The organism is Burkholderia sp. AU30198, assembly GCF_020419825.1.
Lineage (GTDB): Bacteria > Pseudomonadota > Gammaproteobacteria > Burkholderiales > Burkholderiaceae > Burkholderia.
This window is the reverse complement of record NZ_JAIZSA010000013.1, coordinates 57,125-113,250: the sequence shown is the minus strand read 5'-3', so window position 1 is coordinate 113,250 and position 56,126 is coordinate 57,125. Positions and strand designations below refer to the sequence as shown.

The window sequence follows — 56,126 nt, the reverse complement described above, 5'->3', positions numbered from 1 at the left end:
CTGCCGAGCGCGTGGTAGATGCCCCACACAGTGCCGAGCAGCCCGACGAACGGTGCGGTGCTGCCGATCGACGCGAGCAGCACCTGGCCGAATTCGAGACGCCGCTGCGAGCGCAGCATCGCGTGCCGCAACGCACGCAGCACGCGCTCGCTGCGCTCGACGCGCGCGGCCAGTGCGGCCGGGTCGTGGTCGTCGGCCGCATCGCGCGCGGCTTCGGCGAGCGGCACGAACACGCGCTCGCGATCGGCGCCGGCGAGCGCGGCAATGCCCGCGTCGAGCGACGGCGCGCGCCAGAACGCGGCGAGCGCGCGTGGCCCCTGCCGCTTCGCACGGACCAGCAGCCAGGCTTTCGTGAGGAGGAAGCACCAGCTGGCGACGGACATCGCCAGCAGCACATAGGCGACGGCGTGCGTGATCGCATCGCCGCTTTCGAGGTAGTGGACAACGCCGGTGGGTATCGCCATCGGAGTTTCCCCGTGGGGTCAGCGCAGGCCGAGCACGTCCTGCATGTCGAACAGGCCGGCGCCGCGCGCCGACAGGAAGTGGACCGCGCGCAACGCGCCCTGCGCGTACGACACGCGGCTCGACGACTTGTGCGTGATCTCGATGCGCTCGCCGATCCCGGCGAACAGCACGGTGTGGTCGCCGACGATGTCGCCGCCGCGCACCGCGGCGAAGCCGATCGACGACGGGTCGCGTTCGCCCGTCACGCCGTGGCGGCCGTACACCGCGCAATCGTCGAGCGAGCGGCCGAGCGCGCCGGCGACGGCTTCGCCCATCATCAGCGCGGTACCCGACGGCGCATCGACCTTGTGGCGGTGATGCGCCTCGATGATCTCGATGTCGTAGCCGTGCGAGAAATGCTTCGCCGCGAATTCGAGCAGCTTCAGCGTGACGTTCACGCCGACGCTCATGTTCGCCGCGAACACGATGCCGATCTTGCCCGCCGCGGCCTGCAACTCGGCCTTCTGCTCGGCGGTGAAGCCGGTCGTGCCGATCACGAGCTTCACGTCGTGGCGCAGCGCGGCCTCGATATGGGCCATCGTGCCTTCCGGACGCGTGAAGTCGATCAGGTAGTCGGCCTGCGCGAACACGGCGTCGAGGTCGGCGGTCAGCTTGACCCCGGTATCCTTGCCGAGGAACGCGCCGACGTCCTGGCCGAGGAACGGCGAGTCGGCACGGTCGAGCGCGCCGACGAGCTGCGCGTCGGAATCGTTGAGAACGGCTTCGATCAGCATCCGGCCCATTCGGCCCGATGCGCCGGCAATCGCAATCTTCATGGCTTTCTACACGACAGGTCTAAAGACGGGCGGCGCATGCCGCCCTGTTTCCACACGCGAACTTACTGCGCCGGCGCGGTGAGCGGCTGGTTCTGCAGCGTGTCGGAGCCTTGCGGGCCGACCGGCGGCGACGCCTCGTTCGACACGTTCGGCTGCGGCGGACGATGGAACTGGAACTGCGGCTGGATCGCGGGCGCGGCGCCCGGCGGCTGGCCGCCCGGCACCGGCGCGCCGGCCGCTGCCTGCGCGGACGGCGTGAAACGACGCCCGGCCGCACCCTGCCCGGATACCTGGTTGGTCGCGCGGTTCGCCGCGCGTGCAGCCTGCGCGTTCGCATCCTGGTCGACCGCCGCGCCGGACGCCGGCACGGTGGACGGGCTGGCGGCAACCTCCGGCGCCGGGGCGCTCGCCGTTTGCGCGGCGCTCGCGGCAGCGGCAGCCTCGGCGGCCTTCTTCGCCGCTGCGGCCGCCTTCGCCTTCTTGCCGCCACGGTCGCCGTCGATATCGGCCAGCAGGTCGAGTTCGGAAGGCAGGTTGTCCGCCCCCGTCCAGCCCGCCAGGCGATCGCCCGAGAACGTCACGACGAGATCGCGCTGCTGGACGACTGCCGTCGAGCCGCGCTTGAAGTAGAAGAGGTAATCCCAGCGGTCGGCGTGGAACATGTCGGCCAGCAGCGGGGTGCCGAGCAGCGCGCGCACCTGCTCGCGCGACATGCCGATCTGCAGCTGCGCGGCCTTCTCCTGCGACACGAAGTTGCCTTGCACGACGGTGATCCGGTAGGGGGTGATGCTCTGCGCGATGCGCTGCGTCACGCTGTCGTACGACGAACAACCAGCCAGCGCGGCAACGGCGGCGGCAGCGATGATGACACTCCGCATGCGGCTCCTCTGAAAGTGCGAAAGAGATTCTGGAATCATTTCCCTCACCGTGCAGGCCCGCGTCGCAGGCCGCGCGTGTTTCTGGAACGGCGAAAAGCCGGTAACATTGAAGCCCTGCATTGTACTCTAGGGATGCCTAGCCATGACCAATCCGACGGATCTCAAGAATATCGGGCTAAAGGCCACCCTACCGCGCCTCAAGATTCTCGAGATCTTCCAGCAGAGCCCCGTGCGCCATCTGACGGCAGAAGACGTCTACCGGAACCTGCTCAACGAGCAGCTCGACATCGGGCTCGCCACCGTCTACCGCGTGCTGACGCAGTTCGAGCAGGCCGGCCTGCTCTCGCGCAGCAACTTCGAATCCGGCAAGGCCGTGTTCGAGCTGAACGAAGGCTCGCACCACGACCACCTCGTGTGCCTCGATTGCGGGCGCGTCGAGGAATTCTTCGACGCCGAGATCGAAACTCGCCAGCAGGCGATCGCGAAGGAGCGCGGCTTCAAGCTCCAGGAGCACTCGCTCGCGATGTACGGTTCCTGCACCACCGAGAACTGCCCGCACCGCAAGCACTGATTCGCACGCTCCGCGCACGCAGCACGGCCCGGCCGGCATCTCGCCGCCCGGGCCGTGTTCTTTTCGGGATAGCACCCGGATCGGGATTGCGTCGGCGCACCGCCGCGCGAGCCGTGCGGCCCAGGCTTTCGAAATCCCTTCGACGTGCCCGCGCGGGCTGCCGTCAGGCAGCCGGAGCCGGACGTTGCCCTTGCGTCAGGCCGCGCAGGCCGGCTCGAACTCGAGCGCCCACGCGCGATCGAGCGGGATCTCGTCGCAGTTCGGCTGCGGGCCGCCGCGATCGACGATCACGAAATCGCTGACCGCGTCGAGCGCGAGCAGCGGATGGTGCCAGACGCCCTTCGCATAGTTCACGCCCTGCCAGCCTTCCGCGAGGAACGCGCGCATCGCGTCGGGCCGGAACTCGCCGGCCGGCGCGACGACGATCGCGTAGCGCGACACGGCGGCAAGCGGGATGAATGCCTGGCTGCCGTGCGGATGGCGCTCCATCAGCGTGATGGCGACCGGCAGCGCCCGCGGCTGCGCGCGGAATACGCTGACGAGCGGGCGGCCGCCGTCCGCGCACACGTCGATCGTCGCGAGATCGTGGAAGCGCTCGGTCGTGCCGCCATTGATCGGGAAATGCCGCGCGCCTTCGAGCGCGATCACGTCGCCGAACGGCGCGAACGCTTCACGGGTCAGGCGCTCGACGCGCAACAGGTGGGATCCGCTCATGCCGTTGCCCTCCTTCAAGCCGGCTCGCCCCACAGACGCAGGCGCGACACGCCGCCGTCCGGGAAGATGTTGAAACGCACATGCGTGACGGGGCCGAGCGCCGCAAGCTGGTCGAACGTGTGGACGTGATCCATCTGCAGCTTCTGCTCGCCGAGCAGTTCGGCCCAGAACATCGCTTGCGTGACGAGCGAGTCGTCGGTGCCGCCCGTGACATGCGCAGCCTGCAGCGAGCAGCGGTCGGGGAAATTGCCCTTGAAGAACGCGGTATCGACCTCGACGCGCCGGATGATGCCCGGCCGCGCAAGCGCGACGATCGCCCAGTCGTTGCCGGGCTCGCGGCGGCGCCGCGTTTCCCAGCCGTCGCCCATGTTCACGCCGCGCCCCGGCATCAGCATCTGCGACGCCGGGCCGAAGTGCTGGTTGTTCGCGGCCACCAGGTAGCCGCCGTTCTCGATCGCCGCGAGATCGACGAGCTCGCCTGCCGGCGCCTGGCGCCAGTCGCGCTGCGGCTGCCCGTACACGCGCAGCCGCGCGAGCCCGCCGTCCGGGTACAGGTTCACGCGCAGATGCGTATAGGGCCGCGCATCGTCGACGCTCAGGTAGTGATGCGAATTGCCCTGCAGCGTCGTCGCCGGGACGATCGGGCACCATTCGGCGTTGTCGGGCGGCGTGTCGCCTTCTGCCACGCACGCGTCGATCGACGCGGCCGGCGGGAAGTTGCCGGTGAAGTGGCTCGTATCGAGGTCGACGCCGTAGATCACGCCCGGCCGCGCGAGCCGCACCACGCAGAAGTCGTGGCCGGTCGTGCGCTTGCGGCGCGTCTCCCAGCCGTCCATCCACTTGCCGTGGTCGTCGTACTTGCCGGGAATGAACACGGCCGGCTCGGGATTCAGCATGCGCTCCTTCGGCGCGAAGAATTCATCGCTGGCAAAGAGCGCCTGCGCCCCGAGGCGCGGGTCGGCGAGGTTCATGTAACGCCGCGTAAAGGCCGGCGCGTTCGGATCGAGGATGGGGGCTGCCATGTCGTCTCCTGATGTTTGATGTCGTGCCGGCGCATCGAGGCGCCGGCCACATGAATTGCGGTTGCGCGGGACGACCAGGGGAAGCCGCCCCGCACGGGGGGTGCGCTCAGAGCGCGTGAGCCTGGTCGCCGGCGACCGGCGCCGTGCGGTCTTCCTCTTCGGCCGGCACGTAGCGCAGCTCGCGGTTCAGCACGCGCTTCGCGCGGGCCCGGTCGATGTCGTTTTCCCATACCGCGACGACCACCGTCGCGACGCAGTTGCCGATCAGGTTGGTCACCGCGCGGGCGATGCCGACGAACCAGTCGACCGGCAGGATCAGCACGAGGCCGAGCACCGGAATCGCCGGGATCGCCGACAGCGTTGCCGCGAGGATCACGATCGCCGAGCCCGGGATCCCGTGCGCGCCCTTCGACGTGACGAGCGACACGAGCAGCACGACGATCAGGTCATGCGTCGACAGCGGCGTGTTGGTGGCCTGCGCGATGAACAGCACGGCGAGCGTCAGGTAGATCGAGAAGCCGTCGAGGTTGAACGAGTAGCCGGTGGGAATCACGAGGCCGACCGTCGAATCCTTCACGCCCATGTATTCGAGCTTGCGCATCACCTGCGGCAGCACCGCGTCCGACGACGCCGTGCCGAGCACGATCGACAGTTCCTCGCGCAGGTAGCGGATCAGCTTGAACACCGAGAAGCCCGCGAGCCGCATCACCGTGCCGAGCACGACCGTGACGAACACGAAGCAGCTCAGGTAGAACACCGCGACGAGATAGCCGAGCTGCTTGAGCGACGCGACGCCGTACTTGCCGGTCGTGAACGCGATCGCGCCGAGCACGCCGAGCGGGGCGAGCTTGATGATGAAGCCGATGATGCGGAAGAACACGTGCGACAGTTCCTCGATCAGCGAGTTGACGCGCTGCGCCTTGTCGCCGAGCAGCGACAGCGCGGAGCCGAACAGCACCGCGAACACCAGGATCTGCAGGATGTCGCCCTTCGCGAACGCGTCGATCGCGGTCTCGGGGATGATCTTCATCAGGTAGCCGGCCGTGTCCTTCAGGCTTTCGGCGTTCTTCGCGTACGACGCGAGCGACGACGCGTCGAGCGAGCGCAGGTCGATGTTCATCCCGACGCCCGGGCGCGTGAGCCACGCGAGGATGAGGCCGATACCGAGCGCGAGCGTCGTCATCACCTCGAAGTAGATGACGGCCTTCAGGCCGACCCGGCCGACCTTCTTCAGGTCGCCCGCATTGGCCATCCCGCTGACCACCACGCAGAACACGATCGGCCCGATCACCATCTTGATGAGCTTCAGGAAGCCGTCGCCGAGTGGTCGCAACGACTCGGCGAAATGCGGGAAGAACGCGCCCAGCGCGATCCCTAGAACAAGTGCGACGACTACTCGGCCAAACAGCGAATTGAGGAATTTCGACACGGCGCTCTCCCGATCCAACGGTTGCAGTTTCGTCTGTTCATACTGGTAAGACCAGTTATGTTATGGTGGATAGTAGGAAGCCGATATAGTCGAGTCAAGGACGGACAAAATAGGGATTTCCCGCCCCCCGCCCGCCCGGTTTCGATGCACCTGACAGGGGCAGATCGTGGCTTTCCCGTAGGCCGGCCATGCACCGCCTGCGTGCGGATTACAATGCCGGTCAGACCGGCCAAAGTTCACATCATGAAAAACGTTCCGCACACCGTGACCGACGCCGCCATCGCGACGATCCGCGACCGGATCGAGGCAGGCGTATATCCGGTCGGCAGCCTGCTGCCGGCCCAGCGCCAGCTCTCCGAAGAGCTGGAGATCAGCCGCGCGTCGCTGCGCGAGGCACTCTCGACGCTCGAGGCGCTCGGGATGCTGCGCATCCGCGCCGGCAAGGGCGTGTACGTCGAAAGCGCGCAGGCCACGGCCGCGCACGCATGGCGGTTCGCGGAGCAGTCGTCGCCGCCGGACACGTACCAGATGCGCTATGCGCTCGAAGGGTTCGCCGCGCGGATGGCCGCGCACGTCGTCAGCGATGGCGACATCGCGTGGTTCGAGGACAACCTCGCCGACCTGCATGTCGCGCTCACCGAAAACGCGCTCGACGAAGCGTCGCAGCTCGACTTCGACTTCCACATGCGGATCATCCACCTGGCCGGCAACGCGGCGATCGAATCGGTGCTGCGCAGCAGCGCGGACATCATGAAGGAAAGCCAGCGCATGCCGTTCTACCGGCGCGAACTGCTGCTGTCGACGTGGCACGAGCACCGCGCAATCGTCGACGCGCTGATCGCGCGCGACGCGGCTGCCGCCGGCACCGCGATCGAAACGCACATCGCGAACGCCGCGCAGCGCGCGGGCATCTTCTTCCCGACTCCCCGCCCATGACGGCCCGGGCGGGCGCCCGTCGCGCGCGCCGCCCGGCCGTATCGGTCACCCTCCCGACGGATCGCGATACGCGAGCGCACGCTCGATGAACGCGCGCGCCGCGACGCTGCGATACGCGCCCTTGCGTGTCAGCAGCGCAGCCGTGCGAGCGGGCAGCGGCGGATCGATCTCCAGCGCGCACAGGTCGGCGCTCTCGCGCGCGACCGCGTCGGGCAGCACCGTCGCGAGCCGGCCGCACCGCACGAGTTCCAGCACCGCGCTGACCGTATTCGTCTCGATCGCGATCTTCGGCTGCGCGCCGTGCTCGATGAAATACCGGTCGATGCTTTCGCGCGTCGCGAACGCGCGGCTCAGCAGCACCAGCGGCTCGCCGCCGAGCTCGGCCGGCGTCAGCGCACGGCGCCGCCGCGCGAGACGATGCGTGCGGCCCGTCACGAGCGCAAGCGGCTCGTCCCACAGCGGCAGCGCGTCGATGTCCGGCGCACGTGGCGGCATGAACGCGAAGCCCGCGTCGAGCCGGTCGTCGGCGAGCAGCGCCTCGATGCGTTCCTGCGGCATCGCATCGATCGTCAGCGCGACGTTCGGATAGTCGGCATGGAACGCGTCGATCAGCGAGCCGCTCAGGTAGGCCGCGAAGGTCGGCATCATCGCGAGCCGCAACGACCCGCTGCCGAGATCGGCGACGTCGTGCAGCGCGCGCTGCCCCGTATCGAGCTCGTGCAGCGCGGCGCGCGCGTGGCGCGCATAGACCTCGCCAAACTCGGTGAGCTGCACCGTGCGGCCCGAGCGGTCGAACAACTGCACGCCGAGCGTTTCCTCGAGCTGGCGGATCTGCTGCGACAGCGTCGGCTGCGAGACGTGCAGCGCGTCGGCCGCGCGCGTGAAACTGCGCTGCTCGGCGACGGCCAGGAAATAGCGGATGTGGCGGAGGAGCATGGCGGCCGACGTATTGGTTTTACCAATGAAGACCATAACGATCCAGTCTTGGACGCTATGATTCGATTCCCGCATCATACGCACATCCGCTCCCGTGCATCACCGCTGTCACCGCACCGGAACGGCTCGCCCGGGCCCGCCCTGCCTCCGCCCGCCGCACGACGATCCGCCGCCCGCCCGATCCGGGCCCGGCCGCGATCCGCCCGGCGCGCATCGGCTCACCGCCGATCCGTCGACGCCGGCCCCGATTTCCGTCACCCCGCGCAACCGACGGCCCCGTGCCGCCGGCCGGCGCCGCTGTTTTTCGCGACCATGGAACCGCATCACGACACCCATCCTCCCCTGACCCGCGGCATGACGCTGCTGTTCGCCTGCGCGTGCGGCATCGTCATCGGCAACATCTACTATGCGCAGCCGCTGCTCGCTGCGATCGCACGCAGCTTCGGGCGCGCACCGACCGAGCTCGGCTATCTCGTCACGCTGACGCAGCTCGGCTATGCGGCGAGCCTGCTGCTGATCGTCCCGCTCGGCGACGCGGTCAACCGTCATACGCTGATCGTGCGGCTGCTGATGCTCAACGTCGTCGCGCTGGTCGCGGTCACGTTCAGCACCAACTTCACGATGTTCGTCGTCGCGAACGTCGCAGTCGGCTTCGTCACCTGTTCGACACAGCTGCTCGTGCCGTTCGCCGCCTCGCTCGCCGACGCGCGCTCGCGCGGCCGCGCGGTCGGCACCGTGATGAGCGGGCTGCTGCTCGGCATCCTGCTCGCGCGCGTCGCGGCCGGGGCGATCGCCGACGGGTTCGGCTGGCGTGCGGTGTACGGCATCGCCGCGGTGATGGTGGCGGCGCTGACCGCCGTGCTCGCCGTGAAGCTGCCGAAGGATCGCCGCGACGCGCGCCTCGACTATGCGGCGCTGATGAAGTCGCTCGTCGCGCTGGTGCGCGCGCAACCGCTGATCGCGCTGCGCTCGACCTACGGCGCGCTCGTGTTCGCGTGCTTCAGCCTGCTGTGGACGGGCCTCACGTTCCTGCTGAGCCAGCCGCCGTACAGCTATTCCGAAGGGCAGATCGGCCTGTTCGGGATCGTCGGCGCGGTGGGCGCGCTCGCGGCGACATCGGCCGGCCGGCTGGTCGATCGCGGCCACGGCAATGCGGCGACGGGGCTGTTCGCGGCGGCCGTGCTCGCGTCGTTCGCGCTGATCGCCACCGGCGCGCACTCGCTCGCGGCACTGATCGCGGGCATCCTGCTGCTCGACGTCGGCGTGCAGGGCATGCACATCTCGAACCAGAGCGTGATCTATGCGCTGGCCGGCAACGCGCGCAGCCGCGTGACGACGATCTACCTGACGAGCTACTTCATCGGCGGTGCGTTCGGGTCGTTCGCGGCGAGCGTCGCGTACGGCATCGACGGCTGGCGCGGTGTGTGCGTCGCGGGCGCGGCGCTCGCGGGCGTGCTGATCGCGTTGTGGCTCGCGTCGCAGCGCGTCGGCGTGCGGCAGGTCACGCAGTGACGCCGTAGCGCGTTTGCGCAGCACGACGAAAAAAGCACGCCCCGCAAACCGCGGGCGTGCTGATCGCGTTGTGGCTCGCGTCGCAGCGCGTCGGCGCGCGGCAGGTCACGCAGTGACGCCGTAGTGCGTTTGCGCAGCACGACGAAAAAAGCACGCCCCGCAAACCGCGGGTGTGCTGATCGCCTTGTGGCTCGCGTCGCAGCGCGTCGGCGTGCGGCAGATCACGCAGTGATGCGGTAGCGCGTTTGCGCAGCACGACGAAAAAAGGCACGCCCCGCGAACCGCGGGCGTGCCTTTTTTACGATGGCGTCGAGACCGTCGCGCGAAAGCGCGTGACCGTGACGTCAAGCAGCCTCGTCCGCGAAGTCGATCAGCACCTTCATCGCACGCTGCCGGTCGCCGGCCAGTTCGAACGCGAGGTTCGCGTCGCGCATCGGGAACACGCGCGTGACGGCCGGCCGCAGGTCGACGCGCCCCGCGTTGATCAGCTGCACCGCGAGCGCGAATTCCGCGTGGAAGCGGAACGATCCGCAGATCGACAACTCCTTCGCGACCACGACGTTCTGCGGCAGGCTGACATCGCCGCCGAGCCCGAGCTGCACGACGACCCCGCGCGGACGCATCACGTCCAGCCCGTCGCGCAGCGCACGCGCATTGCCCGAACATTCGATCATCACGTCGAACGTGCCCTTGTCGGCGCCGTAACGCTCGACCCATCCGGTATCGACCGCCGCATTGATCGTGCGGTCGGCGCCGAGCGCGCTCGCCACTTCCAGCGGCGCCTCGACGACGTCGGTCGCGACGATCTCCGCCGCGCCATGCACGCGCGCCGCCGCGACCGCCAGCACGCCGATCGGCCCACAGCCCGACACGAGCACGCGCTTGCCGATCAGCGGGCCCGCGCGCGACACCGCATGCAGCCCGACCGCGAACGGTTCGGCGAGCGCCGCGAGCGACAGCGGCACGTGATCGGCAACCTTCACGCACTGCACGGCGTCGCACACGAGCGCGTTGCGGAAGGCGCCCTGCACGTGCGGCATCCGCATCGCGCTGCCGTAGAAGCGCATGTCGAGACACTGGTTCGGCAGCCCTTCGAGGCAGTAGCGGCACGCGCCGCACGGCCGGCTCGGATTGACCGCGACGCGATCGCCGACCTTCACCGACGTCACGTCCGGCGCCACTTCCGCGACCGTGCCGGCCACCTCGTGGCCGAGCACCATCGGCTGCTGCAGCCGGATCGCACCGAAGCCGCCGTGCCGGAAGTAATGAAGATCGGAGCCGCAGATGCCGCCCATCGCGACATCGACGCGCACCTGGCCCGGGCCGATCTCGCCCGGATCCTGCTCTTCCACCCGCAGGTCGTTCGGCCCGTGGATCACGACGCACATGCAACGCATACGCATGACAGCCTCCTCAGGCGACCGGCGTGACCAGCGGCGCGCCGGCGAAGTGCGCGGCGAGGTTGTCGCGCACGAGCCAGCCCATCGCCTGGCGTGTCTCGATCGTACCGCTCGCATGGTGCGGCTGCAGCAGCACGTTCGGCAACGCGAGGAAACGCGGGTCGATGTTCGGTTCGTTCCAGAACACGTCGAGCGCGGCACCGGCGATCGCGCCACGCTCGAGCGCGTCGAGCAGCGCCGGTTCGTCGACGGTCGTGCCGCGCGACACGTTCACCAGATAGCCTTGCGGCCCGAGCGCGTCGAGCACGGCGGCGTCGACGAGGTGGCGCGTCGTCGGCCCGCCCGCGAGCGTGACGATCAGCAGGTCGCACCAGCTGGCGAGCGCCGCAAGGTCGCCGAAGAAGCGGTGCGGGCTGTCCTCGCGAGGCGCGACGTCGAAGTAGCCGAGCTCGACGTCGAAACCCGACAGCCGGCGCGCGAGCGTCGAGCCGATCCGGCCGAAGCCGACCACGCCGACACGCTTGCCGTAAAGCCGCGTGACGAGCGGCATGTCGCCGTCGCGCCATGCGCCAGAACGCACGTACGCGTCGCCGGCGCCGATGCGGCGCATCATCGCGAGTGCGAGCCCGACGCCGAGGTCGGCCACGTCGCCGGTCAGCACGTCGGGCGTGTTCGTTACGCGGATGCCACGTGCACGCGCGGCGGCGAGATCGATCGCATCGGTGCCGACGCCGTAGCACGCGATGATCTCGAGCTTCGGCAGCGCGGCGATCAGCTCGGCATTCGCGCCGAGATCGCCGCGCGTCGCGATCGCGCGCACGCCGGCGCCGTGTTCGGCGAGGAACGCCGCGCGGTCGGCGGCCTCCCACAACCGGTGGACGTCGTAGCCGGCCGACAGCCATGCGTCGTCCCACGGCTGGTAAGGGCCCGTCATCAGCAGTTCGGGCCGCTGGGTCGATTCGTGCGCCATCTGCGCTTGCTCCTGTCGAGGTGAGTTGAATGCGAAAGCGTGCCGGGCCGCGTCAGCCGCCCGGCGTGTTCATGCGTGCCGGGCGAGCGCATCGGCGTCCGGTGCCGGCGCCGCCTGTGCCGCGTCGAGCGGATCGTCGAGATCGCGGTTCAGCGTTTCCGGCATCCGCGACGTCGTGAACAGCGTGATCAGCGTCAGCACCACCAGGTAGGCGGCGATCGGCACCCAGGCGCGCACGCCGGCCGTGTGGTCGCCGCCGTGCAGCGCGATCACGGTCGCGATGATCGTCGCGCCGACGAGCGGCGCGATCCCGCCCGCGAGCACGGCCGATACCTCGCGCGAGAACGACACGCCCATGTAGCGATGGCGCGCGCCGAACAGTTCGGGCAGCAGCGCGGCCTGCGCGCCGAGCATCCCCCAGTTCGCGAAGCCCTGCGCGACCGAGATCGCGATGACGCTCGCGACCACGTTCCCCTGGCTGAAGATCCACCACACCGGGAACGCGAGCGCGAGTTGCAGCCACGCGAACGTGCGATACACCCGCACGCGGCCGAAGCGGTCGCTCAGGCGCCCCGCCAGCGGCACCGTGCACGCGCCGACGGTCGCTGCGCACACCAGCGCCAGCGCGCCGATCGGCCCCTTCATCCCGATCACGCCGGCGAGATAGCTGACGGCGAGCGCCTGGTAGATCGACGAGCCGCCGTTCTCGGCCATCCGCAGGCCGATGCCGATCAGCAGCGAGCGCTTCGAATGCTGCACGGCGCTCTTCAGCGGATTCGCGAGGACCTGCGCACGCTTCTCGAGCCGCACGAAAGTCGGCGACTCGTGCAGCCGCACGCGCATGTAGATCCCGACCGCGACGATCACCGCGCTGAACAGGAACGGCACGCGCCAGCCCCAGCCGTCGGTGACGCGATCGATGTTCGCGAGCAGCAGGAAATAGACGGCCGCCGCGAGCACCGTGCCGAGCTGGATGCCGAGGAACGGCAGCGACGCATAGAAGCCGCGCTTGCCCGGCGGCGCATATTCGGTCATCAGCACCGCGGCGCCGGCCTGCTCCGCACCGGCACCGAGGCCCTGCAGGATGCGCAGCAGGATCAGCAGCGCGGGTGCCCAGTAGCCGGCCGTCGCGAAGGTCGGCAGCACACCGATCAGCGTGCTCGCGACGCCCATCAGCAGCACCGTCGCGGTCAGGACGAACTTGCGGCCGATCCGGTCGCCGAGCACACCAAACACGACGCCGCCGAGCGGGCGCACCGCGAAGCCGACGAAGTAGGTGCCGAAGCTCGCGATCAGCCGCATCTCGGCGGTCTGCGCGGGAAAGAACAGCGGCCCGAACACCAGTGCCGACGCGAGCGTGTACAACGCGAAATCGTAGTATTCGAGCGCGCTGCCGAGCGAGCAGGTCCATGCCGCGCGGTTGAGCTGCTTCGTGTCGACGCCGCGGCGCTCGACGGTGTCACCCGGCGTGCCGGACCCTGCATCGTGCCGCGCGGGCGGCGGGGAAATGCGATCCATCGTTGTCTCCTGTCTCCTGCCTTCCGTTCCGGAACCCGGCGCCATCGCGCCGGGACATCGGCCCGCTCGTCTGGCGGGCTCTTCTGGGAATTCGGATGCCGGCGCGAGCCGGCGCGACGGTGCTGCGCACACGGCGCAAGCACCGCCGCTCAGACGGCGCTGGTCAGCCCGCCGTCGACGAACAGCGTCTGGCCGTTCACGAAATCGGATGCGGCCGACGCGAGGAAGATCGCCGCCCCACACAGCTCGTCGACGCGCCCCCAGCGGCCGGCCGGCGTGCGCTTGCACAGCCAGTCCGAGAACGCCGCGTCATCGACCAGCGCGCGATTCAGTTCGGTTTCGAAATAGCCGGGCGCAAGGCCGTTCGCCTGGATGCCGTGGCGCGCCCAGTCGGCGCACATCCCTTTCGTCAGCATCCGCACCGCGCCCTTGGTCGCCGCATACGGCGCGATCGTCGGCCGCGCGAGCTCGCTCTGCACCGAGCAGATGTTGATGATCTTCCCGCGGCCGCGCGCGATCATGTGGCGCGCGACGGCCTGGGCGACGTTGAACACGCCGTCGAGGTTCACGCGCATCAGCGCCTGCCAGTCGTCCGGCTCGAATGCGTCGAGCGGCGCGCGGCGCTGGATGCCCGCGTTGTTCACGAGGATGTCGATCGCGCCGATGCGCGCCTCGAAATCGTCGATCGCCGCGCGTACCTGCGCGTGCTCGGTGACGTCGAACACCGCGTAGTCGGCCGTGAAGCCTTCCTCGCGCAGGTGCCGCACGAGCGTCGCGGCCTTCTCCTCATTGCGATCATTGATGACGATCGCCGCCCCTGCTTCGGCCAGCCCGCGGGCGAGCGTCAGCCCGATCCCGCGTCCGGAACCCGTGATCAGTGCGCGGCGGCCGTCGAGGCGGAACCGGTCAAGCGCGTTGGTCATGTGTGTCTCCTCATACCAGTCGAGCCGACGGCCCATCGCGGCCGGTCTCGCGTTGACGGTATCTTCGGCCGCCGGCCGGGCGCCGCGCCAATGGTCTTTTTTGATCCGGTTATCATGGAATCTGATTACCACCCTCGCCTGCCCGCCGCCCATGGAACTCAAGCAATTGCGCGCCTTCGTCACGCTCGCGGAAGAGCTGCATTTCGGGCGCGCCGCGCAGCGCCTGTTCATCGTGCAGCCCGCGCTGAGCATGCAGATCAAGGCGCTCGAGGAGGAGCTCGGCGCGCGCCTGTTCGAGCGCGACCGGCACAAGGTCGAACTGAGCGATACGGGGCGCGTGTTCCTGCCCGAAGCGCGCGCGACGCTGCAGCAGGCCGCGCGCGCGGAACAGATGGCGCGGCTGTCGAGCCGCGGCGAGATCGGCACGCTGCGAATCGCGTTCGTGTCGTCGGTGCTGCCCGTGCTGCTGCCGGCCGTGCTGCGCACGATGCGCGAGCGCTATCCGCTGATCACGCTCGAACTGAAGGACCTGCCGACGCCCGACCAGATCGCCGCGCTGCGCGACCGGCGGATCGATTTCGGGATGATCCGGCTGCCGGCCGCGTATGCGGGCATCGACACGCGCGTGGTGCTGGAGGAGGGCTTCGTCGTCGCGCTGCCGCTCGACCATCCGCTCGCCGCGCACGATGCGATCTCGCCGGCCGCGCTGCGCGGCCAGCCCGCGTTCGTGCTCGCGCGCCGCTACGCGCCCGGCTTTCACGACGACATGCTGCTCGCGCTGAGCCGCGCGGGCACGACGCTCGAAATTGCGCAGGAGTTCGGAGAATTCACGACGATGCTCGCGCTCGTCGCGGCGGGGATGGGAATCGGGCTGATTCCGGCGGAAGCCGCCAGCGCGCTGCCGCCGAACGTGCTCGCGCGGCCGCTCGACCTGGCCGGGCACCGCACCGGCATCGGTCTCGCGTGGACCGATCTCGACAGCCCGCTGAAGCGCGCGTTCGTCACCGCGCTCGAGCAGGTGACGGCAGCATCAAGCAATAACCGCGGGCAATAAAAAAGCCCGGCCGGAAAACCGGGCCGGGCTCGTTCGCTACGCAGGCCGCCTTGCGGCGGCCGCGCAACGTGCGGGATTACTTCGCGTTCGCGAACGCGACAGCCGTATCCAGCATGCGGTTCGAGAAACCCCACTCGTTGTCGTACCAGCTCGACACCTTCACGAGGCGGCCCGACACCTTGGTCAGCGTGGCGTCGAACGTCGACGAAGCCGGGTTGTGGTTGAAGTCGATCGACACCAGCGGTGCGGTGTTGTAGCCGAGGATGCCCTTCAGCGCGCCTTCCGATGCTTCCTTCATGATCGCGTTGACTTCCTCGACCGTCGTGTCGCGCTTCGCGATGAACGACAGGTCGACGATCGACACGTTGATCGTCGGGACGCGGATCGCGTAGCCGTCGAGCTTGCCGTTCAGTTCCGGCAGCACCAGGCCGACCGCCGAAGCAGCACCCGTCTTCGCCGGGATCTGGCTGTGCGTGGCCGAACGCGCGCGGCGCAGGTCTTCGTGATAGACGTCCGTCAACACCTGGTCGTTGGTGTAAGCGTGGATCGTCGTCATCAGGCCCGTTTCGAGGCCGATCTTGTCGTGCAGCGGCTTGACGAGCGGCGCGAGGCAGTTCGTCGTGCACGATGCGTTCGAGATGACGGTGTGCTCGGCCTTCAGCACGTTGTGGTTCACGCCGTAGACGATCGTTGCGTCGACGTCCTTGCCGCCCGGCGCCGAGATGATCACCTTCTTCGCGCCGCCCTTCAGGTGCGCGCTCGCCTTTTCCTTCGTCGTGAAGAAGCCCGTGCACTCCATCACGATGTCGACACCGAGCTCGCCCCACGGCAGTTCGGCCGGGTTGCGGTTCGCCAGCACGCGGATCCTGTCGCCGTTCACGATGAGGTAATCGCCGTCGACCGACACTTCGCCCGGGAACTTGCCGTGCGCGGTGTCGTACTGGGTCAGGTGCGCGTTGGTCTTCGCATCGCCCAGATCGTTGATCGCGACGATCTCGATGTCGTGCTTCTTGCCGTTCTCGTAGAACGCGCGCAGCGTGTTGCGGCCGATGCGGCCGTAGCCGTTGATTGCGACGCGAATCGTCATGGTCTATCTCCTGATGGCTGAAAAAAATTCGTTTCGTGCAGCTTCACGGTGCGACGCGCGCGAGGGGTAGCGCGCGTCGCGTATGCTTTTAGGCCAGCACGGCCTTGGCGGTCTCGACGACGTGCTCGACGGTGAAGCCGAAGTACTTGAACAGCACGCCGGCCGGCGCCGATTCACCGAACGTGTCGATCCCGACGACGCCGCCTTCGAGGCCGACGTACTTGTGCCAGAAGGCCGTCACGCCCGCTTCGATCGCGACGCGGCGCACGCCGTGCGGCAGCACGCGCTCACGGTACTCGGCGTCCTGGCGGTCGAACACGTTGGTCGACGGCATCGACACGACACGGGCCGCGATACCTTGCTGCGCGAGCGGTGCGACGGCCTTCATCGCCAGTTCGACTTCCGAGCCCGTCGCGATCAGGATGATCTTGCGCGCGACGATCTCTTCGTCCCAGTCCTTCAGCACGTAACCGCCCTTCTCGATGTTCGCGATCTGCGAATCGGTACGCGGGTTGAACGCGAGGTTCTGGCGGCTGAAGATCAGGCTCGACGGACGGTCGGCTGCGATCGCGTGGGTCCAGGCTACGGCCGTCTCGACCGTGTCGGCCGGACGCCACACGTCGTGGTTCGGGATCAGGCGCAGGCTCGATACGTGCTCGATCGACTGGTGCGTCGGGCCGTCTTCGCCGAGGCCGATCGAATCGTGCGTGAACACGAAGATCGACGGCAGCTTCATCAGCGCGGCCACGCGCAGCGCGTTGCGGCTGTAGTCGGAGAACGTCAGGAACGTGCCGCCGAACGGCTTGTGGCCGCCATGCAGCGCGAGGCCGTTGATCGCGGCGCTCATGCCGAATTCGCGCACGCCGTAGTTGATGTGGTTGCCCAGCTGGACGCCCGGGCCTTCCGGATTCGCACGGACGGCCTTCGACGCCTTCCAGTTGGTCAGGTTCGAACCGGTCAGGTCGGCCGAGCCGCCGAGCAACTCGGGCAGCGCGGCAGCCAGCCCTTCGATCGCCTGCTGCGACGCCTTGCGGGTCGCCACCGTCTCGCCGCGCTCGTTCGCGCCGGCGATGATCGCGGCAGCCTTCTGCGCCCAGTCGGCCGGCAGCTGGTTGGCCATGCGGCGCTCGAATTCGGCGGCTTCTGCCGGGAACTTGGCGCGATATGCAGCGAACGTCGCATCCCAGTCCGTTTCCGCGCGCTTGCCGGCTTCCTTCGCGTCCCATGCCGCATAGATTTCCTGCGGAATCACGAACGGCGCCCACGTCCAGCCGAGCGCTTCGCGCGTCTTCGCGATTTCTTCCGCGCCGAGCGCCGAGCCGTGCACGTCGTGGCCGCCGGCCTTGGTCGCCGCGCCCTGGCCGATCACCGTCTTGCAGCAGATCAGCGTCGGCTTGTCCGACAGCTTCGCCTTCGCGATGGCCGCGTCGACCGCGTCGACGTCATGGCCGTTCACGTGCGGGATCACGTTCCAGCCGTAGGCTTCGAAACGCTTCGGGGTGTCGTCGTGGAACCAGTTCACGACGTCGCCGTCGATCGAGATGCCGTTGTCGTCGTACAGCGCGATCAGCTTGTTCAGCTTCAGCGTGCCGGCGAGCGAGCAGGCTTCGTGCGAGATGCCTTCCATCAGGCAGCCGTCGCCGAGGAACACGTACGTGTGGTGATCGACGATCTTCGCGCCGTCACGGTTGAACTCGTCGGCCATCAGCGCTTCGCCGAGCGCCATGCCGACCGCGTTCGCGAGACCCTGGCCGAGCGGGCCGGTGGTCGTCTCGACGCCCGGCGTGATGCCGTATTCCGGGTGGCCCGGCGTCTTCGAGTGCAGTTGGCGGAAGTTCTTCAGCTCTTCCATCGGCAGGTCGTAGCCGGTCAGGTGCAGCAGCGAGTACAGCAGCATCGAGCCATGGCCGTTCGACAGCACGAAGCGGTCGCGGTCTGCCCAGTGCGGGTTCGTCGGGTTGTGCTTCAGATGACGCGACCAGAGCGCGACGCCGATTTCGGCCATGCCCATCGGCATGCCGGGGTGGCCGGAGTTCGCTTGCTGGACGGCGTCCATTGCGAGCGCACGGATCGCGTTGGCCATCAGGGTGGTGGAGGCGGGAGACGAAGTCGTCATGTCGAGTCCGGAGATCGAGTCGAGGAAACGGGGGCACGGCGGCATCCGGAAGCTCGAGCGTCGATCGTTCCCGGCGCGCGGTGCGGCGCCTGACGGACGCGAAGCGGACGGAGCCTACGGACGGGGCTGCAAAGCTCGTCATTTTAACAGATGGGCTGACATTTCCCTTGTCTGTGCACAGTGTTCCGGCACGGTTTTCCGTCAAACCGCCCGCCTCCTATAATTCAGACGTCGGAACTGCCTGCCCTGAGCCGCCCGCCCGTGAGCACCACGCTTCTCTTTCACCCTACGCCCGATGCCGCCTACGGCTTCCCGAACGCCCGGCGGCTCGCGCGCGTCGCGTCCCCGCACCAGCAGATCGAAGTCTGGGAGACCCCGCAGCTCGGCCGCCTGTTTACGCTGGACGGCCGGCCGATGACGTCGGTCGGCGACGAGTACGTCTATCACGAGTGCATGACGCACCCGGCCGCGCTCGCGCATCCGGCGCCGCGCCGGGCGCTCGTGCTCGGCGGCGGCGACGGCGGTGCAGCACGCCAGCTGCTCAAGCATGCGTGCATCGAGCGGATCGTGATCGCGGAACTCGACGACGAGGTGGTCGGGATGGCGCGCCGTTATCTCGACGACGTGCACCAGGGCGCGCTCGACGACCCGCGCGTCGAGGTCGTGATCGGCGACGCCGCACATTTCGTCGAGTCGACCGTCGAGCATTTCGAGCTCGTCGTGTTCGACCTCACACCGCCCGATTCGCCGGCGGCCGGCCTCTATACGCGCGAGTTCTACGGGCGGCTCAAGCGGATCCTGACACCGTGCGGCGCGATCTCGATGCACCTCGGCTCGCCGGTGTTCCACACGGCGCGCATCGCCGCACTGCTCGACGACCTGCGCGCGTGCTTCGCGGTCGTCGATCCGTTGTCCGCGCACGTGCCGTTGTACGGTTCGCAGTGGCTGATGGCGATCGCGAGCGACACGCTCGACGCGGCCGCGCTGTTCGCGCACGACATCGACGAACGGCTCGCCGCCCGCCGCGTCCAGGGCTTGCGCTACTACGACGCGCGGCTGCATGCGTCCCTGTTTGCCCTGCCGTGCGCGCTGCGCGATACACTGGGCGTCCGCCGCTGAACGTCCGGGCGACCGCCTCGCTTCCATTTTCCATCGCGTCCTCGCAGGATTCGTGATGCATCGCACCGGGGCGGAACACCCCGGACGCCCGCGCCGCCCCCTGAACGAACGCCGAAGCATGGAATCAGAGCACGTGCCGAAGCGCCCACACAGGAGATTTTCATGACCGATCCACGTCCGGCCAACGTGCCTTGGTTGACGCCCTACCTGGCCGTACGCAATGCGCGCGCGGCCATCGATTTCTTCAAGGCCGCATTCGGCTTCGAGCTGCGCGACGTGCACGACGAGGACGGCGCGATCATGCACGTCGAGATGGCGTACCGCGGCCAGCTGATCGTGATGTTCGCGCCCGAGGGCGCGTTCGGCTCGACCGCGCTCACACCGAAGAGCGCGAACGCCACCGCGCCGCAATCGTTCTACCTGTATGTCGACGACGTCGACGCCACCTGGCAGCGCGCGCTCGACGCGGGCGCGAAATCGCTGAGCGCACCGCAGGATCAGTTCTGGGGCGACCGGTTCGCACAGATCGAGGATCTCGACGGCTACCGGTGGGCACTCGGACACCGCCTCGACGCATGAACCACACCGCTACACGCATGAACGAAGCCACTACCACCGCGGCCGTGCCGCGCTTTTTCGTCGACGCGGCACTGCGCGCCGACGCCACGCTCGCGTTGCCGGCCGATGTCGCGCGCCACGCGCAGGTGCTGCGCCTGCAGCCCGGCGACGTGCTCGCGCTGTTCGACGGCACCGGCGGCCAGTACCGCGCGCGGCTCGTCGAGATCGACAAGCGCAGCGCGCTCGCGCAGATCGACACGTTCGACCCGGCCGAAGCCGAGCCGCCCTATCGCGTGACGCTTGCGCAAGGTATCGCCGGCGGCGACAAGATGGACTGGGTGATCGAGAAGGCCGTCGAGCTCGGCGTCGCGGCGGTCGTGCCGCTGTCGACCGCGCGCGGCGTCGTGAAGCTCACCGGCGAGCGCGCGGACAAGCGCGTCGCGCACTGGCGCGGCGTCGTGCGCGCGTCGTGCGAGCAGTGCGGGCGCAACCGCGTGCCCGACGTCGCGCAGGTCGCCGGCTTCAACGCGTGGCTCGATACGCTGCCGGCCGCGCCGGCCGACGGCGAGCTGCGGCTGCTGCTGTCGCCGCGCGCGAGCATTCCGTTCGCGTCGCTGCCCGACGCGCCGCCTGCGGCAACCGTCACGCTGCTGATCGGGCCGGAAGGCGGGCTGTCGCCCGACGAGGAAAACGCGGCGCGCGCACGCGGGTTCACCGCGCTGTCGCTTGGGCCTCGCGTGCTGCGCACCGAGACGGCCGGCGCGGCCGTGCTCGCCGCGCTTGCGGCGCGCTGGGGCGGGTGGTGATCGTGCGGCGCGGCCGGGCACACGCCGCGGCGTGACGTCGAGGCACGGCGCCAACCATCAGCGCGCCGCGCTCAACGGCTCGATGTCGATGACGGGAGAAGCCTGGAGCGCCGCCGTCAGCGCGTCGAGATTGTCTGCGTCGAGCGCGAGCGCCGGTGCGAAGATCCGCAGCTTCGGGGCCGGCGGCGTCGCCCGGATCGCCTTGATCAGCGGGCCGCGATAGCGCAGGTTCATCATCATCTGGACCGCCTGCACGATGCTGATCGGCCGGCCGTCATGCCGAAACGTGGCGGCATCCACCGTGTCGTTCCAGCCCTGGATGAAGCCACCCGCGTCGATCCGCGTGTTCAGGTCGATCCATCGCTGCTTCTTTGCGTCCGCGCTGTCGTCCGATGCCCGCAGCGCCTCGGATGCACGGCTCACGTCGGCATCGTGCTTCGCCCGCCATGCCATGTAGCCGAGCGCGAACACCATGTTGTCCGGCAGGATATCGTCGTCCAGCACCACGTCGAACAGGCGCCGCGGCGCCTGGTTCGCGACGAACGCCGGCGTCAGGATCCACACGCTCCCGTTGCGCAACGCGCCGGTCGTCCTGCCGAGCGCGGCGTCGCCGCTGTCGACCGCGATGCGCGTCAACAGCCCGGCCTCGACCAGCTCGTCCAGTTGCGTCGCCAGTGCCGGCGACGCGTGAATCGCGCCGGCCACCGCTGCATACTGGCCGGGCGTCGAGCGGGTGCGCAGATCGGCAAGCAGCCGTTCGACGGCAACATGCGCCGCCGGCGAAGCCGGCATCGGAGCCGGTTCGGTCGCGCCGGCGCCCGCAACGAGCGCGCCGCCGATCGAAACAACGGCTGCGGCAACCCGCAGCCCTCGCATGGAGATCCTCATCGTTCGCTCCCCGTTCGCTCCCCGTTCGCTGGCCCGGTGCGCCGGCGACGCGCGCCGACCGCCGGGATGCCCTCGCCTACTGATCGGCTTCGCCGCCCGATTTGCTGATCGGGTCGAGCAACGCGTCGACCAGCGGCGACAGCACGTCACCCGGGGAACCCGTGAGCCAGCCCGTTTCGTTCGTGCCGTACAGGTCGAGCTGCCCCGTCACCGTGCGGCCCATCGGCGCGTCGTCATAGACTTTCGCGATGCCCGTGAAATACGCCGTGATGAAGGCCGTCAGGGCCTTGTTGGTCTTCAGGCGCGGATTGCCGAGCTTCTCTTTCAGCGCATTCACGCCGGGCTCGACGTCCACGACGCGGCACGAAAAATCGACCGTCGCGATCGACTGACCCTCCACGTATTCGTTCGGCTTCTGCGTCGAACCGGTGGCCTTGCATTCGGAACGGGCCAGCCCCTGCTGATACGACGTGATCGACGCGCTGACCGGCCCGCGCAATGCGGAACGGGACTTGGGCGGCATTCTCGACAGCAAGCCGGTAACCAGGCGCTCGTGCATCGACTCGCCGAGCTTCGAGACGGCCGCCACGTCGAGCGCGTCCTTGCCGTCGAAGCGCGTGCGCATCGCATCGTTGAACTGCGCCGCCTTCGCGACGTCGCCATTGACGAAGGTACCGAGATACAGGTCGGTGGTCTGCTCGGGCGTCAGCACCGCCGCGTGCGCGGCACCGGTCGCGACGAGCACGGACAGCACGGCCACGCGGGTGGCGCGGAGCAACGGAAAACGCGCGCCGCGGCGCGCATGAAGGGAAACGTTCATCGGTCGGGTCATGAAGGGTTCGAATCGATCGGGCCGGCGTGGCGGCCTCATTGCTGGCTGGCGGCGACCGCTGCGACAACGGGGCCGGACAGCGCGTCGACGACGGGCTTCAGCAGGCTTTCGGGGCTGTCGGTCGTCCAGCCCTTGCTGTCCGAACCGACCATCTCCACCTGCCCCGTGATGCGCCGGCTGACCCGTGCGTCGTTGAACGCGCGCGCCACGCCAATGAACGCCGTCCTGGCCGCCGCGAAGCGCTGCTGGTCGGTCTTCGCGTCCTTGCCGGCCGTCATGACCGCGTCGCTCGGCGGCGTGACGTCGGGCACCTTGCATTCGAAACTGACCGTGGCGAGTTCCTGCCCCTTCCCGCCTGCACGCGGCGTGCGCTTCGCACCGGTGGCCTTGCATTGCGAGCGCCGCAACGCGCCCGTGTACGCGACCAGCATCGAGTCGAGCGACGGCGCCAGCGCCTCGCGCCCGTCATCCGACATCGCCGACATCACCTGCCCGAGCATCTGTTCGCGCATCTCGCCGTACATGTCGGCTGGCAGCAGCATGTTCTCGGCCTCCTTCGGATCGGCGCTCGCTCGTACCGTGGCGTTGAATTGCTCGACCTTGGCCGCGTCGTTGTTGACGATCGCGCCCAGATAAATGTCGAGGGTCTGTTCGGGCGTGAGCGACGCGGCCTGCGCGGCCAGCGGGATGCCGAGCGACAGTGCGCACGCGGCCAGCGCGTGCACGAGCGGGCGGCGCGCACGGGCGCGCGCCGCGAATCGGGTAGCGGTCATGGGAAGACGGCCCTCTCTCGAATGATTGGTGTTGTGCACCCGGCGCGGCGGCCGCGGCCGGGCTGACCGATTGTCGCGGAAAAAGGTACGCGATGAAAGGCTTTTGTCGGGCCAGATGCCGCGCGCGCAACACGCGCGGACGCAAAAAAGCCCGCTCGAGGCGGGCTTTTGACAGGGTGTGCCGGATCGGCCGCTGGCCGACGCGCGCTTACGCGAACGAGTAGAACACGCGGAACGCGACCTTGCGCTCGGCCCAGAATTCGGCCGCCTCGCGGAACACGTCGAGCAGCGTCTCGCGCCCTTCCTTGTCGAACTTCTGTGCGATCGGCAGCCCCTCGAGGACGATCACGAAACCGGGCTGCGTGCCGGCCTTCGCGACGAGGTCGGTCAGGGAGTCGTACAACGCGTCGTAGTTCTTCCCGAAATGCTTCGGGAACAGGAACGACGTCGCGATCGTTTCCATCACTTCCTGCTTCGACTGCGCGGCGCCGCAATACGCAAACAGGAAATGCTGGCCGAGCCGGCCGGCTTCGTCGGCGAGATCCTGCACGCGGAACGCGCGGATCGACTGCACGAGATTGGGTCGCACGGTCGTGAAAAGGCTCATAGGCTCCTCGTTCGATGAAAGCCCGGGCTCGGCTTCCTGTTGCTCCGGCGTGCCGCCGGCCTGCGCCGCCGCGTGCAGTTGAATCACGCGCTGAAACAGATTGCCGTCGCCGGCCGCGAACAGTTCCGCCGCCGCCGTTTCGTGCGCGTAGATGGAGTCGCTCATGCCATTCGTCCCGAAGTCATTCAACAATACGTTTAAAACTGTTGTAGTGGTCGCCCGTGTAATAACAGTTGTCGATCCGGCGCAATGGCCCGCCACAGACGATCCGGCGCGCGCCGCGATTGCGGGCCCGCGGCGTCGGTACCGTGTACTCATGGTAGTAGCCGCGCTTCGCTTTTGGCAGGATCCGCTCGCGGTTGCCAAACACGACGCCGTCTTTCTCGTACGGATAGGGACCGCCGGCGCCGATCAGGCCCAGCGTGGTCACGGCCTCGCGCGGAAGACTGGCGGTCGGAATCGTATCGAGCCCGCTCGCCGCCACATCGGCCGGAACGGCCTCCCGTGCGTAAGCGGCGGAAACCAGACTGCCCGTCGGCGTGCCGACGATACCCATCGCGAACATCGCGAAGACGGACGCGAGCGCGCCGTTGCGGAGCCACTTGCGTGCCATGAACCAGGGTTCCCGCTGTTAAATCAAGTAGTTGACGACCAACAAAGGCGTTAGCGTAGCGTTATTGGCCGCGCGAATCAATGTCCGTTTGGGAATCGAAAGGCCAGTGATACCCGGAATTGCGCATTTTTTACCGAAATCACACTACATTTATCTTACATAAGATAAAATGCAGGCGGCATCTCTGGCATGGCAAGACTCTGCCTCCTTGTCACGCCAGCTACGCTGAGTGGAGAGAGGTGCTGATGTAGCTTGAGGGAAGCGCGTTTGCGCCCTGCCCGCGGCGTGCCCATTACGGGCACGCCTCTTTTTTTGCTTTTGCTTACAATTTCGCCCGACGCGCCACGCCGGTTCGACCGGCCTGGCGCGTTCGTTTTGGCTCAGCGCGTGGCGTTCACGTCGGCGACCAGCAGCGCCGCCATGTTGACGATGCGGCGAACGGTCGCCGATTCGGTCAGCACGTGCACCGGTTGCGCAGCGCCCAGCAGGATCGGCCCGATCGCGATGTTGTTGCCCGCGGCCGTCTTCAGCAGGTTGTACGCGATGTTCGCGGCGTCGATGTTCGGCAGGATCAGCAGGTTCGCTTCGCCTTCCAGCGTCGACTCCGGCAGGATTTCCTTGCGCAGCGCCGCGTCGAGCGCGACATCGCCGTGCATCTCGCCGTCGACCTTCAGCTCCGGTGCACGTTCCTGCAGGATCGCGAGCGTATCGCGCATCTTCTTCGCCGAAGGTGCGTTGCTCGTGCCGAAATTCGAGTGCGACAGCAGCGCGACCTTCGGCTCGATGCCGAAGCGACGCACTTCTTCCGCGGCCATGATCGTGATCTCGGCCAGCTCTTCCGGGGTCGGATCGACGTTCACGTGGGTGTCGACCAGGAAAATCTGGCGGCCCGGCAGCACGAGGCCGTTCATCGCCGCGTACACGCTGCAGCCCGGGCGCTTGCCGATCACCTGGTCGATGAAGTGCAGGTGGCGGTGCGTGGTGCTGATCGTGCCGCAGATCATCCCGTCCGCTTCGCCCTTCTTCACCAGCATCGAGCCGATCAGCGTCGTGCGGCGGCGCATCTCGACGCGCGCGAGCTGCTCGCTGATGCCCTTGCGCGCCATCATCTTGTAGTACGTCTGCCAGAAGTCGCGGTAGCGCTCGTCGTGCTCGGTGTTGACGACCGTGAAGTCGGTACCCGGCGTCAGGCGCAGGCCGTAGCGCTGGATACGGTGCTCGATCACCGACGGGCGGCCGATCAGGATCGGCTTCGCGAGTTTCTCGTCGACGATGATCTGAACGGCGCGCAACACGCGCTCTTCTTCGCCTTCCGCGAACACGACGCGCTTCTTTTCTTCCGGCGCGGCGCGCGCAATCTGGAAGATCGGCTTCATCGTCGTGCCGCTGTGATACACGAACTGCTGCAGATGGACGCGATACGCCTCCATGTCCTCGATCGCGCGCGTCGCGACGCCGCCGTCCATCGCGGCCTGCGCGACGGCCGGTGCGATCTTCACGATCAGGCGCGGATCGAACGGCTTCGGAATCAGGTATTCGGGCCCGAACGACAGATCCTGGATGCCATACGCGGTCGCGACGATGTCGCTCTGCTCGTGCTGCGCGAGCTCGGCGATCGCGTTGACGGCCGCGATTTCCATCTCACGCGTGATCGTCGTCGCGCCGACGTCGAGCGCGCCGCGGAAGATGAACGGGAAGCACAGGACGTTGTTGACCTGGTTCGGGTAATCGGTGCGGCCCGTGGCCAGCACCGCGTCCGGACGCACTTCGAGCGCGAGTTCCGGCAGGATTTCCGGCGTCGGGTTCGCGAGCGCGAGGATCAGCGGGCGCTCGGCCATGCCCTTCACCATCTCCTGCTTCAGCACGCCGGCGGCCGACAGGCCGAGGAAGATGTCCGCGCCGTCGATCACTTCGGCCAGCGTCCGCGCGTCGGTTTCGCGGGCGAAGCGCTCCTTGTCCGGATCCATCAGCTCGGTGCGGCCCTTGTAGACCACGCCCGCCAGGTCGGTCACGATGATGTTCTCGATCGGCAGGCCGATGTCGACCAGCAGGTCGAGACACGCGAGCGCGGCCGCACCCGCGCCGGACGCGACGAGCTTGACCTTCTTGATGTCCTTGTTGACGACCTTCAGCCCGTTCGTGACGGCCGCGGCCACGACGATCGCGGTGCCGTGCTGGTCGTCGTGGAACACCGGGATCTTCATCCGCTTGCGCGCTTCGCGCTCGACGATGAAGCAGTCTGGCGCCTTGATGTCTTCCAGGTTGATCCCGCCGAAGGTCGGCTCCAGCGCGGCGATCACGTCGACGAGCTTGTGCGGGTCCGACTCGTTCAGTTCGATGTCGAACACGTCGATGCCCGCGAACTTCTTGAACAGCACGGCCTTGCCTTCCATCACCGGCTTCGACGCGAGCGGCCCGATGTTGCCGAGACCGAGCACCGCCGTACCGTTCGTGACGACGCCGACCAGGTTGCTGCGCGCGGTGAAGCGTGCCGCGTTCAGCGGATTCTCGACGATCTCCTCGCACGCGTACGCCACACCCGGCGAGTACGCGAGCGCGAGGTCGCGCTGGTTGATCATCTGCTTGGTCGGGGCGATCGCGATTTTCCCGGGGGTCGGGAATTCGTGATAGTCGAGCGCGGCTTCGCGGAGCTTGGCTTTGGAGGAGGCTTGGGTAGACATGTGTCTCGTGACGGGCGGATTAGAATGACTCTTCGACGGCATTGTAGCGCCAATCATCAGCCGCCAAACCGGCGATTCGGGTGCAACAGCCGCGACAAAAATGGTGCAAACGGTGCAGGAACGCCGCCGTTCGCCTCGTACAATGCCGTTCCTTCCATCGTTTCGGATCCGCCCGCCGTGCCAGCCGCCCTCTCCGAGTTTTCGCTGATCGAACGCTTCTTCACGCGCCGCGCCGCGCAGGGCGCACGTGCGTCGACGCTCGGCATCGGCGACGATTGCGCGTTGATCACACCCCGATCCGGGAAATTGCTGGCCATTTCGACGGACATGCTGGTGGAAGGCCGCCATTTCTTCCCCGACGTCGCGCCCGACGCGCTCGGCCACAAGACGCTCGCGGTCAACCTGTCCGACCTCGCCGCCATGGGCGCCGAACCGCGTGCCTTCACGCTCGCGTGCGCGCTGCCGCGTGCCGACGCGGCGTGGCTGGAAGCGTTCAGCAACGGGCTGTTCGCGCTCGCCGAGCGGTACGGCTGCGAGCTGATCGGCGGCGACACGACGAGCGGCCCGCTGAACCTGTGCGTGACCGTATTCGGCGAAGTCGCACCTGACGCGGCGCTGCGCCGCGATGCCGCGCGCGACGGCGACGACGTCTGGGTGTCCGGCACGCTCGGCGATGCGCGCGCGGGGCTCGGCGTCGCCCGCGGCGAATGGACGGCCGGCGCGAACGAAGCGGCCGCATTCCGGCAGGCGCTCGAGCGCCCGGAACCGCGCATCGCGCTCGGCCTCGCGCTCGCAGGCGTCGCGCATGCGGCGCTCGACATCTCGGACGGCCTCGCCGGCGACCTGCAGCACATCCTCACGCGCTCGAACGTGCGTGCCGAGATCGACGCCGACGCGGTGCCGCGCTCGGCCGCGCTCGCGACGCTGCCGCCCGACGTGCAGCGACGCTGCACGCTCGCCGGCGGCGACGACTACGAGCTGTGCTTTACCGCGCCCGCCGCGGCCCGCGCAGCGGTCGAGGCGGCCGGCGCGAAGGCCGGCGTGGCGGTCACGCGAATCGGTACAATACGCGGCTTGTCCGCGCCGTCGGAGCGGCCCGCGATCGCGTGGCGCGACGCCACCGGCGCGCCCCTGGCTCTCACGTTGCACGGTTTCGACCACTTCCATGCAGACTGACCCGACGCCCGCACCGCAGGCGACCGAGCCCGGCGCCCCGCCGCGCCCGACCGCGCGCTTCATGCTGTCGCATCCGGCGCATATCGTGTCGCTCGGCTTCGGCAGCGGGCTCGCGCCGCTCATGCCCGGCACGGTCGGCTCGCTGTTCGGCTGGCTCAGTTTCGTCGTGCTCAACCGCTACCTGACGGTGCCCGAATGGTGGGCGCTGATCGCCGTCGGCTTCGTGGCGGGCACGTGGCTCACCGGTTTCACCGCGAAGAAGATGGGGATGGCCGATCCGGGCGCCGTCGTCTGGGACGAGATCGTCGCGATCTGGCTCGTGATGCTGTTCGTCACGCCCGCGACCTTCGTCGGCCAGCTGTGGGCGTTCGTCGCGTTCCGCTTCTTCGACATGCTCAAGCCGCCGCCGATCCGCTATTTCGACCGCCGCCTGAAAGGCGGGCTCGGCATCATGGTCGACGACCTGGTCGCCGCGTTCATGACGCTGCTCGTGATCGCCCTGTGGCGCTCCGTCGTCGGCTGACCGTTTTTCCCGACTCCCGTTTCCCGACGCGCATGCCAACCGATTCCGTCGTCCATCAGCTTGCGATCCGCGCAGGCAACAAGCTGCGTGACGAGCACCTGACGCTCGCCACCGCCGAATCCTGCACCGGCGGCATGATTGCCGCGGCGATCACCGACATCTCCGGCAGCAGCCAGTGGTTCGAGCGCGGCTTCGTCACGTATTCGAACCAGGCCAAGATCGAGATGATCGGCGTGCCGCCCGACCTGATCGACAAGCACGGCGCCGTCAGCGAGCCCGTCGCGCGCGCGATGGCCGAAGGCGCGCTGCGCAACAGCCGCGCGCAGGTCGCGCTGTCCGTCACCGGCATCGCGGGCCCGGCGGGCGGCAGCGAGAAGAAGCCGGTCGGCACCGTGTCGTTCGGCTGGAGCAACCGGCTGCATACCGACGTCGAGACGCTCGTGTTCAAGGGCGACCGCGAACAGATCCGCACGCAGGCGGCCGCGCATGCGCTGCGCGGGCTGCTGAAGCTGCTCGACGAGCGCGAGGGCTGATCGATCGACGGGCGCCCGCGGCGCCCTCGTCATCGCTTGCCGCTTACTGGATCGCGTCGGGCTTCACGACGATCCAGTTCTTGTCCGCCGTCACCGGCAGGCCGAGCGACTTCTGCTGCGCGGCCGATTCGTCCGACCACGCGCGGATCTGCGCCATCTGTTTGTCCTTCTTGTTCACCCATACGCGCACGCCGCCGCGCGCGACGTCGGTCGCGTTCAGCAGCATGTAGCCGTCGGACGTCGGCGTGTCGCCCGCGACGAGCACCGGCTTCTTCCACTGGTCGATCCAGCCGACGATCGAGCCGAGCTTGCCTTCGTACCAGGTCATCGGGTTCATCAGGAACGGCGTGATCACCAGGCTGCGGTTCGCGGCCTCGTCGTACTTGCCGGCCTTGATCTGCAGCCGCGACGTGGTCAGCGCGCCGGTCGCCGGGTTGCGCAGCAGCGTCGTCACGCCGATCACGTTCTGCGGCTTCACGTTGTAGCCGTACTTCGGGTCGGACAGCACGAGCCGCGCGAGCTCCTCGTGCGCGGCCGTCATTACGTAGACTTCGATGCCGTTCTCGCGCAGCGCGTTGTACAGCTCCTGCATCCCGCGGAAGAAGCGCGGCGGGTTCACCGTGCCGTCGACCACCTTGTCGCCCTGCCAGTAGCGGATCGGGATCGGCTTGCCGTCGGCGAGCATCGCGTCGACGTGACGCTTCAGGTCGGCCAGCGACTGCCCGGCGAACGCCTGCGCGATCCACGGGTAGCAGACCAGGTCGTCGATCTCGCACAGCCGGTAGTAATAGCTCGTCAGCGATTCCTTGTAGTCGGCGGAATCCTTGAAAGGAATCAGCTTCAGCGACGGGTCGAGCGTGTCGCGCGTCAGCACGCCGCGGCTCTCGAGGTACGGCAGCAGCGACTCCTCGAGGTCGTAGCGGTAGGTCGTGTTGTCGGCGTCGAACACCGCGTAGTCGCCGCGGTGCGCATGCGCGGCGATCATCGCGTTCAGCGCCTTCGCGCTGTCGGCCGGCCAGTGCGAGAGATCCGCCGCATGGGCGAAGCTCATGCACAACGATGCGGCAAGCGCGCTCAGAAGACGTCGGGACAGCTTGGGCATGGCGTCGCTCCTTTCTTGACATTTTCGTTACGGATCGATGACAAGCGGGAGCATCGCGCGATTGGCGCGCGGGGATGCGGTGCGGAAGCGACGGGACGTTGTCCGGGTGCGCCAGTGCAGGCCGGGCGGGCGGAAGAGCGGGAAAACCGGAGGGAAGCGGCGGGCTCGCGCGTGGGAGCCCGCCGGAACCGGCTGCCCGGACGGGCAGCCGGCTCGATCCATCAACGATGCGCGTTGATCGTGTCGCGGGTCTTCTGCGCGGCGAGCGCCGCGGCTTCGGCGAAATCCTCGCCGTTGCTCGCGTACAGGATCGCGCGCGACGAGTTGATCATCATGCCGGTGCCGTCGGCCGTGCGGCCCGCGTTGACGGTCGCCTGCACGTCGCCGCCCTGCGCGCCGATGCCGGGAATCAGGAGCGGCATGTCGCCGACGATCCCGCGCACGATCTCGATTTCCTTCGGGAACGTCGCACCGACCACGAGGCCGAGCTGGCCGTTCTTCGCGTTCCACTTGTTCGCCGCGAGGTCGGCGACGACCTGGTACAGCGGCCGGCCGTTCGTGTCGAGGAACTGCAGGTCGGAACCGCCCGGGTTCGACGTGCGGCACAGCACGATCACGCCCTTGCCTTCGTGCTCGAAGTACGGCTCGACCGAGTCGTAGCCCATGTACGGGTTCACCGTGACGGCGTCCGCGCGATAGCGCTCGAACGCTTCGCGCGCGTACTGCTCGGCCGTGCTGCCGATGTCGCCGCGCTTCGCGTCGAGAATCACGGGCAGGCCCGGGTGCTGGAGGTGGATGTGCGCGATCAGGCGCTCGAGCTGGTCTTCCGCACGATGCGCGGCGAAGTAGGCGATCTGCGGCTTGAACGCGCTCGCGTATTGCGCGGTCGCGTCGACGATCTGCCGGCAGAATTCGAAGATCGCGTCGGGCTGGCCGTCGAACTGCACGGGAAAGCGCGACGGCTCGGGATCGAGGCCGACGCACAGCAGCGAATTCGTGCGCTGCCACGCGGCGCGCAGCGATTCGATGAAAGTAAGCGGGGAAGACATGGCGGATACTCGCGGCAAACCGTTGGTAGACCGCGTATTTTACCCGCGTCGCCGGCGCCCTTCGCGCGAAGCCGCATCGCTGCGTGCATCGGCGCGCTCGACGGTGAACGAAAAACGCCGCGTGAGCCGCTCGCCCGGCGCGAGCAGCGTCATCCCGTGCGCGGCCGCGCCACCCGGCAGGTTCACCGCATTGATCGGATGATCGACCGGCTCGAAGCAGAAGAAATCCTCGCCGGGCGGCGTATAGAGCACGTACGCGTCGGCGTCGGCCGCCACCGTCAGCGACAGCCCGCGGCGCGGCCAGCTCACCGTCGCGTGGCCGCCCCAGCCGGTGAACGCGTGATTGACGAGCGCGGCCGGCAGCGGATACGCGACGCCGAACTGCCAGGCCGGCGGCACGCTCACGTGCCGCACCGGCAGGAAATCGGCGCCCGACAGCCACAGCCCGCCGGCCGCCGCGGCCAGCTCGGTCACGGCATCGCGTACCAGGAACGGATGCACGCCGAGCCCGAACGGCAGCCGCGTGCGCCCCGCGTTCTCGATCGTCAGCGCGATCGACAGCGTCGCGTCGTCGAGTTCGAACGACTGGATCGCGCGGAACGCATACGGCGCGCCGGCGGTGCGATCGAGCGACAGCTGCAGCGCCGTGCCGGTCGCATCGTCCACCTGCCACGGCGCGAGCCAGCCGTCGCCGTGGATCGGCAGCGGCTCGTCGCGCCGGTTGCGCGGCACCGCGACGCTACGCCCGTCGCATTCGAACCGCGCGCCGCCGATCCGGTTCGAGTACGGCAGCAGCGGATAGCACGCGAGCTCGTTCGGATCGGTCGCCGCCTCAGGCTGCTCGCAGCGACGGAACACCGGCATCAGCGCGCCGTTGTCACCCCGCCAGTCGAAGCGCGCGATGCCGCCGCCCAGATGCGGCAGCACGTCGAGCCGCAGCGACGCGTTCGACAGCGTGACAGCCGCCGCATGCGCGGCGCCGACGCCCTGCGCGAAGGCAGCCGTCTGCGGGCCGGGGCTGACCGGCTGCGCGGCGGCGGCCAGCCGCGCGCGGCGCGACTGGCTGGTGGACGACGATGCGCGCGAGGACGTGGCGGTCATGATGAACTCCTTTCCTTCGTCGAAGAAACGATGCGGGTCGTGCGAACGGTCAGGCCCAGCCGCCGTCGACGATCACGTCCTGCGCGGTGATCATCCGGCTGTCGTCGGCCGCGAGGAACAGCGCCATGCGCGCGAGATCGGCGGGCAGCAGCTCGGCATCGAGGCACTGGCCGGCCTTGATCGCCGCGCGGCCCGCGTCGTCGAGCCACAGCCGGCGCTGCTTGTCGGTCATCACCCAGCCGGGCACCAGCGAATTCACGCGGATGCCGAACGGGCCGAGGTCGCGCGCGAGCCCGCGCGTGAGCCCTTGCACCGCGGCCTTCGCCATCGTGTACACGGGATAGCCGCCGTTCTTCAGCATCCAGCTGATCGAGCCGAGATTGACGATCGCGCCACCGCCCTGCTGCTTCATGTCGTCGATCACCGCCTGCGCGGCGAAGAACTGGTGACGCAGGTTCACCGCGATGCCCGCGTCGAACGATTCGGGCGTCACATCGCCGATCGCGTGGCGCGCGTCGTTCGCCGCGTTGTTCACGAGCACCGCGATCGCGCCGATGCGCGCGCGGATCGCATCGATCGCATTGCGCAGCGCGTCGATGTCGGTCAGGTCGCACTGGATGAACAGCGGCGCGTGACGCACGTTCGGCACGTGCGCGAGGCGTTCCGCCAGCGCGGCACCGGCCGCCGCGTCGAGGTCGACGAACGCGACGCGCGCACCCTGTTCGGCGAAGTGTTCGACGAACGCCGCGCCGATACCGGTCGCGCCGCCCGTGATCAGCACCGCGCGATCCTCGAGGCTCGGATACCGTGCATAGCGCGCGTGGCTCGCGGTGTGCCGGGCGTGCGCGGAAGTGTCGATGGTCATGCGGTTCGTCTCCGTAAGAGCGGATCGGGTCAGTCGCGGACGCCGCGGTTCTTCAGCTGATCGAGCAGCACGGCCGCGAGCAGGATCGCGCCGCGCACGAGGTACTGGTAGAACGCGTCGATGTTCAGCAGGTTCATCACGTTCTCGACGGTGCCCATGATCAGCACGCCGATCACGACGCCCGAGATCGTCGCGCGGCCGCCCATCAGCGACACGCCGCCGAGCACGCATGCGGAGATCACGTTCAGCTCGAAGCCCTGCGCGGCGTTCGGCTGGCCCGACGTGATGCGCGAGGCCAGGATCACGCCCGCGAGCGCCGTCACCGCGCCCTGGATCAGGAAGATGTACACGCGCGTGCGTTCGACGTTGATCCCCGCGAGCCGCGACGCCTCGGGGTTGCCGCCGATCGCGAGCGTGTTGCGGCCATACACGGTCTGGTTCAGCAGCACGCCGAACGCGATGAAGCACAGCAGCGTGACCCAGATCGGCAGCGACACGCCGAACATCGACAGCCCGCCGAGTGCGATGAAGGTATCCGACGACACGCCGACCGCCTGCCCCTTCGACACGATGAAGCCGAGCCCGCGCACGATCTCCATCGTCGCAAGCGTCGTGATCAGCGCGTTGATGCGCAGGTATGCGATCACCGCGCCGTTCACGAAGCCGATCGCGGCGCCGGCCGCAACCGCCGCGATGATCGCGACGAACGTGTTGTCGGTCGCGTTCAGCACCATCGCGCACAGCACGCCCGAGAACGCGACGGTCGAGCCGATCGACAGGTCGAAGTCGCGCGACGCGAGACAGAACATCATCGTGCACGCGACCATGCCGATCTGCGAGATCGACAGCGCGAGGCCGAGCATGTTGTCGATCGAGAAGAAGTGATCGACGGTGAGCGACATCGTGATGAACATCACCGCGAAGATCGCGATCAGGCTGTAATCGGTCAGATGCTGCCACCACTTCTGGCGGTCGCTCTGTTGCGGCACCAGCGCGTCGGCCGACGGCTTCACGGCGGCGCTGCCAAGGTTTTCGTTGACTTGCATGATGGTGTCTCCTGCTCCTGCATCGCACGGCCCGCGCCGCGCGTGTCCGATTCGATTGTCGTGTTCCGTGTCAGGCCGCCTCGACGGCGCTCGTCTGCGGCAACGCGAGGCTCAGCACCGCGTGCTCGTTCGCCTGTTCGCGCGGCAGCTCGCCCGCGATCCGGCCTTCGCGCATCACGACGATGCGGTCGGACACGCCGAGCACTTCCGGCAGCTCCGACGACACCATCACGATCGCGCAGCCGCGCTCCGCGAGGCGGTAGATCACGTCGTAGATCTCGTGCTTCGCGCCGACGTCGATCCCGCGCGTCGGCTCGTCGAGGATCACGACCTTCAGGTCGGGTTCCGCTAGCCAGCGCGACAGGATCGCCTTCTGCTGGTTGCCGCCCGACAGGAAGCGGATCTTCTGGCGCCGGTTCGGCGTCTTGATCTTCAGCCGCTGGATGAAACGGTCGGCCGTTTCGCTTTCGGCCTTGCGGTTGATGAAGAGCCCCGCGCGCAGCGAATGGCGGCGGCAGCTGATGTTGATGTTCTCCGCGACCGACGCGATCGCGATGATCCCCTCTTCCTTGCGATCCTCGGGGCACAGCACGATGCCGTGGCGGATCGCGTCGCCGGTACGCTTCACGTCGATGCGCGCACCGTCGAGCGTCAGCACGCCCGCGCGCCGGCGATCCGCGCCGTACACGAGCCGCATCAGCTCGCTGCGGCCCGCGCCGACGAGCCCGAAGAAGCCGACGATCTCGCCCGCGCGCACCGCGAAGCTCGCGGGTTCGCGCAATGCCGGGCCGTCGATGCCGTCGGCGGCAAGGCGCACGTCACCGAGCGTGCGCGGTGCGTAATGATAGATATCCGAAATCTCGCGCCCGACCATCTCGGCGACGAGCCGTTCGCGCGGCACGTCGGCCAGCGATTCGTGCGACGCGATCTTGCGCCCGTCGCGGAAGATCGTGCATGCATCGCACAGCCGGTAGATCTCGTCCATCCGGTGCGAGATATAGATCAGCGCGCGGCCCTGCGCGCGCAGGTCGTCGACGAGCTTGAACAGCACCTCGGTCTCGCGATGCGACAGCGAACTGGTCGGCTCGTCGAGCGCGATCACGCGCGCATTGCGCATCAGCGCCTTGCAGATCTCGACCATCTGCCGCTGCGCGATCGACAGCCGCCCGAGTTTCGCGTCGGGATCGAGATCGACGCCCATCGCGGCGAGCCGCTCGCGCACGTAGCGCTTCGCCTCGCGCTTCCTCACCCAGCCGAACGCATTCGGCAGGCGGCCGAGCAGCAGGTTCTCCGCGACCGTCAGGTCGGGCACGTACTGCAGCTCCTGGTGGATCACCGCGATGCCGGCCGCGATCGACGCGGCCGCATTCGCGAATTGCACCGGCTGGCCGTCGACCAGCACGCTGCCCGCATCGGGCTGGTATTCGCCGCCGAGAATCTTCAGCAGCGTCGACTTGCCCGCGCCGTTCTCGCCCATCAGGCCATGCACCTCGCCCGCGTGCACGTCGAACGAGATGCCGTCGAGTGCGCGCACGCCGGGAAAGACCTTGCCGATATTGTCAAAACGCAGAGCCGCTGACACGTCGTCTCCCCACTTCCGGATCGATCGACCGCCGGCCGCCGCATCGCCGCGGCAGCCGGCGGGCCGCTTACTTCGACGCGAGCCCCATCTCGTCGCGCACCTTCGACACGTTGTCGCGCGTCGCGAGCATGCCCGTCGTCAGCGTCAGCGCCGGCGGTGCCTTGCCTTGCGTGATCCACGTGTACATCAGGTCCGAGGTTTCCTCGCCGTGGCGCTTCGGGCTGATGATCACGGTGCCGTAGAAGCCCGTCGGCTGCGGCTTCTTGAACTCGTTCAGCGCCGAGTCGGAGCCGCCGATGCCGATACCGATCATGTTGTCGGCCTTGAAGCCGCGCCCTTCAGCCGCGCGCACCGCGCCGAGCACGGCCTCGTCGTTCAGGCCGTACGCGACCCAGTGCTTGAACTGCGGGTTCTTCGTGAGGGCGATGTTCGCCGCGTTGAACGCGTTTTCCGTGTCGGTCTTCGCCTGCGGCGCCGCGATCACGTTCGCCTTCGGGAAGCCGGCGGCCACCAGCGCGTCGGTCGCGCCGCTCGTGCGGTCGTGCGCGGTCGGCAGCTGCTCGTAGGTGATGTCGATCGCGCCGACGTCCTTCATGTCCCAGCCGCGCTTCTTGATCTCGGCCGCGATGCCGTCGCCGACCTGCTTGCCGATGTTGTACGCGGAGATCCCCATGTGCGGGACCGCCTCGATCGGCTTGCCCGCGCCATCGACCAAGCGGTCGTCGACCGTCATCATCTTCAGGTTGTGCGACTTCGCCTTCGCGACGATGCCCGGCCCGAGCTTCACGTCCGGCGTGCAGATGATGAAGCCCTGCGCCTTCTGCGCGGACAGGTTGTCGATCGCGCTCATCACCTTTTCACCGGACGGCGCGCCGATCTTGACGAGCGTGAAGCCTTTTTGCTTCGCCGCCATCTCGGCGAACTTCCACTCGTCCTGGAACCACGGCTCTTCCGGCTGCTTCACGAGGAAGCCGATCTTGACCGGATCGGCCGCATGCACGACGGGGCTTCCGATCACCACCGCGGCCGCGGCAGCCAGCGTTACGAACGTTCTGCGTTTCATCTCCAGTGTCTCCTTGTCTTCATCGAACAGGATGCAGCCGCTTGTTGGTTTCGACGCAGCGTGCGCGCGGCCGTCGCACGTGCGGTCTTTCGAATCGTTGCGTCAGTCGTGATACAGCGCCGCGCGCCCGCCATCGACGGTGATGCACGCGGCATTGATGAACGGCGCCTCGTCGGACGCCAGGAACACGGCCGTCATCGCGACCTCCTCGGGCCGGCCGATCCGCTTCATCGGCTGCAGCGCGAGCGTTTCGGCGCGTGCGGCGGCAGGGTCGGGTTGCGCGTCCCACCAGTCGCGCGTGAGCTGCGTCTCGATGTAGCCCGGCGCGATCGCGTTCACGCGCACGTTGCGCGCCGCGTATTCGATGCCGAGCGCACGCGTGAGGCCCAGCACGCCGTGCTTCGCGACCGGATAAGGAAAGCAGCCCGGGATGATCCTGAACGCGTGCGTCGACGCGATGTTCACGATGCTGCCGCGGCCGCGTTCGACCATCCCCTCCAGCGCCGCGCGGCAGCCGTGCCACACACCGTCGAGATCGACCGCGAAGCAGCGGCGCCAGTCGTCGTCGGTCATCGTCAGCGGATCGGCGAACACGTTGATGCCCGCGTTGTTCACCAGCACGTCGAGCGGGCCGAATGCCGCCTCGGTCTGCGCCAGCGCATCGCGCACCGCGTCCTGCCGCGCGACGTCCGCCTGCAACGGCAGCACGCGCGCACCGGCGATCTCGTGCGCGATCTCGTGCGCGATCTCGGCCGCCGTGCGCTGCGCCTGCGGGAAGTCGAGATCGACGAGCGCGACGGCCGCGCCCTCGCGAACGAACGCGCGGGCGATCGCGGCGCCGATCCCACGGCCCGCGCCCGTCACCATCGCGACCTTGTCCGCGAGACGGCCCATCATGCGGCTCCGCCGCGCGCGACGCGCAACCCGGCCTGGAACGCGCGCGCGTTCGCCGCCGTCGTGTCGGCCGACTGGCCGGGCCGGTACAGCGCCGAGCCGAGCCCGAAACCGTTCGCGCCGGCGCTGAGGAACGGCTCCATGTTGTCGGGCGAGATGCCGCCGACCGGGATCAGCGGCACCGCGCGGTCGATCACCGCGCGCCACGCCTTCACGACCGGTACGCCCAGCTGCTCGGCCGGGAACATCTTCAGCACGTCGGCGCCATTCGTGAGCGCCGCGAACGCTTCGGTCGGCGTCGCGACACCCGGCGCGCTCGCGAGGCCGCGCTCGCGTGCACGGCGGATCACGGCCGCGTCGCTGTGCGGCATCACGATCAGCGCACCGCCCGCGTCCTGCACGCGGTCGACATACTCGGCGCGCAGCACCGTACCCGCGCCGACGATCGCGTCGTCGGGCAACGCACGGCGCAGCGCCGCGATGCTGTCGAACGGCTCCGGCGAGTTGAGCGGCACCTCGACGATCCGGAAGCCGGCTTCGTAGAGCGCATGGCCGTGGTCGGCCGCTTCGGCGGGCGTGATCCCGCGCATGATCGCGATCAGCGGGCATGCGTCGAACGCGCGCATCAGCGCGGCGTGGGGCGTGTACGGCGCGGGCAAGGTCAGGTCGGACGGCATCGAAGGTTCCTCTGCAAACAGTTCATTGGTCGGCGCAGACGGGCTCGCCATCCGCGCGCACGAGCCCGGCGCGCGACGCGATCCGCCACAGGCCACGCTCGGTCGCATGCGCGACGACGCGCGCGTGCGGGTGGCCGAATTCCTGGAGCGCATCGGCGTAGCGCGCACACAGACCGTCGTCGCCGATCAGCCGCAGCGGCTGGTCCGCGAGCGCGACGCCGCGCTCCGCGAGCATCGCGTCGAGCGCGTTGAGCTCATGGCCGATCAGCAGGCCGGACAGGTAGTCGCCCTGCGCATCGGGCGCAAGCCGGTCGGTCAGGCCGAGCGTGCGCGTGCTGAAGATCGTCGCGAGCAGCCCGGTGTGCCGCGCGCCGCGCGCGACCGAGACGCCGCGCACGAATGCCGCGCGATCGGGTGACGCGCCGGCGCGCATCGTGCGGCCGAGGATCGTGTGGTCGCGCAGCACCGCGAACAGCTCGCCCGTCATGAAGGTCTGGAAGCGCTCGATCAGCCCGTCCCTCACCCACGCCCATTTCGCATGGGTGCCCGGCAAGCCGATCAGTACCCCTGAACGATCGGTGCCAAGCATGGGATCGCTCGCGAGTGCACCGACTATCTGCGTTTCTTCGCCGCGCATCACGTCGGGCAGTTCGCCCGTGACAATGACGCCCGGCACGATCGAGATCGTCGTGCCGCGCGACGTCGTCACCGTGATGAGGCCCGCGACGAGCGCGTCGGCGCCGGCCGGCACCGCGACGTACGGCGCCTCGCGCCAGCCCTGCGCGCTGCCGACCATTCCGGCGGCGAGCACCGGGAGGCCGGGCGTACGGTCGAGCCAGTCGCCGCACGCTTCCTCGAATACCGTGTCGAACGCGCGCGCGCCGCCGCCGGGCACCTGCATCACGCCCGCCGGGCGGCTGCGCGTGTCGATGAGCGCGCCGTGCGCATCGTACAGGTAAGCGCGCAGCGACGTCGTGCCCCAGTCGAGCGCGATCAGCGACGGGGGGGCGGAGCTGGCATCCGGAACGGGCCGGGTCGAAATCGTCATCGTTTGATCCTGCGGGTACCCTGCGGCGGGCTCCAGCCCAATTCCGCGGAAATGGCTCGCGCTTCGCGCTGCACGAGCGGAATCAGTTCGTCCATCCGGTCGTGCGGCATGTACGGAATCGTGCTCGCCACCGACACGGCCGCGACGATCGCGCCCGACGCATCGCGGATCGGCGCGGCCACGCAGCGGATCGACGCCTCGTTCTCCTCGAGATCGAACGTGTAACCGCCGGCCGCGTAATGCGCCATGCGCTGCAGGAACGCGCTCGTCTCGGGCCGGTTGTCCGGCTTGAAATTGACGCCGGCAAGCGCCCGCCGGGCGGCTTCGAACAGCGAGCGCCACGTGTCGGGATCGGTGTCGAGCATCATCGCCTTGCCGATGCCGGTCGACGCGAGCGGCATCCGGTGGCCGACGCGCGAGCGCATCTCGAGGCCGCGCGTGCCGGGAATCTTGTCGATGTACAGCACGTCGTCACCGTCGCGCACGCCGAGATGGATCGTGTCGAGCGTCGCTTCCGCGAGCGCTTCGAGGTGCGGGCGCGCCACCGCGGTGAGCGGCATCTGCTCGAGCGCGATCGTGCCGAGCTCGATCAGCTTCGGGCCGAGCAGGTAGCCGCCCTGCACCTGGCGCAGGTAGCGCGCCTGCACGAGGCTGCTGACGAGGCGGTGCGTGGTGCTGCGCGTCGTGCCGAGCGCGGCGCCGATCGCGCGCATGTCGCGCGCGCCGTTCGCGATCGCCTCGAGGATCGCAAGACCGCGCAGCAGCGTCTGCGTACCGGCCTGCTGGGCAGCGAGATCGAGCGGCGTGCTGGTCGCGCCGATGCTGTCGGTCAGCGATGCATCGTCCGGCGTCGCGCGCCGGGCGTCGAGGGCAAGTGAGTCGGGCATCTTGGTCATGTGGAGCGGGCTTCTTCAACGGAACCGGTGAAGCCGTTCGTACGATGCCGGAGCGGCGTCCGGCAGCGCGACGAGGCGGCGGTCGATGCACCGAGTAAAGCGCCCGGCGAACTTCATGGAAGGTGTCTCCGTGTGCGTCGGGCGCCGCGCGATGCGTGGGTCCGAAGCTGTCGATGTGCTTCGGATTGTAGGAGCGCATGCACTCGTCTCCAATATTTGAATGCGTTGCCCAGATAATGAGAATTCGGCGTGAATCGGCCGTGTCCGCGACGTAACGGCGGCGCCATGTGCACGGGGGCGGAACCCGCTGTGCCGCAGGTTCCGCCCCCGTTTGCTCACCGCGCGCCGCGCTTACTGCTGGCTCGTGCTGCGTGCCTGCATGTAGCGCTGGACGTCCGCGAACGACACGCGGCCGTTGCCGCCCGAGTCGATCTGCCGGAAGTGGTTCGCGACATAGCCGAGGCCGGCCGCGCGTGCCTGCGACTCGGTGATCGCACCCGTGTTCTGCGTGTCGGCTGCGCTGAACTGCCGCGCGAGCTTGCGCACCACCTGCGCATGCAGCGCGGCGCCCGTCGTCTGCGTGCCGGCGGTCGGCTTGCGCGCGGCCGGCGGCACGTACGGATCGCCGAGCTGCGCCTGGCGCGCACGCGCCGGTGCGGCGGCGTCGCTTGCCTGCGCGAACGCGGATACGGATGCTGCGGCGCCGACACAGGCGAGCGCCGCGGCAACGACGATGAAACGATTCTTCATATCAGGCTCCAGTCTGGAATGAGGTCGTCGACGGCAGGCGCGGTGCCACTGCGGGCGCGCGTCGCCTGCCCTGCGCATCGCATCAGTGCGCGGCCGCGTTGTAGAAGGTCACGAGGTCGGCCTTCTCCTGCGGACGCGACGTGTCGTCGAGATAGACCATGTGTCCGCCCTGATAGTCCTTGATCGTCAGGTTCGGTTGCGTCCCGAGCCGCGCGAGGTCGAGCTCGGTCTGGTAGAACGGCGTCGCGATGTCGTGATACCCGTTCAGCGACAGCACCTTCAGTTGCGGATTCAGCGACAGCGCCGCGGCGAGATCGGGGATCGTGTCAGGCATCGCGAGGCCGTCGTGCGTCCAGTCCCACGTGTTGATCGCATTGCTGCTCAACGAATACGCCGACTGCGCGGTGTACTTCAGCTCGTTCGGCAGGTACTTGCCGATCGTGTCGGTGAACGGCTGCGTGATGTACGTGCTCGACGGATCGCCGCCCGACGCCAGCGGGCTCGACACCGGCACGTTCACGCGCGCGTCGTAGCGGCCGATCAGCGTGCCCGGGATCAGCGACAGCTGGAAGCTGTTGTCGAAGAAGGTCGGGATCACGTTGAAGTCCGCATTCCACAGCGACTGCTTCACGCCGGTCGAATTCACCATCGTCGTGACGAGGGTCGGCGGCGGCGGCGTATGGCTCGCCAGGTACGCGTTCACGGCAGGCGCATAGCTGCCGGCCGTCAGCAGGCGCATCTGGTCCGCATACGGCGGCAGGCTCGACGGGTTCGGGTTGTCGAGCTGGTAGTACGCGCCGACGGTGCCATACGACGGCACGAAACCCGCGCAACTCACCGGGCTCGATCCGTTGTTCGAGTTGCCGATGTAGTCGCTCGCCATGTCGCAGTTCGTGTTGTAGTTCAGGATCGACGACTGCAGCACGATGCCGTCGAGCTTCACGCCGGCCGTCTCGAGCAGGTTCGCAAGCACGTCGGTGCGCGGCGTGCCATACGACTCGCCGAACAGGTATTTCGGCGAATCGTTGCGCTGGTTCACGGTGATGTAGCGCGTGACGAAATCGCGGAACGCGCCGCCGTCCTGGTCGACGCCCCAGAACGTCTGGTTCGTGTTCGGTGCGACCGCTTCGGAGAAGCCGGTGCCGATCGCATCGACGAACACGAGGTCGGTCGTGTCGAGCAGGCTTTCCTGGTTATCGACGAACGGGAACGTCGACGTGTTCGCGTTCGGGTCGCCCGTCTGGATCCGGCGCGGGCCGAACGAGCCGAGATGCAGCCACACCGATGCCGAGCCGGGGCCGCCGTTGTACAGGAACGTGACGGGCCGCTTCGCCGCGGGCTGGTTGTCGGCCGTATAGGCGACGTAGAAGAACGATGCTTCGGGCGCGCCGGTCTGCGGATTGCGCGCGACGAGGTGGCCGGCCGTGGCCGTGTAGCGGATCGTCTTGCCGTTGAGTGTGATCTGGTGATGCGTGACGGCGGCCTTTTCAACCGCGGCGGAGGCGTCGAGCGACGCGTTCGCGCTCGACGAATAACTGTTCGGATCGTTGTACGCCCTGTCCACCTGACTGGCGGGATCGGCTGAGTTGTCGGCGCTGGCAGCAGCGGACGATGTCACGTCGTCGTTGCAGGCCGTCAGAATCAGCGAAGAAAACACCACTCCCAACAACAGCTTCGCTTTGCTCGCTGGCATCGTTGCGTTCCTTCTCTCGGATGTTTTTTGTGTCGAGCAGCCGGATAAGCCGCCCCCCGCCTCGAATGCGGCCGATAAGCCGAGGCGCTGGCCAATATACGCGAGCCCGTCAGCTTTGAAAAATTTTGAAATATTTGGCCGGCGACCGGTGCGGCGCACACCTTTCAGGAATACTTCGATTTACGAAACGTTGCATTTCACGTGCCTTTCACCGGCTTTCGCGTTTAGCCGAGGATGCTAAAAATCCTCGAATTTCGTGCCATATCAGCGAACAAAATCGCACGGCGTCCGGTATTGCTCAGCAAAACGAAATAGACGAATTCGTCTAAAGGATGTGGCCCGAAATGCGCGCGACACGAATGCGCTGCGGCGCACCAACGACCCACGAGCGGCGCACGGATGGCGAAACGGTCAATGCGACGGCGCGAGCGCGCCGTTCACTCGGATTGCGGCAGCGCGGCCGCACCCATCCGGCGGGCAATGACTGCCGCGCGCTGCGCCTGGTAGGCCGAGCCGCGGTGCGCGTCGAACCAGCGAGGCTTCGGCAGCATCACCGCGAGACGCGCCGACTGCCACGCACCGAGCCGGCTCGCGGGAATCTTGTAGTAATAGCGTGCGGCCGCCTCGGCGCCGTATACGCCGCGGCCCCACTCGACGGAATTCAGGTAGATCTCGAAGATCCGCTCCTTGTCGAGCACCGTTTCGAGCATCCACGTGATGATGAGCTCCTGCCCCTTGCGGATGTAGCTCTTCTCGCGCGACAGGAACAGGTTGCGCGCGAGCTGCTGCGTGATCGTCGAGCCGCCTGCGACGATCCGGCCGCGCGCCTTGTTCTTCTCCCACGCCTGCAGGATCGCGTCGACGTCGTAGCCGTTGTTGGTCGCGAAGGTCGAGTCTTCCGACGCGATCAGTGCGCGCTTCAGGTTGCGCGAGATCTGGTCGTACGGCACCCACTGGTGCTGGATCTGCGCGGGTGGCTTGTCGCGCGACAGCCACCACGCGTCGGTGCGCATGAACGCGGTCGAGCCCGGGTTCACGAACGACCACAGCGCGATCTGCACGAGATAGAACAGTTGCGTCGCGAGCCATGCACCCGCGAACACCGATCCCGCATAGACGATCCAGCGGGTCGGGCTCACCGTCCGCGTGTGCTGCGTGTCGCTCACCGCTACCACGTGCCGCGCTCCGTTCAGCTCGCCGCGAGCGCCTGGCGCAGCGCGGCCAGCACCGGTGCGCCGTCCGGCCGCACACCGCGCCAGATGAAGAACGATTCGGCCGCCTGCTCGACGAGCATCCCGAGCCCGTCGGCCGTGCGTGCGCCGAGCGACGCCGCATGCTGCATGAACACCGTCGGCTGCGCGCCGTACATCATGTCGTACGCGAGCGTGCCCGCTCCGAATGCGGCCGCGTCGCACGCCGGCAGTGCGGCATCGAGGCTGCCGGCCGTCGCGTTGATCACCACGTCGTACGGCTGGGCGCGCACCACGTCGGGGCCGCCGCCCGCGAGCGTGCAGCCCGCATCGTGCGCCGCCTGCATGAACTGGCCGACGAGCGCCTCGGCCTTGCTCGCGGTACGGTTCACGATCGTGATCGACAGCGGCGCACGGTCGAGCAGCGGCAGCACGACACCGCGTGCCGCGCCCCCCGCGCCGAGCAGCAGGATGCGTGCGCCCGCCAGCGACACGCCGAGATTCGCTTCGATGTCGCGTACGAGGCCGACACCGTCGGTGTTGTCGCCGTGGATGCGGCCGTCGGCGTCGATGCGCAGCGTATTCACCGCGCCCGCCGCTGCCGCACGCGGCGACAGCGTGTCGGCGAGTGCATGCGCTTCGAGCTTGAACGGCACCGTCACGTTCGCGCCGCGCCCGCCTTCGGCGACGAATGCCCGCACGGCCGCCTCGAAACCGTCGACCGGCGCGAGCCGGTGCGCGTATTCGACCGGCTCGCCCGTCTGCGCGGCGAACTGCGCGTGGATGAACGGCGACTTGCTGTGCGCCACCGGGTTGCCGAAAACGACATAGCGGTCGGCGCCGCTCGTCGACGCAGCCGTGGTCATGATGCGCGCCCCTCTTCGCTGGCGTTGCCGCCCGCGGCTTCGCCGCCTTCACCGGCCGCCGCGCCGTCCGCTTCCGCCAGCGCTTCCGCCTCGGTTTCGGCCGTCGCGTCTTCGACGTCGATCAGCGTGTCGTCGCCGCCTTCGGCGTCATCCTCTTCCTCTGCCGAATCGCCGCTCGTCACGGTCGGCGCGTCGAGCACGTTCAGCAACCGCACCGACGCCTCGATCGTCAATTCGTCGAGCGACATCACGTCGAGCAGCACGCGCGTGCCGCGCGCATGCACGCCGAGCCCCGGCACGTGCAGCAGCAGCGGAATTTCCTCGAGGCGCACGAGGTCGCCCTTCACGACGCTCGCGACGACGTGCTTCTTCTGCTCCTGCGCGAGCCAGCGCAGGCACCAGAAATACTCCATCCGGCGCTGGTAGTCGGCGTAGGCCGTATAGGTGTCGTCGAAGCCCTGCACGACTGCGTACAGGTCGGCGTCCTTCGGCTTGAACGGTGCGGCGAGCTTCGCGGTGACGCCATGCTGCACGCACGCGAGCAGTTGCCACTGGTTCACGAGGTCGACGTAGCGGCGCAGCGGCGACGTGCTCCACGCGTACTGCGCCACACCGAGGCCTTCGTGCGGCGCGGCCGTCGTCTGCATCCGCGTGCGCTTCGGGCCCGGCGCGCCGAAGCCGCGCTGCGAGCGGTAGATACCCGGCACCGTGTGGTCGTGCAGGAACGCGCCCCAGGTCGAGTTCGCGAGAATCGCGAGCTCCGACACGATCAGGTCGAGCGGCGACCCGCGACGGCGCGGCGTGATCGACACGTGCTCGCCTTCGACGTAGAAGTTGTAGTCGGTGTTGCGCTGTACTTCGCGCTTCAGGCCATAGCCCGCGCGCGCAACCTGGCGCTTCTCGAACAGCGCCTGCGCGAGCGGCCACAGCACGGCGATGTCGTCCTTGTGCGGATAGTCGCCGGTGCCGGCCGCGAGCGTCTCTTCGTTGACGAGCTCGTCGAGGTGGTTGTGCCGCAGGTTGTTCTTCACGAACACGAGCTCGGCGCGCGTCTCGTTCGCGACGATCTCCTGCGTTTCGCGGTTGACGATGATGTACAGCGACAGCGCCGGGCGGTAATCGCCCTCTTTCAGCGTGAACACGTCGACGACGTCGTCCGGCAGCATCGTGATCTTGTCGCCCGGCATGTAGACGGTCGACAGGCGCGTGCGCGCGATCGCATCGACCGCGTCGCCGCGCACGATGCCGAGCGCTGGCGCCGCGATGTGCACGCCGATCCGCACACGGCCGTCGGACAGGTGCTCGACCGAGAACGCGTCGTCGATTTCGGTCGTGGTGATGTCGTCGATCGAGAACGCCTGCACGTCCGCGCGCGGCAGGTCGTCCGGCAGCGCGCCGACCGAGACGGCCGGAAAGCCCGTGCCGTGCGGGAAGAACTCCGCGAGGAAGCGCGCCTCGTGCAGCGCACGCGGCGACGCGATGCCGCCGCAGTCGAGCATCAGCCGCGCCGGCGACACGCCGCGCGCGCCGGCCGCCGCTTCCATCGCCTTGTATTCGATCGCGTTCTTGTCCGGCCGCGTCAGCAGCCCGAGCACCTTGCCCGCGAATGCGTCCGGCAGCTTGCCGGCCTTCAGTTCCTCTTCATACTGCACCTGGACGAGCGCCTGCTGGCGCTTGCGCTCGAGCGACGCGAGCGCCATCTTGAGCTGCTCTTCCGGCGCGCGCTGGTACTGGCCGCGCCCCTTGCGGCGGAAGTAGACAGGCGAGCCGTGCAGTCGCAGCACCAGCGCCGCGCGCTCGACCGGGCCGTACGTCGCACCGAAGTATTCCGCGGCCAGCGCCGTATACGCGAACTCGTCGGCCGGCGCGCATTCCCACAGGAAATCCAGATCGATCTGCTGCGCGGCCGTGTCGGCCTCCTGCATCAGTTCGCCTGCGGCCGGCTTGTCGAATTCGATCAGCACGTCTTTTGCGCGCACCTTCGCCCGCCGCCCGCCGGGCAACTCGACCTGAAATGCGTCACCCTGGCGCGACAGCACGCTGCCCGCCTTGAAACTGCCCGATTCCTCGAAGAAAACGTTCACTCAGTACTCTCGTTCAGACTGCCGGGCGCCGCGTCGGCGGCGCCGCATGATGATGGGAATTCGATCGGCCTATGGCCGGTTTAAGACGTCTTTCCGTCGCAAAAGGCGAGAACGTCGTCGACATAGTCGGCAAATTCGCTGATCCCGTGATCGCTGCCTTCGATCACGCGTGTTTTCGCGCCCGGGTAATGCGCGAGCATCTCGCGGTAATCGAGTACTTCGTCACCGGTCGCCGCGAACAGATAGTAGCGTTCGGCACGCGTGATCGCCGGCACGCGCAGCGCATCGAGCTCATGCAGGTGACGGCGCTCGACGACGATCGTGCCGCCGCCGTGATACAGCGGCTGTTCGCCGAGGTGCTGCTCGAGATCGCGCTGCGGCACGATGGCCGGATTCAGCAGTACGGCCTTCCAGCCGTGCTTTTCGGCCAGCCAGGTGGCGTAATAGCCGCCAAGCGAGCTACCGACGACGGTCACGTCGCGCGCGCCGGCCACTTCGGCCTCCGCGACCGCGATCGCTTCGAGCGGCGACACCGACAGCGACGGGCACCGCCACTCGTCGGTGCGCCCGAGCTCGGCCATGCGCGCGGCGAGCTGACGCGACTTCTGCGATTCCGGTGACGACCGGAAACCGTGCAGATACAGGATCACGTGCGGCTCCCGAGCGCATCGAGCAGCTTCTGGTGCACGCCGCCGAAGCCGCCGTTGCTCATCACGAGCACGTGGTCGCCCGGGCGGGCCGCTGCGACGACGGACTTCACCAGCAGGTGCAGATCATCGAACGCGTGCGCTTTGTCGCCGAGCGGCGCCAGCGCCTCGGCCAGATTCCAGCCGAGCGCGTCACGCCCGGTCGGCGCGCCGTAGCCGAACACGAGATCGGCGTCGGCCAGGCTCGCCGGCAATTGCGACTTCATCACGCCGAGCTTCATCGTGTTCGAGCGCGGCTCGAGCACGGCGAGGATGCGGGCATTCTCGCTGCCGATGCGCGCACGAAGGCCGGCGATCGTGGTGTCGATCGCAGTCGGATGGTGCGCGAAGTCGTCGTAGACGGTCACGCCGTCCACGCTGCCGCGCACTTCCATGCGGCGCTTCACGTTGCGGAACGATGCGAGGGATTCGGCAGCCTGCGCGGGCGGCACGCCGACGTGGCGCGCGGCGGCGATCGCCGCAAGCGCGTTCATCCGGTTGTGATCGCCCTGCACCTGCCACGCGACTTCGCCGACGCGTTCCGCGTGCGAATACACCGCGAAGCGCTCGTCGACCGGCACGCCGTCCTCGGCCGGCAGCGCCTGCCAGCCGCCGTCGACGCCGAAGCGCTCGACCTCGCTCCAGCAGCCGCGCGCCAGCACGCGCTCGAGCGCGTCCGAGCGGCCGTTCGTGACGATCCGGCCGACCCCGGGCACGGTGCGCACGAGATGATGGAATTGCGTCTCGATCGCTGCGAGATCCGGGAAGATGTCGGCGTGATCGAATTCAAGGTTGTTCAGCACCGCGGTGCGCGGCCGGTAGTGGACGAACTTCGAGCGCTTGTCGAAGAACGCGGTGTCGTATTCGTCGGCCTCGATCACGAAGAAGCTCGAATCGGTGAGCCGCGCCGACACGCCGAAGTTCAGCGGCACGCCGCCGATCAGGAAGCCCGGATTCAGGCCCGAGTCTTCCAGCAGCCACGCAAGCATCGACGACGTGGTCGTCTTGCCGTGCGTGCCGGCGACCGCGAGCACCCACTTGCCGGCCAGCACGTGCTCGCCGAGCCACTGCGGGCCCGACACGTACGGCAGGCCGCGATCGAGGATCGCCTCCATCAGCGGGTTGCCGCGCGTGACGACGTTGCCGATCACGAACAGGTCCGGTTTCAGGTCGATCTGCTCGGCGCCGTAGCCCTCGATCAGCGTGATGCCCTGCGCCTCGAGCTGCGTGCTCATCGGCGGATAGACGCCCGCGTCGCAACCCGTCACCGTGTGGCCCGCCTCGCGCGCGAGTACGGCGAGACCGCCCATGAAGGTGCCGCAGATGCCAAGAATGTGGATGTGCATAGATGAATGCTTTCGCGCCGCCGGGCGCCGTCGATTCGGAAAGGATGTGTGTGCGGCGCACCGGACGGGCCGTGCGGCCGGCGCCCGGCCAACGGCCTTTGCCGCGACACAAAGATCACTATTGTAACTGACGGCCTGCCGTGCCCGGCGGCCCGAACGCTGCGCGCGAACGGCGCCGGTACGCCGTACGGCAGGCCGCCGCACCCGCGCTCGGGCCCTGCGGCGATCGAGTATGATTGCCGGATCATGTCTCGCAAAACCCTTCTCGACCCGCGGCGCGTCCGCGAGGAAATCGCCCAATCCGCCGCCCGCCTGATCGCGGAGGACGGCCTGGACTATGCCGGCGCGAAACGCAAGGCTGCGCGCCAGTTGCTGGGCGACACGCGCGTTGCCGGCGAATGGCTGCCGGATAACGATCAGATCGAGGAAGAACTGCACGAGTACCTCGCCCTGTTCCAGAGCGACACGCAGCCGGACGAACTGCGCCGCCTGCGCGAAGTCGCGCTCGACTGGATGCGCCGGCTCGCCGAGTTCCATCCTTATGTGACGGGTGCCGTGCTGAACGGCACCGCGAACGCGCATTCGGATATTCACTTGCAGGCATTCACCGACAACCCGAAGGACGTCGCGATCTACCTGCTGAACCAGAACGTCCAGTACGACGTATCCGAGACGCGGCACTTTGCAGGCCGCGCCGATGTCGAGACGCTCAGTTTCCTGTGGCGCCCGCGGCGCGACGTCGATGCAATCGGCATCCACCTCGCGCTCTATGCGAGCGACGACCTGCGCGGCGCGGTCAAGGCCGACGCGCGCGGCCGGGTCGCCCGTGCCGATGCCGCCGCGCTGCGCGCGCTCGTCGAAGCAGGCAAGGCCCCTTCCGAACCGGAATGATTCAACGATGATGATGAAACGCATGTTGGCGCTCGCGGTGGTCGCGGCCGCCGCCGTTGCCGGCGGGCTCACCGCCGGCCATTGGTTCCGCGGCACCGCCGACGACGGCGTCGCCGTCGCCGCGCCCGCCGCACACGGCAGCCCGGTCGACCAGTTGTGGGCGGCGGCGCTGACGGGCACCGACGGCAAGCCGGCCACGCTGTCCGCCTTCAAGGGCCAGAAGGTCGTCGTCAATTTCTGGGCGTCGTGGTGCGGTCCGTGCGTCGAGGAGATGCCGGAGCTCGTCGCGCTGTCGCACCAATACAAACAGAAGGGCATCCATTTCATCGGGATCGGCGTCGATTCCGAACAGAACGTGAAGAACTTTCTGCAGAAGGTGAAGGTCGACTATCCGGTCTTCGTCAGCGGATATGCGGGTGCCGATCTGGCCCGCAATTTCGGCAATACCGCCGGCGCGTTGCCGTTTACGGTCGTCATCGACGAAACCGGCAAAATTCGCGAGACAAAATTGGGACAAATCCAACCGGCCGAGTTGAAAAAGACGCTCGACGCGCTGTAATCTGCCCGAACGGCGGCCCGCACGTTGGCGGCGATTTGCCCGTGGATCGCCGCAATTTCGCGTGAATTCGCCGATACTTTGCATGCGTGCCGGTAATTCTTGCAGGTCCGGCGCGCTCGGCCGTTCGGCAAAACTAGACAAATTTCTCTAAATAGCGCTAAAGTTCGCGCAATTCCGCAGAAATAGAAGCGACCATGACACGATTGCTGGTGCTGCACGGCCCCAACCTGAACCTTCTCGGCACCCGGGAACCGGAGGTGTACGGCCGCGTCACGCTCGCACAGATCGATCAGGCGCTTGCCGCGCGCGCCCGGGAAGCCGGCGCCGAACTGTCGTCGTTCCAGAGCAACCATGAAGGTGCGCTGGTCGACCGCATCCAGGCCGCGCGGGAGGAACAGACCGATTTCATCCTGATCAATCCGGCCGCGTATACGCACACGAGCGTCGCGATCCGGGACGCGATCGCCGGCGTTGGCATCCCGTTCGTCGAGGTTCATCTGTCGAACGTGCATCGCCGTGAAGCGTTCAGGCACCACTCCTACTTTTCCGACCAGGCCGAAGGCGTGATCTGCGGGCTCGGCTGGAAAGGTTATCTGTACGCGCTCGAGTACGCGCTGGACAAGCTGCAAGGCACGTCGCGCGGCTGATTTCGCGATCTAGATTCAGCGCCGGCCCCTCACCGGCGCTTTCACGTATTGAAAGGGGAATTCCCGATGGATCTTCGTAAGCTGAAAACTCTGATCGACCTCGTTTCCGAATCCGGCATCTCCGAGCTGGAAGTGACGGAAGGCGAAGGCAAGGTGCGCATCGTAAAGAACGCGCCTCCGGTCTACGTGCAGCCGACGGCTGGGTATGTCCCGCAAGTCAGCGCGCCCGTTCCGTCGGCGCTGCCGACCGACGGCGCCGCCGCGCCGGCCGCAGGCGGCGCAGCCGCACCGGCTGTCCCGCAGGGCCACGTCGTGACGTCGCCGATGGTCGGCACGTTCTATCGTGCGCCGTCGCCGGGCGCGGATCCGTTCGTCCAGGTGGGCGACACGGTCAAGGAAGGCCAGACGATCTGCATCATCGAAGCGATGAAGCTGCTCAACGAGATCGAGTCGGACAAGGCCGGCGTGATCAAGGAAATCCTCGTCGAGAACGGCCAGGCCGTCGAATACGGCCAGCCGCTTTTCGTGATCGGCTAAGTCCGCCGCGCGGCCTGCGGGCCGCGCGCCGCCGATGCCCGCCAGGCGCCGTTCGCGCGCCCCTCGAAGAGACGAATACTCGCTATGTTTGAAAAAATCCTCATTGCCAACCGCGGTGAAATCGCGCTGCGCATCCAGCGTGCGTGCCGCGAGCTCGGCGTCAAGACGGTGGTCGTCTACTCGGAAGCCGACAAGGAAGCCAAGTACGTGCGCCTTGCGGACGAAGCCGTCTGTATCGGCCCGGCCCCGTCGAACCTGAGCTACCTGAACATGCCGGCGCTGATCAGCGCAGCGGAAGTCACCGACGCCGAGGCGATCCACCCCGGCTACGGCTTCCTGTCGGAGAACGCCGATTTCGCGGAACGCGTCGAGCAGTCGGGCTTCACGTTCATCGGCCCGCGCCCGGAAACGATCCGCATGATGGGTGACAAGGTCACCGCGAAGCAGACGATGATCAAGACCGGCGTGCCGTGCGTGCCGGGCTCGGAAGGCGCGTTGCCGGACGATCCGAAGGAGATCGTCAAGATTGCGCGCGCGATCGGCTATCCGGTCATCATCAAGGCGGCAGGCGGCGGTGGCGGGCGCGGGATGCGCGTCGTGCACACCGAAGCCGCGCTCGTCAACGCGGTCAACATGACCCGCGAGGAAGCCGGCCGTGCGTTCGGCAACCCGCAGGTGTACATGGAGAAGTTCCTCGAGAACCCGCGCCACATCGAAATCCAGGTGCTGTCCGACGCGTACAAGAACGCGATCTGGCTCGGCGAGCGCGATTGCTCGATGCAGCGCCGCCACCAGAAGGTGATCGAGGAAGCGCCGGCACCCGGCGTTCCGCGCCGCCTGATCGACCGCATCGGCGACCGCTGCGCGGACGCGTGCAAGAAGATGGGCTACCTCGGCGCGGGCACGTTCGAATTCCTGTACGAAAACGGCGAGTTCTACTTCATCGAGATGAACACGCGCGTGCAGGTCGAGCACCCGGTATCGGAGCTGATCACGGGCGTCGACATCGTGCAGGAACAGATCCGCATCGCGGCCGGCGAGAAGCTCACGCTGCGCCAGCGCGACATCCAGTTCCGCGGACATGCGATCGAATGCCGGATCAACGCCGAAGATCCGTTCAAGTTCACGCCGTCGCCGGGCCGGATCACGTCGTGGCATACGCCGGGCGGCCCCGGCGTGCGCGTCGATTCGCACGCCTACAATGGCTATTTCGTGCCGCCGAACTATGATTCGATGATCGGCAAGCTGATCACCTACGGCGCGACGCGCGAGCAGGCGATTAGCCGGATGCGCATCGCGCTGTCGGAAATGGTCGTCGAAGGCATCCAGACCAACATCCCGCTGCACCGCGAGCTGATGATCGATTCGAAGTTCGTCGAAGGCGGCACCAGCATCCACTACCTCGAAAACCGGCTCGCCCAGAAGCAGCAGGTCGCACCGGAAGAAGCGTAAGCATGAGCTACCGCGAACTCGTCGTCGAACTGGCCCGTGAGCATGCGGAGGCGCTGTCCGACGCGCTGCTCGAACTCGGCGCGCTGTCGGTGTCCGTCGAAGACGCCGACGCCGACACGCCCGACGAACAGCCGCTCTTCGGCGAGCCGGGCCTCGTGCCCGACCGCACTGCGTGGCAGCACTCGCGCGTGGTCGCGCTGCTCGCGGCCGACCATGAGCCGGCCGTGCTGCTCGCGGCCGCCGCGAACGAAATCGGCGTCGCCGACACACCGGCGTTCACCGTCCGCGAAGTCGAGGAACAGGACTGGGTGCGGCTCACGCAATCGCAGTTCGAGCCGATCCCGATCGGCGAGCGGATCTGGGTCGTGCCGTCGTGGCACGATGCGCCCGATCCGGACGCGCTCATCCTCGAACTCGATCCGGGCCTCGCATTCGGCACCGGCAGCCACCCGACCACGCGCCTGTGCATGGAATGGCTCGAGCAGTCGGTGAAGCCCGGCCAGTCGGTGCTCGACTACGGCTGCGGCTCGGGCATTCTCGCGATCCTCGCGAAGAAATGCGGGGCGAACCCCGTGATCGGCATCGACATCGATCCGCAGGCAGTCGAATCGGCGCGGCAGAACAGCGAACGCAACCATGCGGAAGTCACGTACGGGCTGCCCGACGCGTGCCCGGACGGCGAATTCGACATCGTCGTCGCGAACATCCTGTCGAATCCGCTGAAGCTGATGGCGTCGATGCTCGCATCGAAGGTCAAACCGGGCGGGCGCATCGCGCTGTCGGGCGTGCTCGCGCGCCAGGCGGACGAAGTTGCGGCCGTCTACGCACACTACGTCGACATCTCGGTCTGGCGCGAACACGAAGGTTGGGTATGCCTCGCCGGAACCCGGCGCGAAAGCCATTAGAATAGCGCTGTCCTTCACTCTGGCCAGCAGGCCGCCCGGCTCGACATGCTTCTTGCGACGCGCTGCCCTCATTGCGAAACCGTCTTCCGGCTGCAGCAGGAACAGCTCTCGCTGCATCAAGGGCTCGTGCGCTGCGGGCATTGCCACGAAGTCTTCAACGCATCCGAGTCGCTCGTTCCCGAGCACGCGCAGCAGCCCGAGCCGGCCCTGACCGAGCCGGCTGCCGCGCCGGACGACGGCGACGCGCACCATCCGGCCCCGCCTCGGCTGTTCGCCGCCGAAGCGCCGGCCGGATCACCTGCAGACACCGATTACAAGCCGGAAGGCTGGGACATGTGGGCGCCGTGGCTCGATGCCGGCGTCGACCCGTCGCTGCAGCACAGCGTGCAGTCCGTGCGCACCGAACCGCTGATCCCGCTCGCGCTTCCGTCCATCGAAGCCGGCGTCGTTCACCTGTCCGGTACGCCCGCACCGTTCGCGCCCTCCCCGGCCGAGCTGGACACGTCCACTGCCGTCGCGAAACCAGCCGAATCGACGCAGACGCAACAGGATACCGAACCATCGGCCGCGCCCGTCGAGCGCGACCCGCGTGAACCCCGTTTCGTCGCCCACGTTCCGTCGGACGCAGATACCGCTCGCGATGCCGCCGAACCCGTCGGCACCGCGCACTTCGCCATTCAGGACGACGAACGCACGCCACGCGAACCGCGCTTTGCGTTCACACCGGCGCCGGCTGTCGCCGCACCTGGATCCGAGCCCGACACCGGCGCCACACGGCACGACGAGACACCCGCCGCGGCCGCCAACGCGCCGGCCGCCCCATTCCCCGCTGCGCTGACCGACGACGATCGTCCGCACTTCGCCGTCACGCGCGAGACGCGCGCGCCGCAGCGGCGCGGCATGCTCGGCGGCTTTTTCGGCGGCCTCGTCGCTGCCGTACTGGCCGCGCTGCTCGTCACGCAACTCGCGTGGTGGCAACGCGAAACGCTGATGATCTACTGGCCCGTCACGCAGGGCTGGTTCCGGCAGGCCTGCGCGCCCCTCGGCTGCAAGGTCGCGCCGCCGCGCGCGATCGACGGCCTGCGGCTCGACGCCACCGACTTGCGCCAGCTCGACGGCCCGCGCGAGCTCGAGCTGAAAGTGCCGCTGACGAACCGCTACCGCGTTGCACTCGCGTACCCGTCGCTCGAGCTGACGCTGCTCGACGACACGAATCACGTCACCGTGCGCCGCGTGCTCGCGCCGCGCGACTACGTGCGCCCGGGTACGCCGATCGACGCCGGGCTGCCGCCCGGCACGACGCAGACGATGGTCGTCCGCCTCGAAACGAACGGCACGCCCGCCTCGAATTTCCGCGTCCAGATCTTCTATCCGTGACGCGCCGCGGCGCGCACCTGCGCGCCCGTCTCAACCCGCGCGCCCGAGCGGCGCGCTATTTCGGAGCACGAACATGAGCAAAGTTACGCTGGGTGGCAACCCGATCGATCTCGCCGGCACGTTCCCGGCCGTCGGCGCACAAGGCGCCGATTTCAAGCTGGTCGGCAAGGACCTCGCCGACCTGTCGCTCGCCAGCTTCGCCGGCAAGCGCAAGGTGCTGAACATCGTCCCGAGCCTCGACACGCCGACCTGCGCGACGTCGACCCGCAAGTTCAACGAAGCCGCATCGTCGCTCGACAACACGGTCGTCGTCGTCGTGTCCGCCGACCTGCCGTTCGCCGCCACGCGCTTCTGCACGACCGAAG

General features: G+C 68.1%; 55 protein-coding genes (2 of these 55 running past the window's edge). 18 read left to right on the top strand and 37 right to left on the bottom strand.

All coding sequences use genetic code 11. From position 1 onward, the window contains the following. The 3 genes from LGN19_RS26105 to bamE form a co-directional block, all read right to left on the bottom strand. Positions 1-464, bottom strand: partial view of a MotA/TolQ/ExbB proton channel family protein gene (locus tag LGN19_RS26105; protein ID WP_122944463.1) — the 5' portion only. Its footprint begins 205 nt before the window's first position; 464 of the gene's 669 nt are visible here — the first part of the coding sequence; its start codon is at positions 462-464; its stop codon lies off the left edge, out of view. Between the two features lie 18 nt (positions 465-482). Beyond that, positions 483-1,280, bottom strand: coding sequence for a 4-hydroxy-tetrahydrodipicolinate reductase (dapB, locus tag LGN19_RS26100; protein WP_226217887.1), 798 nt, complete (start codon positions 1,278-1,280; stop codon positions 483-485). A 62-nt stretch (positions 1,281-1,342) separates the two neighbouring features. Continuing rightward, a complete protein-coding gene (gene bamE, locus LGN19_RS26095; RefSeq protein ID WP_174960391.1) occupies positions 1,343-2,158 on the bottom strand; it encodes an outer membrane protein assembly factor BamE in 816 nt (271 codons plus the stop codon). Between the two features lie 142 nt (positions 2,159-2,300). On the opposite strand from bamE, the gene fur reads away from it, so the two are divergent. After that, positions 2,301-2,729 (top strand): ferric iron uptake transcriptional regulator, encoded by a 429-nt coding sequence (fur, locus tag LGN19_RS26090; protein WP_122944460.1) that lies wholly within the window; start codon positions 2,301-2,303, stop codon positions 2,727-2,729. Between the two features lie 195 nt (positions 2,730-2,924). Here the strand turns inward: fur and LGN19_RS26085 are convergent, their stop codons facing one another. The 3 genes from LGN19_RS26085 to LGN19_RS26075 form a co-directional block, all read right to left on the bottom strand. Further along, positions 2,925-3,443, bottom strand: a complete 519-nt coding sequence (locus tag LGN19_RS26085; RefSeq protein WP_226217885.1) for an ureidoglycolate lyase — start codon at positions 3,441-3,443, stop codon at positions 2,925-2,927. A gap of 14 nt (positions 3,444-3,457) precedes the next feature. Continuing rightward, the gene (alc, locus tag LGN19_RS26080) at positions 3,458-4,465 is read right to left on the bottom strand and encodes an allantoicase (protein ID WP_226217882.1); all 1,008 of its coding nucleotides are present in this window, start codon (positions 4,463-4,465) and stop codon (positions 3,458-3,460) included. Positions 4,466-4,571: 106 nt separating this feature from the next. Next, positions 4,572-5,894, bottom strand: a complete 1,323-nt coding sequence (locus LGN19_RS26075) for a C4-dicarboxylate transporter DctA (protein ID WP_122944458.1) — start codon at positions 5,892-5,894, stop codon at positions 4,572-4,574. A 213-nt stretch (positions 5,895-6,107) separates the two neighbouring features. Between LGN19_RS26075 and LGN19_RS26070 the strand changes: the two genes are divergently transcribed. Continuing rightward, positions 6,108-6,830, top strand: a complete 723-nt coding sequence (locus LGN19_RS26070; protein WP_122944457.1) for a FadR/GntR family transcriptional regulator — start codon at positions 6,108-6,110, stop codon at positions 6,828-6,830. Positions 6,831-6,875: 45 nt separating this feature from the next. Here the strand turns inward: LGN19_RS26070 and cynR are convergent, their stop codons facing one another. Continuing rightward, the gene (cynR, locus tag LGN19_RS26065; protein WP_226217880.1) at positions 6,876-7,766 is read right to left on the bottom strand and encodes a transcriptional regulator CynR; all 891 of its coding nucleotides are present in this window, start codon (positions 7,764-7,766) and stop codon (positions 6,876-6,878) included. 312 nt (positions 7,767-8,078) lie between these two features. On the opposite strand from cynR, the gene LGN19_RS26060 reads away from it, so the two are divergent. Then, a complete protein-coding gene (locus LGN19_RS26060) occupies positions 8,079-9,278 on the top strand; it encodes an MFS transporter (protein WP_226217878.1) in 1,200 nt (399 codons plus the stop codon). 344 nt (positions 9,279-9,622) lie between these two features. On the opposite strand, the gene LGN19_RS26055 is transcribed toward LGN19_RS26060, so the two are convergent. The 4 genes from LGN19_RS26055 to LGN19_RS26040 form a co-directional block, all read right to left on the bottom strand. Next, positions 9,623-10,681: an L-idonate 5-dehydrogenase gene (locus LGN19_RS26055; RefSeq protein ID WP_175021577.1), complete on the bottom strand. Its 1,059-nt coding sequence runs from the start codon at positions 10,679-10,681 to the stop codon at positions 9,623-9,625. A gap of 10 nt (positions 10,682-10,691) precedes the next feature. Further along, complete coding sequence (locus LGN19_RS26050; RefSeq protein ID WP_175222953.1) at positions 10,692-11,648, bottom strand: 2-hydroxyacid dehydrogenase; 957 nt, start codon at positions 11,646-11,648, stop codon at positions 10,692-10,694. A gap of 69 nt (positions 11,649-11,717) precedes the next feature. Further along, positions 11,718-13,166, bottom strand: a complete 1,449-nt coding sequence (locus LGN19_RS26045; protein ID WP_174960402.1) for an MFS transporter — start codon at positions 13,164-13,166, stop codon at positions 11,718-11,720. Positions 13,167-13,315: 149 nt separating this feature from the next. Then, on the bottom strand, positions 13,316-14,089 hold the full coding sequence (locus LGN19_RS26040; RefSeq protein WP_122946597.1) for an SDR family NAD(P)-dependent oxidoreductase: 774 nt from the start codon (positions 14,087-14,089) through the stop codon (positions 13,316-13,318). Positions 14,090-14,240: 151 nt separating this feature from the next. Here LGN19_RS26040 and LGN19_RS26035 point away from each other — a divergent pair, with 151 nt between their 5' ends. After that, positions 14,241-15,143 (top strand): LysR substrate-binding domain-containing protein, encoded by a 903-nt coding sequence (locus tag LGN19_RS26035; protein ID WP_226217876.1) that lies wholly within the window; start codon positions 14,241-14,243, stop codon positions 15,141-15,143. A gap of 76 nt (positions 15,144-15,219) precedes the next feature. On the opposite strand, the gene gap is transcribed toward LGN19_RS26035, so the two are convergent. Both gap and tkt read right to left on the bottom strand, forming a co-directional pair. Continuing rightward, positions 15,220-16,230 (bottom strand): type I glyceraldehyde-3-phosphate dehydrogenase, encoded by a 1,011-nt coding sequence (gene gap / locus LGN19_RS26030; RefSeq protein WP_174916851.1) that lies wholly within the window; start codon positions 16,228-16,230, stop codon positions 15,220-15,222. Positions 16,231-16,318: 88 nt separating this feature from the next. After that, positions 16,319-18,391, bottom strand: a complete 2,073-nt coding sequence (gene tkt / locus LGN19_RS26025) for a transketolase (protein WP_226217875.1) — start codon at positions 18,389-18,391, stop codon at positions 16,319-16,321. 216 nt (positions 18,392-18,607) lie between these two features. Between tkt and speE the strand changes: the two genes are divergently transcribed. The 3 genes from speE (at position 18,608) to LGN19_RS26010 (ending at position 20,829) form a co-directional block, all read left to right on the top strand. Beyond that, positions 18,608-19,465, top strand: a complete 858-nt coding sequence (speE, locus tag LGN19_RS26020) for a polyamine aminopropyltransferase (RefSeq protein WP_226217873.1) — start codon at positions 18,608-18,610, stop codon at positions 19,463-19,465. A gap of 162 nt (positions 19,466-19,627) precedes the next feature. Further along, positions 19,628-20,044 carry a VOC family protein gene (locus LGN19_RS26015; protein WP_174960410.1) on the top strand — a complete coding sequence of 139 codons (417 nt, stop codon included), beginning with the start codon at positions 19,628-19,630 and terminating at the stop codon, positions 20,042-20,044. A gap of 17 nt (positions 20,045-20,061) precedes the next feature. Next, on the top strand, positions 20,062-20,829 hold the full coding sequence (locus LGN19_RS26010; RefSeq protein WP_122944448.1) for a 16S rRNA (uracil(1498)-N(3))-methyltransferase: 768 nt from the start codon (positions 20,062-20,064) through the stop codon (positions 20,827-20,829). A 57-nt stretch (positions 20,830-20,886) separates the two neighbouring features. On the opposite strand, the gene LGN19_RS26005 is transcribed toward LGN19_RS26010, so the two are convergent. From LGN19_RS26005 to LGN19_RS25980, 6 genes are all read right to left on the bottom strand, one after another. Further along, positions 20,887-21,717 carry a hypothetical protein gene (locus LGN19_RS26005; protein ID WP_226217871.1) on the bottom strand — a complete coding sequence of 277 codons (831 nt, stop codon included), beginning with the start codon at positions 21,715-21,717 and terminating at the stop codon, positions 20,887-20,889. A 76-nt stretch (positions 21,718-21,793) separates the two neighbouring features. Further along, on the bottom strand, positions 21,794-22,537 hold the full coding sequence (locus LGN19_RS26000; protein ID WP_226217869.1) for a hypothetical protein: 744 nt from the start codon (positions 22,535-22,537) through the stop codon (positions 21,794-21,796). Positions 22,538-22,584: 47 nt separating this feature from the next. Beyond that, the gene (locus tag LGN19_RS25995; protein WP_226217867.1) at positions 22,585-23,322 is read right to left on the bottom strand and encodes a hypothetical protein; all 738 of its coding nucleotides are present in this window, start codon (positions 23,320-23,322) and stop codon (positions 22,585-22,587) included. 208 nt (positions 23,323-23,530) lie between these two features. After that, positions 23,531-24,094: a barstar family protein gene (locus LGN19_RS25990; RefSeq protein WP_122944444.1), complete on the bottom strand. Its 564-nt coding sequence runs from the start codon at positions 24,092-24,094 to the stop codon at positions 23,531-23,533. Between the two features lie 16 nt (positions 24,095-24,110). After that, positions 24,111-24,542, bottom strand: a complete 432-nt coding sequence (locus tag LGN19_RS25985) for a ribonuclease domain-containing protein (RefSeq protein WP_006476946.1) — start codon at positions 24,540-24,542, stop codon at positions 24,111-24,113. Positions 24,543-24,922: 380 nt separating this feature from the next. Then, positions 24,923-27,265, bottom strand: a complete 2,343-nt coding sequence (locus LGN19_RS25980) for an NADP-dependent malic enzyme (protein WP_272931290.1) — start codon at positions 27,263-27,265, stop codon at positions 24,923-24,925. A 135-nt stretch (positions 27,266-27,400) separates the two neighbouring features. On the opposite strand from LGN19_RS25980, the gene thiL reads away from it, so the two are divergent. From thiL to LGN19_RS25965, 3 genes are read left to right on the top strand one after another with little or no spacing between them, the layout of a single operon-like run. Continuing rightward, the gene (thiL, locus tag LGN19_RS25975) at positions 27,401-28,399 is read left to right on the top strand and encodes a thiamine-phosphate kinase (protein ID WP_226217864.1); all 999 of its coding nucleotides are present in this window, start codon (positions 27,401-27,403) and stop codon (positions 28,397-28,399) included. Further along, positions 28,389-28,922, top strand: coding sequence for a phosphatidylglycerophosphatase A (locus LGN19_RS25970; RefSeq protein ID WP_226217862.1), 534 nt, complete (start codon positions 28,389-28,391; stop codon positions 28,920-28,922). The genes thiL and LGN19_RS25970 overlap by 11 nt, the downstream gene beginning before the upstream one ends. Positions 28,923-28,954: 32 nt before the next feature. Then, entirely contained in the window at positions 28,955-29,455 is a 501-nt protein-coding gene (locus LGN19_RS25965; RefSeq protein ID WP_034186407.1) for a CinA family protein, read from the top strand. A gap of 43 nt (positions 29,456-29,498) precedes the next feature. Here LGN19_RS25965 and LGN19_RS25960 read toward each other — a convergent pair whose 3' ends face one another. The 18 genes from LGN19_RS25960 to mpl all read right to left on the bottom strand — a co-directional run bounded on the left by LGN19_RS25960 (position 29,499) and on the right by mpl (position 49,393). Then, on the bottom strand, positions 29,499-30,557 hold the full coding sequence (locus tag LGN19_RS25960; protein WP_226217860.1) for a haloacid dehalogenase-like hydrolase: 1,059 nt from the start codon (positions 30,555-30,557) through the stop codon (positions 29,499-29,501). 221 nt (positions 30,558-30,778) lie between these two features. Continuing rightward, the gene (pyrF, locus tag LGN19_RS25955) at positions 30,779-31,606 is read right to left on the bottom strand and encodes an orotidine-5'-phosphate decarboxylase (protein ID WP_047899773.1); all 828 of its coding nucleotides are present in this window, start codon (positions 31,604-31,606) and stop codon (positions 30,779-30,781) included. Positions 31,607-31,645: 39 nt separating this feature from the next. Then, the gene (locus tag LGN19_RS25950) at positions 31,646-32,707 is read right to left on the bottom strand and encodes an aldose 1-epimerase (RefSeq protein ID WP_174960424.1); all 1,062 of its coding nucleotides are present in this window, start codon (positions 32,705-32,707) and stop codon (positions 31,646-31,648) included. A gap of 49 nt (positions 32,708-32,756) precedes the next feature. Beyond that, a complete protein-coding gene (locus LGN19_RS25945; RefSeq protein WP_226217859.1) occupies positions 32,757-33,572 on the bottom strand; it encodes an SDR family NAD(P)-dependent oxidoreductase in 816 nt (271 codons plus the stop codon). A gap of 29 nt (positions 33,573-33,601) precedes the next feature. Further along, entirely contained in the window at positions 33,602-34,618 is a 1,017-nt protein-coding gene (gene araH, locus LGN19_RS25940) for an L-arabinose ABC transporter permease AraH (RefSeq protein WP_226217857.1), read from the bottom strand. Positions 34,619-34,688: 70 nt separating this feature from the next. Beyond that, on the bottom strand, positions 34,689-36,200 hold the full coding sequence (gene araG / locus LGN19_RS25935; protein WP_174960428.1) for an L-arabinose ABC transporter ATP-binding protein AraG: 1,512 nt from the start codon (positions 36,198-36,200) through the stop codon (positions 34,689-34,691). A 67-nt stretch (positions 36,201-36,267) separates the two neighbouring features. Then, the gene (locus LGN19_RS25930; protein WP_205819855.1) at positions 36,268-37,263 is read right to left on the bottom strand and encodes an arabinose ABC transporter substrate-binding protein; all 996 of its coding nucleotides are present in this window, start codon (positions 37,261-37,263) and stop codon (positions 36,268-36,270) included. A 102-nt stretch (positions 37,264-37,365) separates the two neighbouring features. Further along, the gene (locus LGN19_RS25925; RefSeq protein WP_226217998.1) at positions 37,366-38,157 is read right to left on the bottom strand and encodes an SDR family oxidoreductase; all 792 of its coding nucleotides are present in this window, start codon (positions 38,155-38,157) and stop codon (positions 37,366-37,368) included. After that, a complete protein-coding gene (locus tag LGN19_RS25920) occupies positions 38,157-38,834 on the bottom strand; it encodes a 2-dehydro-3-deoxy-6-phosphogalactonate aldolase (protein ID WP_122946596.1) in 678 nt (225 codons plus the stop codon). The genes LGN19_RS25925 and LGN19_RS25920 overlap by 1 nt, the downstream gene beginning before the upstream one ends. Positions 38,835-38,856: 22 nt before the next feature. Continuing rightward, positions 38,857-39,882 carry a 2-dehydro-3-deoxygalactonokinase gene (locus LGN19_RS25915; RefSeq protein WP_226217855.1) on the bottom strand — a complete coding sequence of 342 codons (1,026 nt, stop codon included), beginning with the start codon at positions 39,880-39,882 and terminating at the stop codon, positions 38,857-38,859. After that, positions 39,879-40,778: an IclR family transcriptional regulator gene (locus LGN19_RS25910; RefSeq protein ID WP_043191354.1), complete on the bottom strand. Its 900-nt coding sequence runs from the start codon at positions 40,776-40,778 to the stop codon at positions 39,879-39,881. The genes LGN19_RS25915 and LGN19_RS25910 overlap by 4 nt, the downstream gene beginning before the upstream one ends. A 351-nt stretch (positions 40,779-41,129) precedes the next feature. Continuing rightward, complete coding sequence (locus LGN19_RS25905; protein ID WP_122944433.1) at positions 41,130-41,528, bottom strand: EF-hand domain-containing protein; 399 nt, start codon at positions 41,526-41,528, stop codon at positions 41,130-41,132. Positions 41,529-41,610: 82 nt separating this feature from the next. Further along, a complete protein-coding gene (locus tag LGN19_RS25900) occupies positions 41,611-43,221 on the bottom strand; it encodes a S10 family peptidase (protein ID WP_226217853.1) in 1,611 nt (536 codons plus the stop codon). A 437-nt stretch (positions 43,222-43,658) separates the two neighbouring features. Next, complete coding sequence (gene mtgA, locus LGN19_RS25895; RefSeq protein ID WP_226217851.1) at positions 43,659-44,396, bottom strand: monofunctional biosynthetic peptidoglycan transglycosylase; 738 nt, start codon at positions 44,394-44,396, stop codon at positions 43,659-43,661. Between the two features lie 14 nt (positions 44,397-44,410). Further along, positions 44,411-45,277, bottom strand: a complete 867-nt coding sequence (aroE, locus tag LGN19_RS25890) for a shikimate dehydrogenase (RefSeq protein WP_226217849.1) — start codon at positions 45,275-45,277, stop codon at positions 44,411-44,413. Next, a complete protein-coding gene (locus LGN19_RS25885; protein WP_226217847.1) occupies positions 45,274-47,361 on the bottom strand; it encodes a ribonuclease catalytic domain-containing protein in 2,088 nt (695 codons plus the stop codon). Before LGN19_RS25885 ends, aroE begins: the two co-directional genes overlap by 4 nt. Before the next feature lie 80 nt (positions 47,362-47,441). Continuing rightward, positions 47,442-48,011 (bottom strand): YqiA/YcfP family alpha/beta fold hydrolase, encoded by a 570-nt coding sequence (locus LGN19_RS25880; RefSeq protein WP_043191364.1) that lies wholly within the window; start codon positions 48,009-48,011, stop codon positions 47,442-47,444. After that, positions 48,008-49,393 (bottom strand): UDP-N-acetylmuramate:L-alanyl-gamma-D-glutamyl-meso-diaminopimelate ligase, encoded by a 1,386-nt coding sequence (gene mpl, locus LGN19_RS25875; protein ID WP_175222941.1) that lies wholly within the window; start codon positions 49,391-49,393, stop codon positions 48,008-48,010. The genes LGN19_RS25880 and mpl overlap by 4 nt, the downstream gene beginning before the upstream one ends. Positions 49,394-49,639: 246 nt before the next feature. On the opposite strand from mpl, the gene LGN19_RS25870 reads away from it, so the two are divergent. The 8 genes from LGN19_RS25870 to tpx form a co-directional block, all read left to right on the top strand. Next, positions 49,640-50,284, top strand: coding sequence for a UDP-N-acetylmuramate--alanine ligase (locus LGN19_RS25870; RefSeq protein ID WP_122944427.1), 645 nt, complete (start codon positions 49,640-49,642; stop codon positions 50,282-50,284). 7 nt (positions 50,285-50,291) lie between these two features. Beyond that, on the top strand, positions 50,292-50,843 hold the full coding sequence (locus LGN19_RS25865; protein WP_226217995.1) for a TlpA family protein disulfide reductase: 552 nt from the start codon (positions 50,292-50,294) through the stop codon (positions 50,841-50,843). Positions 50,844-51,037: 194 nt separating this feature from the next. Then, the gene (gene aroQ / locus LGN19_RS25860; RefSeq protein WP_011350880.1) at positions 51,038-51,490 is read left to right on the top strand and encodes a type II 3-dehydroquinate dehydratase; all 453 of its coding nucleotides are present in this window, start codon (positions 51,038-51,040) and stop codon (positions 51,488-51,490) included. Between the two features lie 66 nt (positions 51,491-51,556). Then, complete coding sequence (gene accB, locus LGN19_RS25855) at positions 51,557-52,027, top strand: acetyl-CoA carboxylase biotin carboxyl carrier protein (protein WP_226217843.1); 471 nt, start codon at positions 51,557-51,559, stop codon at positions 52,025-52,027. Positions 52,028-52,111: 84 nt separating this feature from the next. Then, positions 52,112-53,479 carry an acetyl-CoA carboxylase biotin carboxylase subunit gene (accC, locus tag LGN19_RS25850; RefSeq protein WP_122944425.1) on the top strand — a complete coding sequence of 456 codons (1,368 nt, stop codon included), beginning with the start codon at positions 52,112-52,114 and terminating at the stop codon, positions 53,477-53,479. Positions 53,480-53,481: 2 nt separating this feature from the next. Further along, positions 53,482-54,384 (top strand): 50S ribosomal protein L11 methyltransferase, encoded by a 903-nt coding sequence (prmA, locus tag LGN19_RS25845; RefSeq protein ID WP_226217841.1) that lies wholly within the window; start codon positions 53,482-53,484, stop codon positions 54,382-54,384. A 45-nt stretch (positions 54,385-54,429) separates the two neighbouring features. Next, positions 54,430-55,761: a zinc-ribbon and DUF3426 domain-containing protein gene (locus tag LGN19_RS25840; RefSeq protein WP_226217839.1), complete on the top strand. Its 1,332-nt coding sequence runs from the start codon at positions 54,430-54,432 to the stop codon at positions 55,759-55,761. A gap of 73 nt (positions 55,762-55,834) precedes the next feature. Further along, positions 55,835-56,126 carry the 5' portion of a thiol peroxidase gene (gene tpx / locus LGN19_RS25835; protein WP_011350875.1) on the top strand. Its footprint extends 212 nt past the window's final position, so the window shows 292 of its 504 coding nt (coding positions 1-292); its start codon is at positions 55,835-55,837; the stop codon falls past the right edge of the window.

Excerpts from the sequence above, each read along its gene's own strand:
- LGN19_RS25905 (WP_122944433.1), bottom strand. The coding sequence starts at position 41,528 with ATGAAGAATCGTTTCATCGTCGTTGCCGCGGCGCTCGCCTGTGTCGGC.
- mpl (WP_175222941.1), bottom strand. The coding sequence starts at position 49,393 with ATGCACATCCACATTCTTGGCATCTGCGGCACCTTCATGGGCGGTCTC.
- aroE (WP_226217849.1), bottom strand. The coding sequence starts at position 45,277 with ATGACCACGGCTGCGTCGACGAGCGGCGCCGACCGCTATGTCGTTTTC.
- LGN19_RS26000 (WP_226217869.1), bottom strand. The coding sequence starts at position 22,537 with ATGAACGTTTCCCTTCATGCGCGCCGCGGCGCGCGTTTTCCGTTGCTC.
- LGN19_RS25965 (WP_034186407.1), top strand. The coding sequence starts at position 28,955 with ATGCCAACCGATTCCGTCGTCCATCAGCTTGCGATCCGCGCAGGCAAC.
- aroQ (WP_011350880.1), top strand. The coding sequence starts at position 51,038 with ATGACACGATTGCTGGTGCTGCACGGCCCCAACCTGAACCTTCTCGGC.
- LGN19_RS25990 (WP_122944444.1), bottom strand. The coding sequence starts at position 24,094 with ATGAGCGACTCCATCTACGCGCACGAAACGGCGGCGGCGGAACTGTTC.
- LGN19_RS26045 (WP_174960402.1), bottom strand. The coding sequence starts at position 13,166 with ATGGATCGCATTTCCCCGCCGCCCGCGCGGCACGATGCAGGGTCCGGC.
- LGN19_RS25900 (WP_226217853.1), bottom strand. The coding sequence starts at position 43,221 with ATGCCAGCGAGCAAAGCGAAGCTGTTGTTGGGAGTGGTGTTTTCTTCG.
- LGN19_RS26035 (WP_226217876.1), top strand. The coding sequence starts at position 14,241 with ATGGAACTCAAGCAATTGCGCGCCTTCGTCACGCTCGCGGAAGAGCTG.
- LGN19_RS25930 (WP_205819855.1), bottom strand. The coding sequence starts at position 37,263 with ATGAAACGCAGAACGTTCGTAACGCTGGCTGCCGCGGCCGCGGTGGTG.
- pyrF (WP_047899773.1), bottom strand. The coding sequence starts at position 31,606 with ATGTCTTCCCCGCTTACTTTCATCGAATCGCTGCGCGCCGCGTGGCAG.
- LGN19_RS25870 (WP_122944427.1), top strand. The coding sequence starts at position 49,640 with ATGTCTCGCAAAACCCTTCTCGACCCGCGGCGCGTCCGCGAGGAAATC.
- LGN19_RS26050 (WP_175222953.1), bottom strand. The coding sequence starts at position 11,648 with ATGGCGCACGAATCGACCCAGCGGCCCGAACTGCTGATGACGGGCCCT.
- LGN19_RS26015 (WP_174960410.1), top strand. The coding sequence starts at position 19,628 with ATGACCGATCCACGTCCGGCCAACGTGCCTTGGTTGACGCCCTACCTG.
- LGN19_RS25995 (WP_226217867.1), bottom strand. The coding sequence starts at position 23,322 with ATGACCGCTACCCGATTCGCGGCGCGCGCCCGTGCGCGCCGCCCGCTC.
- LGN19_RS26055 (WP_175021577.1), bottom strand. The coding sequence starts at position 10,681 with ATGCGTATGCGTTGCATGTGCGTCGTGATCCACGGGCCGAACGACCTG.
- accC (WP_122944425.1), top strand. The coding sequence starts at position 52,112 with ATGTTTGAAAAAATCCTCATTGCCAACCGCGGTGAAATCGCGCTGCGC.
- LGN19_RS26010 (WP_122944448.1), top strand. The coding sequence starts at position 20,062 with ATGAACGAAGCCACTACCACCGCGGCCGTGCCGCGCTTTTTCGTCGAC.
- tkt (WP_226217875.1), bottom strand. The coding sequence starts at position 18,391 with ATGCCGCCGTGCCCCCGTTTCCTCGACTCGATCTCCGGACTCGACATG.
- dapB (WP_226217887.1), bottom strand. The coding sequence starts at position 1,280 with ATGAAGATTGCGATTGCCGGCGCATCGGGCCGAATGGGCCGGATGCTG.
- LGN19_RS26060 (WP_226217878.1), top strand. The coding sequence starts at position 8,079 with ATGGAACCGCATCACGACACCCATCCTCCCCTGACCCGCGGCATGACG.
- LGN19_RS25840 (WP_226217839.1), top strand. The coding sequence starts at position 54,430 with ATGCTTCTTGCGACGCGCTGCCCTCATTGCGAAACCGTCTTCCGGCTG.
- LGN19_RS25925 (WP_226217998.1), bottom strand. The coding sequence starts at position 38,157 with ATGGGCCGTCTCGCGGACAAGGTCGCGATGGTGACGGGCGCGGGCCGT.
- LGN19_RS25950 (WP_174960424.1), bottom strand. The coding sequence starts at position 32,707 with ATGACCGCCACGTCCTCGCGCGCATCGTCGTCCACCAGCCAGTCGCGC.
- LGN19_RS26005 (WP_226217871.1), bottom strand. The coding sequence starts at position 21,717 with ATGAGGATCTCCATGCGAGGGCTGCGGGTTGCCGCAGCCGTTGTTTCG.
- LGN19_RS25960 (WP_226217860.1), bottom strand. The coding sequence starts at position 30,557 with ATGCCCAAGCTGTCCCGACGTCTTCTGAGCGCGCTTGCCGCATCGTTG.
- fur (WP_122944460.1), top strand. The coding sequence starts at position 2,301 with ATGACCAATCCGACGGATCTCAAGAATATCGGGCTAAAGGCCACCCTA.
- LGN19_RS25970 (WP_226217862.1), top strand. The coding sequence starts at position 28,389 with ATGCAGACTGACCCGACGCCCGCACCGCAGGCGACCGAGCCCGGCGCC.
- LGN19_RS25915 (WP_226217855.1), bottom strand. The coding sequence starts at position 39,882 with ATGACGATTTCGACCCGGCCCGTTCCGGATGCCAGCTCCGCCCCCCCG.
- LGN19_RS25865 (WP_226217995.1), top strand. The coding sequence starts at position 50,292 with ATGATGATGAAACGCATGTTGGCGCTCGCGGTGGTCGCGGCCGCCGCC.
- LGN19_RS25980 (WP_272931290.1), bottom strand. The coding sequence starts at position 27,265 with ATGCCGTCGAAGAGTCATTCTAATCCGCCCGTCACGAGACACATGTCT.
- LGN19_RS26040 (WP_122946597.1), bottom strand. The coding sequence starts at position 14,089 with ATGACCAACGCGCTTGACCGGTTCCGCCTCGACGGCCGCCGCGCACTG.
- alc (WP_226217882.1), bottom strand. The coding sequence starts at position 4,465 with ATGGCAGCCCCCATCCTCGATCCGAACGCGCCGGCCTTTACGCGGCGT.
- araH (WP_226217857.1), bottom strand. The coding sequence starts at position 34,618 with ATGCAAGTCAACGAAAACCTTGGCAGCGCCGCCGTGAAGCCGTCGGCC.
- prmA (WP_226217841.1), top strand. The coding sequence starts at position 53,482 with ATGAGCTACCGCGAACTCGTCGTCGAACTGGCCCGTGAGCATGCGGAG.
- LGN19_RS25945 (WP_226217859.1), bottom strand. The coding sequence starts at position 33,572 with ATGACCATCGACACTTCCGCGCACGCCCGGCACACCGCGAGCCACGCG.
- LGN19_RS25910 (WP_043191354.1), bottom strand. The coding sequence starts at position 40,778 with ATGACCAAGATGCCCGACTCACTTGCCCTCGACGCCCGGCGCGCGACG.
- LGN19_RS25920 (WP_122946596.1), bottom strand. The coding sequence starts at position 38,834 with ATGCCGTCCGACCTGACCTTGCCCGCGCCGTACACGCCCCACGCCGCG.
- LGN19_RS25985 (WP_006476946.1), bottom strand. The coding sequence starts at position 24,542 with ATGGCACGCAAGTGGCTCCGCAACGGCGCGCTCGCGTCCGTCTTCGCG.
- gap (WP_174916851.1), bottom strand. The coding sequence starts at position 16,230 with ATGACGATTCGCGTCGCAATCAACGGCTACGGCCGCATCGGCCGCAAC.
- LGN19_RS26070 (WP_122944457.1), top strand. The coding sequence starts at position 6,108 with ATGCCGGTCAGACCGGCCAAAGTTCACATCATGAAAAACGTTCCGCAC.
- cynR (WP_226217880.1), bottom strand. The coding sequence starts at position 7,766 with ATGCTCCTCCGCCACATCCGCTATTTCCTGGCCGTCGCCGAGCAGCGC.
- bamE (WP_174960391.1), bottom strand. The coding sequence starts at position 2,158 with ATGCGGAGTGTCATCATCGCTGCCGCCGCCGTTGCCGCGCTGGCTGGT.
- LGN19_RS26085 (WP_226217885.1), bottom strand. The coding sequence starts at position 3,443 with ATGAGCGGATCCCACCTGTTGCGCGTCGAGCGCCTGACCCGTGAAGCG.
- accB (WP_226217843.1), top strand. The coding sequence starts at position 51,557 with ATGGATCTTCGTAAGCTGAAAACTCTGATCGACCTCGTTTCCGAATCC.